This window comes from Rhizobiales bacterium NRL2, assembly GCA_001664005.1.
Taxonomy (GTDB): Bacteria; Pseudomonadota; Alphaproteobacteria; order Minwuiales; family Minwuiaceae; genus Minwuia.
Window position 1 is genome coordinate 3936092 of record CP016093.1, and the last position, 57153, is coordinate 3993244.

Below are 57153 nucleotides of genomic sequence, written 5' to 3' on the forward strand. Positions count from 1 at the left end.
AACCGGGGTGCCCGATCGGATCCCGGAGAGCCAGGTCCTGTAGGTGTCCTGCGTGACCCCGGGGCCGAAATGAGGGGCGGTGGGATAGCTCGTATAGCGCGGAATTCGCTTGTCGGCGTGCGCGAGAATGAGCGCCGTTCGGTTCGCGGACATGATGTCTGGGGCCTCGCTCCTTGATCTTTCGGACGCGAGTCCAGCATGTCCCGCCGGGGGAGCTTTTGACCTATCTCAAATGCGGCGGCGAATTCCGGCGCGCGTTCAGACCTTCCAGAACACGAACAGCGCCCAGGCGATGGCGATCGCCAGTCCGCCCCAGAGCGGCGTGCCCTGAAACGCCATCCAGCCGATGAAGATGAAGGCGCTGCCCAGCAGCGTCATGAACAGCCGGTCGCCCCGGGTGGTGTCCAGGCCGAAGACGCCGCGCCGGGGGGCGCCGCCGGGCGAAAAATACTCCCACACGCCCATCGATGCGATGGCCAGCGCGATGAAGACGAAGAAGGCGGCGGTCGGCCACGTCCAGGCCATCCACGACAGGCCCATCTCAGACCCTCCCCAGGGCGAAGCCCTTGGCGATGTAGTTGCGGACGAAATAGATCACGAAGGCGCCGGGCACGATGGTGAGCACGCCGGCCGCGGCCAGCAGGCCGAGCTCGTAGCCCGAGGTCGAGGCCGTCCTCGTCATGACCGCCGCGATCGGCTTGGCCTCCACGGACGTCAGCGTCTTGGCCAGCAGAAGCTCGACCCAGGAGAACATGAAGCAGAAGAACATGGCGACGCCGATGCCGGCGGCGATCGTCGGCATGAAGATGCGGACGAAGAAGCTCCAGAAACTGTGCCCGTCGATATAGGCGGTCTCGTCCAGTTCCTTGGGCACGCCGGACATGAAGCCTTCCAGGATCCAGACGGCCAGCGGGATGTTGAACAGCGTGTGGGCCAGCGCCACGGCGATGTGGGTGTCGAACAGCCCGACCGCCGAATAGAGCTGGAAGAACGGCAGCGCGAAGACCGCGGCCGGCGCCATGCGGTTGGTCAGCAGCCAGAAGAACAGGTGCTTGTCGCCGAGGAAGCGGTAGCGGGAGAAGGCATAGGCCGCCGGCAGCGCCACGGCGACCGAGATCACCGTGTTCATCGAGACATAGGCCAGCGAGTTCACATAGCCCATGTACCAGGTGGGATCGGAGAAGATGGCCCGGTAGTTGTCCAGCGTGAAGGTCTCGGGCCAGAGCGTCAGCCCGCCCAGGATCTCGTTCGTGGTCTTGAACGACATGTTCAGCAGCCAGTAGATCGGCAGCATCAGAAAGACGATGTAGACAGTCGGAATCAGCCAGCGCGTGCGCATCGCATTACTCCTCGTTCCGCATCATCAGGGTGTAGAAGACCCAGCTCAGCAGCAGGATGATGACGAAGTAGATCAGCGACATGGCCGCCGCGGGGCCGAGGTCGAACTGCCCCAGCGCGATCTTCACCAGGTCGATGGAAAGCAGCGTCGTCGAGTTGCCCGGGCCGCCGCCGGTCAACACCACCGGCTCGGTATAGATGTTGAAGCTGTCCATGAACCGCAGCAGCACCGCGATGGTCAGCACCCGCTTCATCTTGGGCAGCTGGATGTAGCGGAAGATGGCCCAGGGGCTGGCGCCGTCGATGCGGGCGGCCTGATAGTAGGCGTCGGGTATCGAGACAAGGCCGGCATAGGCCAGCAATACCACCAGCGAGGTCCAGTGCCAGACGTCCATCAGCAGCAGCGTGAACCAGGCCGCGGTCGGCTGGCGGGTGTAGTTGTAGTCGAAGCCGAGCTCGTTGAGCCCCCAGCCCATCAGGCCGATCTCGGGCAGGGCGAAGATGTTCCACATCGCGCCGACGACGTTCCACGGTATGAGCAGCGGCAGCGCCATCAGCACCAGGCAGACCGAGACCCAGAAGCCGCGCCGCGGCATGGCCAGCGCGATGACGACGCCCAGCGGCACCTCGATGGCCAGGATGGAGAAGGTGAAGATCATCTGCCGCGTCAGCGAATCGTGGAACCGCGGCGAACTGATCACCTGCTCGAACCAGATCATGCCGGCCCAGAAGAACTCGTTGTTGCCGAAGGTCTCCTGCACCGAGTAGTTGACCACCGTCATCAGCGGCACGATGGCGTTGAAGGCCACCAGCACGAGGACCGGCAGCACGAAGAACCAGGCGCGCTGGTTGACCGTCTTCCTCATGACGCCGCCCTCCCGCCGGCAAGCCAGCCGTTCTCGTAGATACGGGTGCGCGCGGGCTCGAACGCCAGATGCGCTTCCTCCGAGGGCAGCGGCTCCTCGTTGGAAACCAGCAGCTTGACCATCTGCCCCTCACGCGTCGCCGTCTCCACCACGCGGTAGCGGCCGGCTTCCATGACCCGGGTCACCCGCACGGGCAGGCCGCTGTCGGCAAAACGCACGAACTCCGGGCGGACGCCCAGTTCCAGGCCGGAATTGGCGGTGACCGCCGTGACGTTCTCCGCTTCCACCGGCGCGCCACAGACCACGGCCCGGCCGCCGTCCATGGCGCAGGGCAGCAGGTTCATGCCGGGCGAGCCGATGAAATGGCCGACGAAGGTGTGGGCGGGGCGCTCGAACAGGTCGACCGGCGTGCCGATCTGGACCACCTCGCCGTCCTTCATCAGCACCACCTGGTCGGCGAAGGTCAGCGCCTCGACCTGGTCGTGGGTGACGTAGATCATGGTCCGGTCGATGCGCCTGTGCAGCTCCTTCAGTTTGGAGCGCAGCAGCCATTTCAGATGCGGATCGATCACCGTCAGCGGCTCGTCGAACATGATGACGTTGACGTCGTCGCGGACCAGCCCACGCCCCAGCGAGATCTTCTGCTTGCCGTCGGCTGTCAGCCCGGACGCCCGGCGGTCCAGCATCTCCGTCAGGTCGGTCATGTCCGCGATCTCGGCCACCTTGGCGGCGATCTCGGCCGCCGGCACGCCGCGGTTGCGCAGCGGGAAGGCCAGGTTCTGGCGCACGGTCATGGTGTCGTAGATCACCGGAAACTGGAACACCTGGGCGATGTTGCGCTCAGCCGGTCCCCTGCCCGCCACGTCCTCGCCGTCGAACAGCACCCGGCCCCGGCTGGGTGTCAGCAGGCCGGAGATGATGTTGAGCAGCGTGGTCTTGCCGCAGCCGGACGGCCCCAGCAGGGCGTAGGCCCCGCCGTCGGCGAACTCGAAGTCGAGCTGCTTCAGCGCCCAGTCCTCGGGCGTCTGCGGGTCGGGCGCGTAGGCATGGCCGAGGCCGTCGAGTGTGATCCGCGCCATGCTCAGCCCGCCCTGTCGCCGGCCGCGCCGGCCATGTGGCCGTCGGCGTCGAAGTACATCGCCCGGGACATGTCGACGTGGAACGTCGCCGGGGCGCCGATCTCGAAATCATGCACGCCGTGGCTGAGCGAAACCCAGTCATTGCCCTGCAGCACGAAATGGACCGTGCTTTCGGAGCCGCTCAGCTCGGCGATCTTGACGGCGCCGGTCACCGCCACGGGCTGGTCGCCGCGCGGTTCGATGGTGACCCTGTGCGGCCGGATGCCCAGGCGGTACTCGCCGTCGGGCATGTCGTCCAGGGCCGGATCGGCGTCCCAGGCCAGGTCGCCCAGGCTGAAGCGGCGCCCCGCCTTCTGCACCGGCGCCTCGTTCATCGGCGGTTCGGAGAAGACCTGGGCGCTGACCAGGTCGATCGGCCACTTGTAGATTTCCATGGTCGGGCCGAACTGGGTCACCCGGCCTTCGTGCAGCGTCGCGGTGTTGCCGCCGAACAGCAGCGCCTCCATGGGTTCCGTCGTGGCGTAGACGGCGATGCAGTTGCGGTCCGCGAACAGCTTCGGCAGTTCGTCGCGCAGTTCCTCGCGCAGCTTGAAGTCGAGATTGGCCAGCGGCTCGTCGAGCAGGACGAGATTGGCGTCCTTCACCAGTGCCCGGGCCATGGCCGTACGCTGCTGCTGGCCGCCGGAGAGTTCCGAGGGACGCCGCTTCAGGAACGGCGTCAGCCGCATCAGCTCCGCCATTTCGTGAACCCGGCGGTCGATGTCCGCCTTCGCCATCCGCGCCAGCTTCAGCGGGCTGGCGATGTTGTCGTAGACGGAGAAGTTCGGGTAGTTGATGAACTGCTGATAGACCATCGAGACGTTGCGCTTCTGGACCGACACGCCGGTGACGTCGCGGCCGTCGAAATGGATCTCGCCTTCCGTCGGCCGCTCCAGACCGGCCATGAGCTGCATCAGCGTGGTCTTGCCGGCAAGTGTCGTGCCCAGCAGCACGTTGAAGCTGCCCGGCTCCAGCGTCAGGTCCATCGGGTGGATATGCGTCACGCCCTCGACGCGCTTGCCCACAGATTTAAGTTCCAGCGCCATCTCGTGAATATACTCAAAAGAAACGCCCCGGGGCGGGGCGGAAAGGCCCGGCGCGCCCCGAGGGACGCGCCGGGTTCAGTTTCCGACAGACCTCAGTTGGCCTGCCAGCGCTTGATCAGCTCGTCATAGGCGATGGTCTCGCCCTGCGGCTTCTCGTTGGGGAGCTTGGCCTTGGCGCCGCCCTTGCCGATCCACTCGGAAGGATCCTTGGGCTCGTTGAGGCGAGGGCCACAACCGCCATAGGTGTTGTTCGCCTTGTCCGCACGCTCCATGCGGGCCATGGTCGTGTCCATCTCCTGAGCCAGCCGGTCCATGGCCTCCTGCGGCGTGAAGGCGCCGGAGTTCACGTCACCGATCTGCTGCCACCAGATCTGGGCCAGTTTCGGATAGTCGGGCACGTTCACGCCGGTCGGCGACCAGAGAACGCGATCGGGCGAGCGGTAGAACTCCACCAGGCCGCCCAGTTTCGGCGCGCGGTCGGTGAAGGACTGATGGTTGATGTCGCTGTCGCGGATGATCGTCAGACCGACATGGCTCTTCTTCAGCGAGGTCGTCTTGGACACGGTGAACTGGGCGTAGAGCCAGGCAGCCTTGCGGCGGTCGACCGGGGTCGACTTGAACAAGGTCCAGGAACCCGCGTCCTGATAGCCCAGCTTCTGGCCTTCCTCCCAGTAGGGCCCGTGCGGCGACGGCGCCATCCGCCAGAGCGGCTTGCCCTCATCGTCGACGGTGTTGTTGCCCTCCGACTTCGGCGCGACCATGGAGGCGGTGAAGGCCGTGTACCAGAAGATCTGCTGGGCCACGTTGCCCTGGCTCAGCGCCGGCAGCGACTGGTAGAAGTCGTAGTCGGCGGCGCCCGGAGGCGCGTACTTCCTCAGCCATTCGTCCCACTTGCGGATGGCGTAGACGGCCGCAGGGCCGTTCGCGCCGCCGCCGCGGCTGACCGAAGCGCCTTCCGGATTGCAGGAGCCTTCCTCCATGCGGATGCCCCATTCGTCGATGGGCTGGCCGTTGGGCAGGCCCTTGGAGCCGGCGCCAGCCATCGACAGCCAGGCGTCGGTCATGCGCCAGCCGAGATCCGGCGCGCGCTTGCCATAGTCCATGTGGCCATAGACGCGGACGCCGTCGATCTCCTTGACGTGCTCGGAGAAGAACTCGGCGATGTCCTCATAGGCCGACCAGTTGACCGGAACGCCCAGGTCGTAGCCGTACATCTCCTTGAACTGCTTCTGCAGTTCCGGACGGTCGAACCAGTCCTTGCGGAACCAGTAGAGGTTGGCGAACTGCTGGTCGGGAAGCTGGTAAAGCTTGCCGTCCGGGCCGGTGGTGAACGACTTGCCGATGAAGTCGTCGATGTCCAGCGTCGGCAGGGTCACGTCCTTGCCGTCGCCAGCCATCCAGTCGGTCAGGTTGACGGCGAGCTGCAGTCTGGAGTGCGTGCCGATCAGATCCGAATCGTTGATGTAGGCATCGTAGAGGTTGCGGTTGGTCTGCATCTGGGTCTGCACGGCCTGCACGACCTCGCCCTCGCCCAGAAGCTGGTGATTGACCTTGATACCGGTTATTTCCTCGAAGGCTTTCGTCAGCACTTTCGATTCATATTCGTGTGTCGGGATGGTTTCCGACAGCACGTTGATCTCCATGCCCTTGAAAGGCTCCGCGGCCTTGATGAACCATTCCAACTCCGCCTGCTGCTCTTCCTTGGTCAGCGTCGATGGCTGGAACTCGTTGTCGATCCACTTCTTCGCCTCCTCCATGCCGGCAAAAGCCGGCCCGGATGTTGCGAGAAGCGCGCCGGCCGCGACAGCGGCGAGCAGGTTCCTTTTCATTGATTCAACCCTCCCTAGTGGCGAATGTTCCGATCATCAAATGAAGCAAATCGAAAGTCAATACGAACCAGAACGAAATTCCATGCTTGCCTATTCGCATGGATATGATGGAAAATTGCGCTGCCAATCGGATGTTGCGGGCGCGTCTCGCAATTGCGAACCAAAATGAAAGAAATCGAACTTTTCAAGATGACTCCCCGCCAGTCCGATATCCTGGCCCGGGCGCGCGAGAGCGGACGCGTCGACGTCGATGACCTCGCCGCGCTGTTCGAGGTGACGCCCCAGACCATCCGCAAGGACATCAACGAGCTCAGTGAGCGCGGCCTGCTGCAGCGCGTTCACGGCGGAGCCGTCTATCCGTCCAACGTCACCAACTTCGCCTATGATTCACGCAGGGTGCTGGCGGCCGAGGCAAAGACGCGCATCGGCGCGGCGGCGGCGGCGCTCATCCCCGACAATTCCTCCATCATGCTGAACATCGGCACCACGACCGAACAGGTCGCGGTCGCCCTGCGCCAGCACCGCGGCATCATGGCGATCACCAACAACCTCAACGTCGCCAACATCCTGCGTGAGGCCCCGGCCGCGGAAGTCATCATCGCCGGCGGCGTGGTGCGGGCCTCCGACGGCGGCATCGTGGGCGAGGCCACCATCGATCTGATCAGCCAGTTCAAGGTGGATTTCGCCGTCGTGGGCGCATCCGCCATCGACGCCGACGGCACGCTGCTGGATTTCGACTACCGCGAGGTCCGCGTCGCCCAGGCGATCATCGGCCATGCCCGGCGCACCATACTCGTCGCCGACCACATGAAGTTCCAGCGCAGCGCGCCGGTGCGCATCGGCCATCTGTCCGACATCGACGTCTTCGTCACCGACCGCCAGCCGCCCGCGGACATCGTCGAGTGCTGCGCCACCTGCGGCGTGCAGCTGCGGATCGCGCCGCTGGCTGCGATCGGCGTGGCCTGAGCGCCGCCGTGCGGGAGGTCGACGTATTCGTCATCGGCGGCGGCATCAACGGCTGCGGCGTCGCGCGCGACCTGACCGGCCGCGGCTACACGGTCGCCCTGGCCGAGATGGCGGACCTGGCCCAGGGCACGTCTTCGGGCTCCACCAAGCTGATCCACGGCGGCCTGCGCTATCTGGAGCACTACGAATTCCGCCTCGTCCGCGAATCCCTGATCGAGCGCGAGCGGCTCTGGGCCATGGCGCCGCACATCATCTGGCCTCTGCGGTTCGTGCTGCCGCATCACGGCGGGCTGCGCCCGGCGTGGATGCTGCGCCTGGGCCTGTTCCTCTACGACCATCTGGGCGGGCGGAAGCGCCTGCCGGCGGCGCGCACGCTCGACCTCAGGAACGATCCCGCCGGCACGCCCCTGAAACCGGCCTTCGTCAAGGGCTTCGAGTATTCCGACTGCTGGGTCGACGACGCGCGGCTGGTGGTGCTCAACGCCCGAGACGCAGCGGACCGAGGCGCCGACATCCGCACCCGCACGGAAGTGATCTCGGCGCGGCCCGGCGCGGACGGGCGCTGGACCATCGAAACCGAGAACCTCGCCGGCGGCGCGCGGGAGCGCCTTTCGGCGGGCGTGCTGATCAACGCCGCCGGGCCCTGGGTGGACAGGGTGCTGGCCGGCGTGCTGGGCCGCAATGCGGTGCACAACGTGCGCCTGGTCCAGGGCAGCCACATCGTGGTGCGCAAGCTGTTCGACCACGACCGCTGCTACATCTTCCAGAATGCCGACGGCCGCATCGTCTTCGCCATACCCTATGAGGGCGACTACACCCTGATCGGCACCACCGACCGGGACTACGAAGGCGATCCCGCGTCCATCGAGATCAGCGAGGAGGAAAAGCGTTATCTGGTCGAGGCGGCGAGCGAGTACTTCGCCCGGCCGGTGACGACGGACGATATCGCCTGGACCTATTCGGCGGTGCGCCCGCTCTACGACGACGGCGCTTCCAGCGCTCAGGAAGCGACCCGCGACTACGTGCTGACCTCGGAGCAGGTCGAAGGCGCGGGACTGATCAACGTCTTCGGCGGCAAGATCACCACCTACCGCCGCCTGGCGGAGGAAGTGGCGGACAGGGTCGACGATCTCAGCGGCCGGCGCACCAGTGCATGGACGGCAGGCGCGACGCTTCCCGGCGGCGACATGGGCGTGGACGGCGTCGAACGGCTGATCGCGGAGCTGTCGGCGGCCCACCCCTTCCTGACGCGGGCGGCGGCGGCGCGGCTGGTGCACACCTATGGCACCGGGAGCCGGACGATCCTCGGCCAGGCGAAAACCGCGGATGACCTCGGCGAGGATTTCGGCGCCGGGCTGACCGAAGCCGAACTCCGCTATCTGGTGGAGAAGGAATGGGCGCGTTCGGCCGAGGACGTGCTCTACCGGCGCACGAAGCTGGCGCTCCACCTCGACGAGGACGGCCGGGAACGGCTGGCGCGGTGGTTCGCCGCGAACGTCGCCTGAGCCGGGCCCGGCCGGTCCGCAGCTATTCGGAGAACTGCTTCAGATAGGCGATGACGTCGGCGATTTCCTGTTCCTTCTTCAAGCCCGGAAAGGCCATCTTGGTGCCCTTGACATGCTTGCGCGGCGCCTCGAGGTACGCGGCCATCGTCTCCTCGGTCCAGACCAGTCCTTCCTCGCCGGCCTTCTTCATCGCCGGCGAGTAGTTGTAGCCGTCCAGCGTACCTGCCTGACGGCCCATGATGCCATTGAGCGGCGGCCCGACGCGGTTCTTCGCGCCTTCGCCGACCATGTGGCAGACCTTGCACTTCTTGTAGACCTTCTCCCCGGCGGCCGGGTCGCCTTCGGCAAGGGCCGGACCTGCGGCGAGCAAGAGGGCGGCGAGCGCCGCCGGCGCGATGGCTTTCAACATCTTCCCAATCCTCCTGACGGCGTCCCGGTCAACCCGCATCGGGCCAGCCTGGCCGGACGCCAATAAGACACCGGCAGTGTTCTGGATCGTCCGGTCCCGGATCGCAACCCTGAGGCGGAGCGGCGCGACGCCGCGCCGGAGAATCCCGTTCCACGCTGGCCGCAACTTGCCGGAGGGCCTACGATCGCGGTTCCGGGGAACTGGCGGCGCGGGCCGCCGACGCGATCATCGTTTGGGGGAGAGGCATGAGCGAAGTATTCACCGACGGAGAAAAGAAGCTGCTGGCTGCGAACGAGAAGGTCGCAGAGGTGGCGGCCAGGGTCGCCGGCGACTGCGAAACCGGCCGGCGGCCGCCGCGGGAAGTCTGGCAGGCCTATGCCGAAGCGGGGCTCAAGGGCATGCTGGTGCCGAAGGAAAAGGGCGGCCTCGCCGTCCGCGCCACGGTGATGGCCAGCATGTCCGAAGTGCTCGGCCGCGCCGACCCCATCGCGGCGCTGACCTTCGTGCCGCAGGAATACTGCATGGCGGCAATCGACCGCTATGGCCATCATCCCTGGCACGAGGAGATGCTGAAGCGGCTGATGGCGGCGGAGGTCTCGACCGGCTTCCTGCTGACAGAGCCGGCGGCCGGTTCCGACGCCACCGCCATGACCACCACGGCGGCGAAGAACGCCGGCGGCTGGGTGATGAACGGCGCCAAGGCCTGGGTCACCAACGCCCCGCATATCGACGAGTACTTCGTCTTCGCCCAGACCGAACCCGGCAGCGGCGCGAAGGGCATCGCCGGCTTCCTGGTGCCGCGCGAGGCCGACGGCGTCGAGGTGAGCCAGCCCTACGACATGTTGAGCGGTCATGTCGCCTCCATCGCCGACGTCACGTTCCGGGACGTCGCACTGGCGCCGGAGCGGATGGTGGTGCCGCCCGGCGAGGGGCTGCGGGCTGCGCTGTCGGCCATCGACATGGCTCGGATCAATGTCGCGGCCATGTGCTGCGGCGCGCTCGCCGTGGGCCTGGAAACCGCGCTGGATTACACCACGCAGCGGCGCGCCTTCGGCACCGAGGTGGCGCAGTTCCAGGGCATGCAGTGGCAACTCGCGGAGGTCGCCACGGACCTGCACGCCGCGCGGCTGATGACCTACGACGCCGCCGCCCGGCTGGAGGCCGAGGGCAAGGCTTCGGTCGAAGCGGCGCACGCGAAGAAGTTTGCCACCCGTGCGGCCATGGAAGGCCTGGACATCTGCATGGGCCAGATGGGCTCCAACGGCCTGAAGCACGACACGCCGCTGCCGCGGCTGTTCGCGGCGGCCAAGATCGCCAAGACCCTGGACGGCTCGACCGAAATCCAGAACGTGGTGATCAGCCGGGCGCTGCTGGGCCCCTACAGGGACCGGCTCTCGGGCTGATGCCATGACCGGGAGCGTGGACTGAGGATGGATCTGGCCCCGCCCCTGATTACCTTCGGACTGCTGCTTCTGGTCGGCCTGGGGCTCGATGCCCTGGGCCGGCTGACCCAGCTGCCCCGCATTACCCTGCTGGTGCTGTTCGGGGTCGCCATCGGACCGGCGGCGCTGGACGTCCTGCCGATCGATCCGGACGGCTGGCGCGACACCATCGCCGCGCTGGCGCTGACCATGATCGCCTTTCTGCTGGGCGGCGAGCTGTCAGGACCGGCGCTTCGCACGCACGGGCGCGCCATCCTGGCGGTATCGCTCTGCGTCATCTCCGTCTCCTTCACCGTGATGACCGCCGGTCTGTTGCTCGCCGGCGCGCCGCTGGTGCTCGCCCTTCTGCTGGCCGGCGTGGGGCTGGCTACGGACCCGGCGGCGACCAGGGACATCGTCAACGAAACCCGGAGCGACGGACCGGTGACGAAGACGCTGCTGGGTGTGGTCGCCATCGACGACGCCTGGGGCGTCATCGCCTTCAGCGTGGTGCTGGGCTTCGTGAGCGCGGGCGGCGGCCTCGTCGCGGGCCTCGGCCATGGCCTGATCGAGGTCTTCGGCGCCATCGCCCTCGGGCTGGCCGTGGGGCTGCCGGCGGCCCTGCTGACCGGCCGGGTCCGGCCGGGCGAGCCGACCCTGGCGGAAGCGCTGGGGCTGGTTCTGCTCTGCGCCGGGCTTTCGATCTGGCTGGAGGTGTCGCCCCTGCTGACCGGCATGACCACCGGCGTGGTCGTGGTCAATCTGGCCCGGCACCACGACTACCCCTTCCACGAAATCGAGCACATCAGCGGTCCCTTCCTGGTGCTGTTCTTCGTGCTGGCCGGCGCGTCGGTGGACCCGGCGGCCGTGGTCGCCGCGGGGCCGCTGGGACTGGCATTCCTCGCCCTGCGTACGGGCGGCCGGATGGCAGGCGGCTGGCTGGGCGGCCGGCTGGGCGGAATGTCGGACTCTCAGGCGCGGATGATGGGGCTGACCCTGCTGCCCCAGGCCGGTGTCGCGCTCGGCATGGCGCTTGTGGCCAGCGTGGCCGTGCCCGAACACGCGGTGACCGTGACGACGGTGACGGTGGCGACGACGGTGGTCTTCGAACTGCTCGGGCCGATCGCCACACGGCTGACGCTCATCCGCCTCGGCGAAACGGGACGCGCCAGGCCGGAACCGTCCGGCGACCCCTCAGGATAGGCCGAGGCTACTCCGCCGCCTGAACGCCAGCCATCGGGTCGCGGAAGCTGGCGAGCAGCGCCTGCTCCTTGCGCTTCGCCTTCGCCACGTTGCGTTCCTTGACGTGCCCGAAACCGCGCATCTCCTCGGGCACCTCGGCGATCTGGACCGCCAGCCCGTGGTTGCCGGCATCAAGTTCGCTCAGCACGTTCTCGATCGTCGCCATGTAGTCGGCGATGAGCTGCCGCTCCATGCGGCGCTCCTCGGTGCGGCCGAAGATGTCGAAGCGCGTGCCCCGCAGCCCCTTCAGTTTCGCCAGCACGCGGAAGACATGGATCATCCAGGGGCCGTATTCGCGCTTCTGCAGCTCGCCCGTCTCCGGATCCCGCGCCGACGCGATGGGCGGCGCCAGATGGAACTTCAGGCGGTAACCGCCGGCGAACTGACGGCGGACCTTGGCCATGAAAGCCGGGTCCGTATAGAGCCGGGCGACTTCGTATTCGTCCTTGTAGGCCATCAGCCTGAACAGCGATCGGGCGACCGCTTCGGCCAGATCGGTCCGTCCTGGCGCCTTCGCCTTCTCGGCGGCGGCCACGCGCTCCACGAAGGTGCGGTAGCGGGCGGCATAGGCCGCATCCTGGTAGTCGGTGAGCCGGCGCACGCGGTCGGCGACGATCTCCTCGAAGCCCTGCGGCCGCTTCTTCGGCGCAGTCTGCCTGGGCTCGGCGGCGGCGCGCACGGCGTCCGGGTCGTGAGCCGCCAGGCGGCCCCAGGAGAGCGCCTGCTTGTTGGCCTCGACGGCGACGCCGTTGATCTCGATGGCCCGCTCGATGGCCTCCAGGCTGAGCGGAATCAGACCCTTCTGCCAGGCGAAGCCGAGCAGGAAGGGGTTGGAGGAGATCGTGTCGCCCATGATCTGGCCGGCGAGGCTGGTGGCGTCGATGAAGTCGGCGTGGTCGTCGCCCAGGGCCTCGCGGATACGATCGGCCGATTCGGCTTCGCCGAGATCGATGTCGTTGTTCTGCACGAAGGCGGCGGTCGGCTGCACGGCGCTGTTGAGCACCGCGCGGGTGACCCCCTGCTCCATCGTCCCGATGGCCTTGGGGCTGGCCGCGACCACCATGTCGCAGCCGAGGATCACGTCGGCGCCGCCCGCGGCGATGCGGACGGCATGGATGTCCTCGGGCTCAGGCGCCAGGCGAACATGGCTCATCACCGCGCCGTTCTTCTGCGCCAGACCGGTGAAGTCCAGCGCCGTCGCACCGCGCCCCTCGACATGGGCGGCCATGGCAATCAGGGCGCCGACGGTAATCACGCCCGTGCCGCCGATGCCCGTGACCAGGATGCTGTAGGGCTCCGTCAGCTCCCGCCGCTCGGGCTCGGGCAGGCCGGCGAAGGGATCGGCCTCCGCGCCGACGACCTTGAGGTCCGGCTTGGGCGCGCGGCGAACACCGCCGCCCTCGATCGTGACAAAGCTGGGGCAGAATCCCTTCAAGCAGGAGAAGTCCTTGTTGCAGTCGGACTGATCGATGCGGCGCTTCCGGCCCAGATCCGTCTCCAGCGGCTTCACCGAGACGCAGTTGGACTGGACCGAGCAGTCGCCGCAGCCCTCACAGACCTCGTCGTTGATGAAGACCCGCTTCGCCGGGTCGGGAAAGGTGCCGCGCTTGCGCCGGCGGCGTTTCTCGGCGGCGCAGGTCTGATCGTAGATCAGCACCGTCAGTCCCGGCGTGCCCCTCAGCTCCTTCTGCACGGCGTTGAGTTCGTCGCGGTGATGGATGGTCACGCCCGGCGCCCAGTGGACGCCCATGGGGTACTTGTCGGGCTCGTCCGTGACGATGACGACGCGCTTCGCGCCCTCGTCATGAACCTGACGGCTGATGTCCCAGACGGTCAGCGGCCCGTCATGCTGCTGTCCGCCGGTCATGGCGACCGCGTCGTTGAACAGGATCTTGTAGGTGATGTTGACGCCGGCCGCGGCCGCAGCGCGGATCGCCAGCAGGCCGGAATGGTAGTAGGTGCCGTCACCCAGGTTCTGGAAGACGTGGGGTTCGTCGGTAAAGGGCGACTGGCCGATCCAGGTCACGCCCTCGGCGCCCATGTGGGACATGGTCTGCGTCCGGCGCTCGGGCATCCAGACGGCCATGCCGTGACAGCCGATGCCGGCCATCGCGCGGCTGCCGTCAGGCACCTGCGTGGAGGTGTTGTGCGGGCAGCCGGAACAGAAATAGGGCGTGCGCACGGTCTTCGGCGGCGGCCCGTGCAGCGCCGCCTGCTTCGCCTCCATGCGGGCCAGCCGCTGGCGCAGGGCCGAATCCATCGCGCCACGCTTCTCCAGGCGGTCGGCGAGCACCCGCGCGACCATGCCGGGATCAATCTCACCGATCTTGCTGAGCAGCGGCGCGCCGGTCTCGTCGGCCTTGCCCACGACCACCGGACGGCGGTCCGCCGGCAGGTGATAGAGCAGCTTCATGAGCTGGTCCTCGATCAGGCCGCGCTTCTCCTCGACGACGATGACCTCCTCCAGGCCCTCGGCGAAACCGAGCGCGCCTTCGCGCTCCAGCGGCCAGGTCATGGCGACCTTGTAGATGCGGACGCCGAGTTCGTTCAGGCGGCCCTCCGGCAGGCCGAGATCTTCCAGCGCCTGGCGCAGGTCCATGTAGGCCTTGCCCGTGGAGATCACGCCGATGCGCGCCGGCCGGTCCGGTTCGAAGACGATACGGTCGATGTGGTTGGCGCGGGCGAAGGCGGCGACCGCTTCCAGCCGCGGCCCGTTCGCCAGCATCTCCGCGCCGGCCGGATCGTAGCCCAGGCGGATGTTCAGGCCGCCGGGGGGCATCTCGAAATCGTCCGGAATGACGATCTGCAGGCGGTCGGGATTGACCCGGACCGAAGCGCTGGACTCGACGGTCTCCGAGATCGCCTTGAAGCCGATCCAGGCGCCCGAATAGCGCGACATGGCGAAGCCCAGCAGGCCGAGATCGAGATAGTCCTGCACGCTCGCCGGATTCAGCACCGGCACCAGCGAGGCGATGAGAACCTGTTCCGACTGGTGCGGCAGCGTGGACGAGACTGCGCCATGGTCGTCACCGGCCATCAGCAGGACGCCGCCGGTTGCGCTCGCGCCGGCGTGGTTGCCGTGCTTGATAGCGTCGACGGAGCGGTCGACGCCCGGCCCCTTGCCGTACCAGATGCCGAAGACGCCGTCGTATTTCGCGCCGGGGAACAGATTGACCTGCTGGCTGCCCCAGACGGCGGTGACCCCCAGATCCTCGTTGACGCCGGGCTGGAAGTGGATGTGGTTCTGCTCCAGCAGGCTGCGGGCGTCCCAAAGCGCCTTGTCGTAGCCGCCGAGCGGGGAGCCGCGATAGCCGGAGATGAATCCGCCGGTGTTCAGCCCCTGCGCCAGATCGCGCTGACGCTGCATCAGCGGCAGCCGCACCAGCGCCTGCACCCCGTTGAGGAAGATGCGCCCGCTCTCCAGACGGTACTTGTCCCGCAGATCGACCTTCGCCAGTTCCATGATCCCCGACCTCCCCAAGATTGGCTGCGACATACTAGACCGCGGTTCGCCGTTTGGCGAAGCGTGTCAGCAATGCCTCAGTAGAGGAGCTCCGGCAGGAAGAGCGTGATCTGCGGAAACCCGATCAGCAGGGCGAGGGTGATCAGGTCCGCGACCACGAACCAGAGGATGCCCTTGAAGATCACCTCTGTCTTGATGGCGTCGCCGACGATTCCCTTGATGACGAAGACGTTCAGACCGACGGGCGGCGTGATCAGGCCGATCTCGAGATACTTGACGATCAGGATGCCGAACCAGATCAGGTCGATGCGAAGCGATTCCACCACCGGCAGGAAGATCGGCAGCGTCAGCAGCATGATGCCCAGCGGGTCGAGGAACATGCCGAGCGCGAGATAGACCACCGAGATGCCGAGGATCAGCGCGATCTCGCTGATGCCCTCCGCCAGCACCACGTCCGCCAGGAAGTCGGAGACTCCCGCGAAGGCGAGGAAGCGCGTCAGCAGGTTGGCGCCGATGGCAATGATGAAGATGGCCGCCGTCGACTGCATGGCCTCCATCGTGGCGTCGCGCAGCCGGGCCCAGTTGAGCGACCGCTTCAGAAAGGCGATCACGATAGACAGCGCCGCGCCGATCGCGCCCGCCTCGGTCGGTGTGAAGACGCCGCCGAACAGGCCGCCGAAGACGCCGATCACCAGCAGGATCACCGGCCAGGTGTCGTAGAAGGCGTAGAAGCGGTCGCGCCAGGAAATCTGCTCGTGGACGGAGGGCGCAAGCGATGGCGTCGCCTTCACGCGGAGATAGATCATCAGCGCGAACATGAACGCGGTGAGTATGCCCGGCAGGAAGCCGCCCACGAACAGCTTGCCGATGGGCACTTCGGCAAAGATGCCGAAGATCAGCAGCAGGATGCTGGGCGGTATCAGCGAGCCGATGGTGCCGGCCGCGGCGACGGAGCCGGCGGCCAGCCCCTTGTCGTACTTCGCCTTGAGCATCTCGGGCACGGCGATTCGGCCCATGGCGGCGGCGCAGGCGACCGAGGAGCCGGTCACCGCCGAGAAGCCGGCGGCGCCGCCCACGGAGGCGATGGCGAGGCCGCCCGGCAGGGCCGACAGCCAGTAACGCGCCAGCCGGAACAGCGATTCCGTCAGATTTGCGTGGTAGCAGACATAGCCCATGAGCAGGAACATCGGCACCGAACTCAGCGTCCAGTGCGCCACCAGTTCGTAGGGCACCGCGGTGACGATGCCCAGCGTCGGCTTCAGACCCAGAAGGGTGTAGATGCCGACGAGGGAGACGCCGCCCAGCGCAATGCCCACCGGCACCCGGGCGAGCAGCAGCATGATGAGGATGACGAGGCCGAGCCCGCCGATCTGAAGGTCGGACATCAGGCTTCGTCCAGTTCGACTGATTCATTGCCTTCCTGGATCAGGCGCTCCGCGCCGCGGAACATCATGATGGCTTTCCAGAGAAGGACGAGAGTGAGGAGGCCGCAACCGAGCGGCACGAAGAAGCGGGTCTGCCAGATCTCCAGCGGCACGGTGCCGTAGAGATACTCGCCGATCTCGTACTTGTTGACCGCATCGTGCCAGGTGCGCGCGGTCAGGATGGAGAAGTAGACCACCCCCAGCAGGGAAACCACGCCGATCAGGATCCGGCGAATCCTCGGCGCCAGATACTGCGAGACGATCTCCACCGTGATGTGACCGTTGCGCAGTTCGACCGCCGCCAGCGGAAAGAACACCACCGCCACCATGTAGTAGTGCGAGGTCATTTCGATGGTCACGGGCAGAGGCAGGCCGAGAAGCCATTTGCCGGCCACGTCGATACTGACGTGAAGCAGCATGGCGAACATGCCGAGCATGCCGATCCAGCCGAAGACCCTGGCCAGGATCCTGAGCGTCCTCTCGATCATTGCGTTCTCCTCCCCTGTACGGCGGCAGGGCGGGCCGCCCGGGTGGCGCCCCGCCCCATCGTCATCGCCGGTCCGGCACGAGGCCGGTCCGCCTACATGCCGTAGGTCGAGACGTCGACCTTCGAGATCACGTCGGTCTTGAAGCGCTCACGCAGCGCATCGACATCGCCGTCGACCTCTTCGTAGATCTGCGTCCACTTGTCGACGAGCGCGCTCATCTTCTCGATCAGCGGCTCGGGGTTCTCGATGCCACGGGTTCCCTTGCCCTTCTCGACGAGGCCGGCCTTCTCCGCGGCGACGTACTCATCGCGGATCGCCTTGAATTCGTCGGAGATCTCCTGCACGCGGATGCCCTTGGCCTTGCTCTCTTCCAGCGCTTCCCGGTCCGTCGCCATGTAGCCGGCGGCGATGCCGAAATTGGCGTCGGACGCTTCCTCCAGCATGATGCGGCGCTGCTCGTCGGTCAGCGCGGCCCAGCTGTCGGGGTTGAACGCGAAGGTGTTGATCGCGCGGTAGGCGCCGACGTTCACCAGCAGCACGTCCTTGGTCATGTCCCACAGGCCGTAGGTCTTGAGCGAGGCGGCCACGTGGAAGGAAGCGTCGACGACGCCGCGGCTCTGCGCCTCGTACTGCTCGGACGAGGGCACGTTGACCGGCGTCGCGCCGACGGCCTTGACGAAGTTGTCCCAGGCTGCGCCGGCCGAGCGGATCTTCAGGCCTTCGATGTCTTCGGGGCTGTCGATCATCTTCGACGACATGATCACCATCGGCGGCACCGCGTAGGTGCCGGTGTAGACGTTGCCGCGCTGCTTGTACTCCTCGCGGCAGGGCTCGCACTGGGTCAGGATCAGTTCGGTCGTCGCCGCAGTGACGATCAGCGCGTTGGTGCCGATCGCGGCCATGTCGTTGATGAAGGCCGTGTGCGGAAACTCCGCCGGATGGTAGCCGACGATGACGTAGCCCAGATCGACCACGCCGTCGCGGATACCCTCGGACGCCGCCTTCGGGCCGAGCAGCGAACCGCCGAGGAACAGCTTCACGGTCACTTCGCCGCCTGTCCGCTCCTTCACGGCTTCGGCAAAGGGTTCCCAGCCGTCGGCGACGGTGTTGTTCTTGGGCGGCAGATGAACGGAGGCCTTCAGCTCCTTCGCCGCCGCGCCACCCGCGACGCCGGCGGCCATGCCGGCGGCGAGAGCGATCGCCGTCAGATGTTTCATGTAGGTCATCGGTTTTCTCCCCTGTCTCAGGATTGGCCCGGGACTTCTCGCCCCGGGGTCTTGTTTGCCCGGTTCAGAACGGCTCGATGCTCCGCTTCCTTGTGGTGCGCTCGGGCGGGCGCGGAAAGGTGCCAAGGGTGCGGATCAGGATGTCACGCGTCTCCGCCGGATCGATGACATCATCGAAGCCGAAGCGTTCGCCGACGCGCAGCGAGGTGTTGTAGGCCTTGAGTTCGTCGGTGTAGTCGCGGTGCGCCTGGGCGCGGGCCGCCGGATCCTCGATGGCCGCCAGTTCCTTCTGGAAGATGATGCTGGCCGCGCCTTCCAGGCCCATGCCGCCGAACTCCGCGGTCGGCCAGGCCAGCAGGATCGCCGGCGTCAGCGGGCGCGAGCCCATGATGTAGTAGCCCAGCCCGTAGGCCTTGCGCAGCACGACCGTCATCAGCGGCACGGTGGCGTTGGCGAGCGCCGAGAGCAACCGTGCGCTGCGGCGGACCAGGCAGGTCTGCTCGATTTCCGGGCCGACCATCAGACCCGGCGTGTCACAGAGCAGCAGGATCGGGATGTCGTAGGCGTCGCAGATCTGGACGAAGCGCGCCGCCTTCTCGCAGGCCGGGCCATCCATCGCGCCGGCCATGAACATCGGCTGGTTGGCGATGACGCCGACCGTCTGCCCGCCCATCCGGGTCAGCGCCGTGACCATGGCGCGGCCGTAGGCGGGCTTCAGCTCCAGCATCTGATCGCCGTCGGCCATGACCTCGATGACCTTGCGCACGTCATAGGCTCGGCGCGGGCTTTCCGGCACCATCTCGCGCAGCTTCGTCTGGTCCTGGGCCGTGACGGTCTCCTGCGGGCCGCTGAAGAAGGAGAGATACTTCTTCGCCAGCGCGCAGGCTTCCCGTTCGTCCTCGGCCAGCAGGTCGATGGCCCCGGACTTGTAGTGCACTTCGGCCGGTCCGATCTCCTCGGGTGTCAGCTTCACGCCCAGCGCAGCCTCCACCAGCGGCGGCCCCGCCATGCCCATGGAGGCGTTCTTCGTCGCGATGGCGACATCGCAGAGTCCGGCCAGGTTGGCGTGACCGGCGAAGGCCCGGCCGGGCACGATACCGACGGTCGGCGCCTGTCCCGAAAGCCGGGAGAAGGTCACGAAGGTCGGTGAGCCGAGCCGGTTCGGCACGAACATGTCGTGCGGACGCGCGCCGCCGCCGTCCAGCCAGCAGATCACCGGCAGGCGCTGCTTCTCGGCAAACTCGAACATCCGGCTGATCTTCGTGTGGTTCACCGCGCTCTGGGTGCCCGCGTAGACGGTATAGTCATAGGCGACCATGACGACAGGCCGGCCGTCGACCGCACCGGTCCCCGTCACAAGCCCGTCGGCCGCGCCGGACATGCCCTCGGTCGCGGGCTTCGCCAGCGCGCCGTATTCGACCAGGCTGTCCGGGTCCAGCATGCCGGCGATGCCCTCCCGCGCCGTCCAGCGCCCGCGGGCATGCTGCTTGTCGACGGCGGCCGTCCGCGCCTCGTCGCGCGTCGCCTGGCGCGCCTCCAGGATCTGGCGCAGCGCCTCGCGGATCTCGCCGGTCTCGCCGGGCATGGGTTCGTGTCGGTTCATCGTGTTCGGTTCCGCTCCTTCGGCTTCAGGCCGCGCCGATGCGGTCGCGGCGGATCTTCACGCCCGCCGCCTCGCGGTCCCAGGTGTCTTCCGTCACGCCCTCGGCGCGCAGCAGATGCTTCTGGACCTTCTGCGTCGGCGTCTTGGGCAGGTCGTCCATGACCCGGATGAAGCGCGGGATCATGAAGTGCGCCATGCGGGGCTGGAGGAAATCCAGCAGCGCCGCCGGATCCACCGACCGCCCCGGCACGGGCGCGACGACGACGAGCACCTCGTCCTCCGAGAACTCGCTGGGCACGGCCACCGCGGCGCTCTCCCGCACATCCGGGTGCGCGTTGACCTCGTTCTCCACCTCGAACGACGAGATGTTCTCGCCGCGGCGGCGGATCGCGTCCTTGGCCCGGTCCAGGAAATAGAAGGTCCCGTCGGCGTCCTTGCGGAACATGTCGCCGGTGTGGAACCAGCCGTTGCGCCAGGCTTTCGCCGTGGCTTCCGGATTGTTGTTGTAGCCGTGGTTGAGGCCCCAGGGGCGCTCCTCGCGGACGATCATCTCGCCGATTTCGCCGACCGGCACCTCGCAATCGTTCGCGTCGACCAGCCGGACCTCGGCGCCGGGCCGCACCTTGCCGCAGGAACCGACCTTCTGCGGGTTCCGCTCCGACATCAGCTGGCACGAGATCTCGGTCATGTTGAAGGTGGTGTAGACGTCGAGTCCGAAGCGCTGAGTGAAGGCCGTGACGTCCTCCGACAGCGGCACCATGAAGACGGTGCGCAGCGGGTGGTCATGGTCGCGCGGGCTGGGGTCCGCCTTCATCAGGAAGGGCGTCATCGCGCCGAGCAGGGTCACGCAGGTGGAGCCGGATTCGCGCACCGTGTCCCAGAACGTGTCCGTCTTGAAGCTGTCGACCAGCGCGATGGAGCCGCCCTTGGCCAGCATGCCATAGCTGTTGCCCGTGCCACCGGCATGAAACAGCGGCAGGTTGATCAGCCGCCGGTCCGTGTGGTCCAGCATCGGCCGGGCGCTCGTCGCCATGGTGAAAAGGTGCAGGTACGACGACAGCACACCCTTGGACGGTCCCGTCGTGCCGGACGTGTAGATGATCGACTGCAGGTCCCAGGGATCGATCGGCCGCTCCAGCGGCGCCGGCTCGTCGCCTGGCGCGCCCAACGCGTCCTCCGGTTCCACCGGCAGGCGGTCGAAATCCGTCTCACCGCCGACAACGATCAGCCGTTCCAGCTTTGCCAGGTCGATGTCGGAAAGCCGCTCGACCAGATCGGCGTGCACGATCATCAGCTTCGCGTCCGAATTGCGGACGACGTGCTCCAGCAGCGCGCCGCGATAGGCGGTGTTGATGGGGACGTAGGCCGCACCGACGTAGTTGATGCCGAACCAGCAGCGCAGCATCAGCGGCCCGTTGGGCAGCCAGACCAGCACACGGTCGTCGCGCGCGACGCCGATCTTCTGCAGGCCGGCGCCGGTGCGGGCGGCTTCGGACCGCGTTCGGGCATAGTCCCACAACTCGCCGCCCTCGAACCAGGCGAAGGGCGCATCCGGCGTCGCCTCGGCATGCCGGTCCAGGATATGGCGCAGCACGCAGCGGTCGCGGTTCGGGATGCGCGGGTCGCTGAACTCGCCCGCTTCGCTGACCTGCTGGTTCACGTCGCTCCTCCCCATTGTCGTTCCCTTGTCGGCCTGGACGGCCGGCGCCTCCCCTTGCGCCGACCGCCCACCGGGCCTCTCCGCTCCCCAGCGGAACTCAGATCGGCGAGATCGATCTCACCTTCGGCGGCACGTTGTTCTCCCGGCGGCGCGGCGCGCGCGCCAGGACCTCCACCAGACGCCGGCGGGTGTCTTCCGGCGCCACGATGTCGTCGATGCCGAAGCCCTCGGCCCCGCGCAGCGGGCTGACCCGCGCGCGCATCTCCGCGATCAGTTCCTGGCGTTTCGCATCCGGATCCTCGGCCTGCTCGATCTGCTTGCGGTAGGCGACATTGGCCGCGCCCTCCAGCGACATGGCGCAGATCTCCGAGGTCGGCCAGGCCAGCGCCGCGTCGGCATCGAAGCTGCGCCCGCCGCACATGGCGATGTAGCCCAGGCCATAGCCCTTGCGCAGGACGATGGAGACCCGCGGCACCGTGGCGTGACCCAGTTCATAGATCATCCGCGCGCTGCGCCGGCCCAGCTGCGAACGCTCGGCAGACGAGCCGATGGAAAATCCCGGCACGTCGATGAGGTAGACCAGCGGCAGGCCGAAGGCGTCGCAGATGGCGACGAAGTGCGAGATCTTCTCGCAGGCCGGCGAGGTCAGCATGCCGCCCAGATGCATCGGCTGGTTGGCGATGACGCCGACCGGCCGGCCCTCCAGCCGGGCGAAGGCGGTGATGGCGTTCTTCGCATAGGTAGGCTTGATCTCGAAGACGCTGCCCGTGTCGGCGAAACCCCTGATCACCCGGCGGACGTCATAGGCCTTGCGGGTGTCGGCCGGCACCATGGCCGCCAGCTTGTCCTGATCGCCGCTCTCGCCGCCCTCGGTTTCGGGCGGCGTCATCCGCGCATTGGTCGGCAGGAAGGACAGATAGCGCTTCACCGCGTCCAGCGCTTCGGCTTCCGTCTCCACGCCCAGATCGGCCAGCCCGTGCCGGTCGACCTGAACCTCCGCGCCGCCCAGCGACTGGATGTCGATATCCTCGCCCGTGCCCGCCTTGACCAGCGCCGGCCCGGCGAGGCCCATGCAGGCCTGACCGCGCACCATGACGACGAAATCCGACATGCCGGCGTAGTTGGTCGGACCGGCGAAGCCCGCGCCCATCATCGCCGAAACCACCGGCACCCAGCCGGAGATGCGGGCGAGATTGTGGAACATGGGGGAACCGTTGGCGAAGTGCCGCGAATCCTGGCCGTCCTGGATACGGTGACCGCCGCCGTCCAGCAGGAAGATCATCGGGCAGCCCTCACGGATCGCCTGCTCGACGGCGCGGCGCAGCTTGGCGCTGCCCAGCTTGCCGCTGCTGCCGCCGTGGACGGTGAAATCCTGCGCGGCGATCACGACCGGGCGGCCGTCGATCCGCGCGCCGCCGGTGACCACGCCGTCCGCGGGCCGCGAGTCGCGGTCGCCGCCGTCATCGCAGACCAGCGCCCCGATCTCCCGGAAACTGCCTTCGTCGACCAGACAGGCGATGCGCTGGCGCGCGGTCATTTCCGCGCGGCGAAGCATGCGCTCGACCGCCCGGGGGCGGCTTTCGTCGCTCAGCGCTTCGCGCGCCGCCGCAATCGCCGCTTCCGCCTCGGCCCCGCTTCTGTGCGGCATCGGATTGGACATGATGACCTCAGCTCTCCAGCCGGACCACGATCTGGCCTTCCTGGACGCTCTCGGCTTCCTCGACCAGGATCTCGGCGATGCGCCCCGCCGCGGGGGCCATGACCGGGATTTCCATCTTCATCGATTCAAGGATGAGGATTTCCTCGTCCTCTTCCACCGCGTCACCGACGGCGGCCACGATCTTCCACACCTTGCCGGCGATTTCCGATTTGACGTCCATGTACCTTCTCCCAACGTGGCGCGGCTCCCGGCGGCGCCCGAAATTCCATCAATGTGCGGCCAGAACCTGCCGGAACATGCCCACGAGGTCGTCGCGGGCGCTGTCCAGGTCGGTCTTGCCGCCGTCGACCAGCGCCTGGACGATGACGCCGCGCACTGCGCCCAGGATCATGGTGGCAAAGCGTTCGATATCGACGTCCGCGCGCAGCTCGCCCAGTTCCCGGGCCTCCTGCAGGTGGCGGCGGAAGCCCTCCCGATAGCCTTCGCCCAGCGCCCTCATGCGCGGCTTCAGCTCCGATGCGGAGCCCATGGACTCCACATAGAGCTGGTAGACCGCAACGGTCGCGGGCGCGCTGTCGCGGGCGCCGGCCATGTGTGCGCCCATGCGCACGAACAGCGCGTCCAGACCGCGCCTGTCGCCCAACGCCTTCGCCAGGCGGCGCTGGAACCAGGCGTCGCAGGTGTCGACCACGGCCTCCAGCAGCGCCTGCTTGGTGCCGAAGCGCGCCACCGGCAGGCCGCGGCTGTAGCCCGATTCCGTGCCGATCTGCGCCAGGCTGCAGCCCGCCGATCCGTTCCGCGCGATAAGGCGGAGCGCCGCGGCGATCATCTTCCTGTCCGACTGGGCCCGCCTTTCGGTCTGGCTGCGGCGCGGCTGTGGAGCGTCTGGCAAGGGTGAACCTATTTGCTTGTTGACCAGCAAATATAAGGCAGAAGAAACGGGCGCTGGCAACCGTGGATCAGCCATGCGTCAAACGCCTGATCGATCGTCCAGTCAGATCAGGGAGATAGCGGTCAGACGACCGGCTCGGCGAAGTATCGCGCGGCCCCGCCGGAGAGTTTTTCCGCGTCGGCCTGGAACAGTTCCAGCAGCACGCCGTCCGGCGCGGGGCACATGATGTACTTCCAGGCGCCGAAGTCCCGGATGCCGCTCCGGAAGGCGACGCCCGCCGCACGCAGCCGCGCTTCCAGCGATTCCAGGTCGTCGGTGCGGATGCCGATGTGGTGGACGGCGCCACGGCCCTGGTCGCGCGGCGGCTGTTCGTAGATGTGCAGCCGCCCGCCGCCGACGCGCATGAAGACGTTGCGTGCCCCGCCGAAATCGTCGTCGAAGGCGACCTCGCCGCCCAGCATGTCCCGCCACCAGGCGACGGTCGCATCGATGTCGGACGAGAAAATGTGGACGTGATGAAGCTGCTCGGTCATGGACGCATTTCTCCCCTTTGCGCACCACGGCGGCCACGTTCAGGCCCCGGCCGGAGACCTTCCCTTCTCCACGAGGTCCGGGGCGAGCGCCGCTACCGCCTGATAATGCGACAGGAACATACGGCCCGACAATTCGTCCAGGAAACCCGTTCGCCCGAGCCGGTCCGTGACCGGTCCCTTCACTTCGGACAGATGGAAGGCGACGCCCAGTTCGCCCAGCCGTTCGTTGATCGCCTCCAGGCTCTCCAGGGCGCTGGCGTCGATCTCGTTGACCGCGCTGCACTGCAGGATCACATGCTTCAGTTCCGGCTGGAGGGCGACCATGTCGTAGACCGCGTCCTCGAGGAACCGGGCGTTGGCGAAGTAGAGCGATTCGTCGACCCGGAGGCCGAGAATCGAAGGGTCGGTCAGCACCGCGTGGCGCTTGATGTTGCGGAAGTGCTCGGTGCCGGGAACCAGGCCGACGACCGCCATGTGGGGGCGGCTGGTGCGGAACAGGAACAGCCCCAGCGAAATGACGACGCCCGCCATCACGCCGGCCTCCACGCCGACCCCGAGAGTCACCAGGATCGTCGCGGCGACCGCGGCGAAATCCTTCTTCGAATAGACCCAGGTGCGGCGGAGACCGCCCAGATCGACCAGCGACAGCACGGCGACGATGATGGTCGCGGCCAGGGTCGCCCGGGGCAGGAAATAGAGCAGCGAGGTGAGGGACAGCGTCACCAGCGCGATGCCGAGCGCCGAGAACGCGCCGGCCGCCGGGGTGCGCGCGCCGGCGTCGAAGTTGACGATGGAACGCGCGAAGCCGCCGGTCACGGGATAGCCGCCGCCCACTGCGGCAGCGATATTGGATGCGCCGAGGCCGACCAGTTCCTGATCCGGGTCGATCCGCTGCCGCCGGCGCGCGGCCAGCGTCTGGGCCACGGAGACGGATTCGACGAAGCCGATGACGGCGATCAACGCCGCCGGCTCCAGCAGATCAAGCCAGAGTTGAGGGCTGAAGTCGGGCAGCGACGGCATGGGCAGGCCGGCGGGGATATCGCCCACCAGGCCGACGCCGGCAGCGCCCAGATCCAGCGCCCAGGCGGCCAGGGTGGTCACGATGACGGCGATCATCGGCGCCAGCTTGACGGCGATATCGGCAATGCGCGGGCGCAGACCGAGCCGGTCCTTCAGCAGACCGCCGAGCTGTCGCCGGGCCAGCATCAGGAAGATCACGGCACCGCCGCCCACCAGCAGCGTCGGGAGATTCGCGGCCGGGATATTCCGGACAAGGGATTGCACGATTTCCGGCAGGTTGTGGCCGCTCACCCGGATACCCAGAAGATGCCCGACCTGGCTGAGCGCAATGAGAATGGCCGAGGCGCTGATGAACCCCGAGATCACCGGATGGCTGAGGAAGTTGGCGAGGAAGCCGAGCCGGAAAACGCCCATCATCAGCAGCATCGCGCCGACGACCAGGGCGAGGGCGATGGCGGCCGCGACGTATTCCGGCGTACCGGGCGCCGCGATCCCGCCGATCGCGGCCGCCGTCATCAGGGAGACCACGGCGACCGGCCCGACGGCGAGCGTCCGGCTGGTCCCGAACAGGGCGTAGGCGAGCAGCGGCAGGATCGAGGCGTAGAGCCCGACCTCCGGCGGCAGACCGGCCAGCATGGCGTAGGCCAGCGATTGTGGCACCAGCATCACCGTGACGATGGCCGCGGCGATCAAGTCATCGGTCAGCGGGCCGGGCCCGTACTCCCGTCCCCAGCTCAGGATCGGCAGGAACCGGGCGGCCCGCCCGCCCACGCTGCGCCTCATGCCGAAGAGTCGTCCGTATTGGCCAGGGTGATCGGCAGCTTGAGGTATCGCGTGCCGTTCGCTTCCGGGTCCGGCAGGCGGCCAGCGCGGATGTTGGTCTGGATCGACGGCAGCAGCAGCATCGGCGCGGCAAGTCCAGCGTCGCGTTCTTCCCGCCAGGCGACGAAATCGTCCTCGCCCTTGCCCGCAAGATGGACATTCTCCTTCTCCGCCCCGACCGTCGTCTCCCAGGCGTATTCGTCACGCCCCGGCGCCTTGTAGTCGTGGCACATGAACAGGCGGGTCTCGTCGGACAGGCTCAGCAGCCGCTGGATGGAGCGATAGAGCGTCCGCGCGTCGCCGCCGGGAAAATCGGCGCGCGCAGTCCCGTAGTCGGGCATGAAGATGGTGTCGCCGACGAAGACCGCGTCCTCGACATGGTAGGCGATGCAGGCCGGCGTGTGGCCGGGCAGATGCATCACCTCGACTGTCAGACCGCCGATCCGGAAGGTTTCGCCGTCCCGGAAGAGATGGTCGAATTCCGCGCCGTCGCCTGAGACGTTGTCCAGGTTGAAGAAGGGGCCGAAGATGCCCTGGACATCCGTGATGTGCTCGCCGATGCCGATCCGGGCACCCGTGGCGCGCTTGATATGCGGCGCGGCTGACAGATGATCGGCATGGGCATGGGTCTCCAGGATCCATTCGAGCTCCACGCCTTCCGCTTTCGCCGCTTCCAGAATGGCGTCCGCCGAGTGGGTCGACGCCCTGCCGGAGCGGTTGTCGTAATCCAGCACCGGATCGATCACCGCTGCCTTCATCGTCTCCCGGTCCCAGACCAGATAGCTGATGGTGTTGGTGGCTTCGTCGAAAAAGGCGCGGATCGCCAGTCGTTCACTGTCCGTCATATCGGCCTCCCAAATCACAACCCGTGTGCGTGCTTTCCACATATATTAGATCTTGCTAATTTAGCAATGCCTAATATATAGGATCCACATGAACCAGTTTGACACCATCGACGACCTGGAAGCGAAGGCCTCGGAAGCATCTGCGACCCTGCGTCTCCTCGCCAACGAGAAACGCCTGCTGGTGCTCTGCCGCCTGATCAAGGAGGGCGAGATGACCGTCTCGGCGCTGGCGGAGGCGGCGGGCCTGGGCCAATCGGCCCTGTCGCAGCATCTGGCCCGGCTCCGCGCCGACGGCATCGTCGCCGTCCGGCGGGAAGCCCAGCAGGTCCACTACAGAATCGCCGACGAGAAGGTTCGCCGGCTGCTCGACGCGCTCTACGCAATCTACTGCGCGTCCCCCGAAAACGGAGACTGAACATGCATCTGAAGGAACTCACCCCCGAAGAGGCCCGGCGTCTGGCCGATAAAGGCGCCATCCTGGTCGACATCCGCGAGGCCGACGAAGTCGCGCGGGAAAACATTCCCGGCGCGCGGCATGCCCCGCTCTCCGGCATGGGAGACGCGGCGGCGCGTCTGGACGACGCCCCGGCGGTGATCTTCTTCTGCCGTTCGGGCAATCGCACCCGCGAGAACAGCGGCCAGCTCAGGCAGCTCGCCGACGCCGAAGCCTATGTGCTGCAGGGCGGCTTCGACGCCTGGCGCAAGGCGGGCCTGCCCGTCAATGTCGACCGCCGCCAGCCCCTGCCGCTGATGCGTCAGGTGCAGATGGCCGCCGGCCTGCTGATCGTGCTCGGCGTCGTGCTGGGCTATGCGCTCTCGCCGTGGTGGTTCCTGCTGGCCGGCTTCGTCGGCGCGGGTCTGTTCCAGGCCGGGGCCACCGGCTGGTGCGGCATGGCCCGGCTGCTCGGCGTCATGCCCTGGAACCGGCGCAGCCCCGCCGGCGCCTGACCGGCCGCTCCCGAACCCGGAAGACGCCGCCCGCGCCGAGGTGTTAGAAAGCACCGGGGCGGCGCATCCGGGGAGGCAGACGCATGACCGCATCGAAGGCGCTCGACCAGCCGGCTTTCGTCGAACGGCTGACAAGGGCGGTACGCCGACGCTTCGGCGAGGCGGCCGCCGTCACGCCGGTGGGCGAGCCCAGCATGGGCGGGATCAACCACACAGCCATCTTCGACGTGGCCGAAGCCTGCGGCACGCCCCGGCGGCTGGTATTGCGCCGGGAGACAATCGAGGGCATCGGCAATCCCTTCCTTGCCTCGCACAAGCAGTACCGTCTGCTGGAAGTGGCGCACGGGCGCGGCCTGCCGGCGCCTGAGCCCGTCTTCGAACTGGAGCCGGCGGACGACCTGGGCCAAGGTTTCGTCATGGGCTTCGTCGAAGGCGAGACCCTGCCCCGGCGAATCAACAACGACCCGCGATTCGATGGCATCCGGCCCGGTCTCGCCGCGCGCTGCGGCGAACTGCTGGCCGCGATCCACGACTTCGGGCTGGCGGCCACCGATTTCCTGACCGACGTGGCCGACACCGCCGATCCGCTGGCGGCCCAGCGCGAGCGCCTCGACCTCTACCGGGAGAAGCACCCGGCGCTCGAACTCGGCCTGCGCTGGCTGGAACTGAACCGCCCGACCGGCGGCGAACCGGTCTCGCTCCACGGCGACTTCCGGAACGGCAATTTCATCGTCGACGAAACCGGCATCGTCGCCATCCTCGATTGGGAATGCAGCCATCACGACCGGCCGATGGAGGATCTCGGCTGGCTCTGCGTCCCTTCCTGGCGGTTCGGCAATCCCGATCGGCCCGTCGGCGGGTTCGGCGAGCGCGCCGACCTCTACGCTGGCTACGAGGCGGCGAGCGGGCGTCAGGTGGACGACGAGGAAGTCCGCTACTGGGAGATATTCGGCATGGTCCGCTGGGCGATCCTGAACGTGATGCAGGGCTTCGGTCATGTCTACGAAGGCCGCCGGTCGATGGTCTGGGCCGCCTGCGGGCGGAATGTCGCCATGGTCGAGCACGAACTGATGCAGGCGCTGAACGGGAGGGCCGCAAGATGAGACAGGATCAGCCCGCCGCCCACGACCTCGTCGGCACGGTCCGCGAATACCTCGACGATCTCGCCGGAAAGCTCGACGACGAGCACCGCTTCGATCTGCGCGTCGCCACCCACCTGCTGGCCATCGTTGAGCGAGAGCTGCGCGACCGGCCCGATTTCGAGAACGATGAGCGCGCGGCGTTGCGCGACCTGACGGACGCCGCGGAGGGCGAGGACGAGATCGAAGCGCTTTGCCGCGCGATCCGGTCGGGCGATCTCGACGGCCGTTGGGACGAAGCGATGCGCGCGGTGAACCGTACGGTGGAACTGAAGATGAAGGTCGTCAGGCCAGCGGCGCTGGACCGGGCCGACTGAGGGGAGAAACGACCATGGACTTCGAATTCCCGGACAAGGTGAAGAACCTGCAGGCGCGGGTCGCCGCCTTCATGGACGAGCATGTCTATCCACTGGAGCACGAGTACGACCGGCACGTCGCCGAGGCCGGCGGCTGGACTACGCCGCCCATGCTGGACAATCTGAAAGAGAAGGCAAAGGCGGCGGGCCTGTGGAACCTGTTCATGCCAGATGAGCGCTACGGCGCCGGGCTGACCAACCTGGAATACGCACCGCTGGCCGAGATCATGGGCCGGGTCGAGTGGGCATCGGAAGTCTTCAACTGCTCAGCCCCGGACACGGGCAACATGGAGACGCTGGCGCGCTACGCCGACGAGGAGCAGAAGAAGCGGTGGCTGGAGCCGCTGCTCAGCGGCGAGATCAGATCCTGCTTCTCCATGACCGAGCCGGCCGTCGCCTCGTCCGACGCCACCAACATCGAGTGTCGCATCGCGCGCGACGGCGACGACTACGTGATCAACGGCCGCAAGTGGTTCTCGTCCGGCTTCGCCAACGAACGCTGCCGACTGGTCATCGTCATGGGCAAGACGGCGCCGGACGATCCGGACCGATACCGCCAGCAGTCGATGATCCTCGTGCCGAAAGATGCGCCGGGCCTGCGCCTGGAGCGGAACCCGACCACCTTCGGCTACAGCGGCGCGCCCGGCGGCCACCCGGAAATCGTCTTCGAGGACGTACGCGTGCCGGCGTCGAACATCCTGCTGGGCGAAGGCCGGGGCTTCGAGATCGCCCAGGGCCGGCTCGGTCCGGGGCGGATCCATCACTGCATGCGCTTCATCGGCTCGGCCCAGCGGGCGCTGGAGCTGATGTGCCAGCGCGCCGAGAGCCGCAGCGCCTTCGGCATGAAGCTCTCCGAACACGGCTCGCTGCGCGAGGACATCGCGCGATCGTTCTGCGAAATCGAGCAGGCCCGGCTGCTGACGCTCCGCGCCGCCGACAAGATGGACCGCGAGGGCAACAAGGCCGCCCGGGACCTGATCGCCGCGGCCAAGATCGTCGTGCCGAAGATGGCGACGGAGGTGATCGACCGCGCCATGCAGGTGCACGGCGCCAGGGGCTTCACCGAGGACACCTTCCTGCCCAAGGCCTGGACCTGGGCGCGCTACATCCGGGTCGGCGACGGCCCGGACCAGGTGCACATGTCGTCGCTGGCGCGGCAGTTGCTCCGCCGTTACGCCGGCTGATCAGGCGGCGACCTCGGCCTCGCTCTCCGGGTCGCCGGCGATGCGGGAGTGATACATCACCCGGGGCTTCGTCATGTCCCAGGGGCACGCGCGGTGCATCAGGCAGCGGTTGTCCCACAGCACCACCTCGCCGGGCGTCCACTTGTGGTGATAGGTCCAGTCGCCCGAGCCGGCGTACTCGTTGAGACTGTCGACGAAGTCTTCCGACTCCTTCTCCGACATGCCGCTGACGCCGAAGGCGTGGCGGCCGACCAGCAGCGACTTCCGGCCGGTCTCCGGATGGACCTTGACCATCTGCCGGCGCACCGGCGGCCGCTCGTCCAGGCCGTAGCCGATATATTCGCTGTCCTTCTCCTTCCGGCGGAAGCCGGCCTTCATCTGGCTGTAGTGCAGCGAATGCAGCGCGGTCAGCCCCTCCAGCCTGCGCTTCATGTCGTCATCCAGCGCGTCCCAGGCCCGACGCATGTCCGCGAAGCCGGTCTCCCCGCCTTCCGACGGCACCACATGAGCGCTGAAGACGGCGCCCTTGGCCTGCAGCGGCATGTAGGTGCTGTCGTGATGCCAGCCCATGTTGCCCTTCAGGATCTTGACCAGATCGTCCTCGTCGCTGGTGCGGACGGTGCCGTCGTCGCGCACATTGCTGATGGCGAAGAGCTTGACCTCCAGCGGACCGAAGCGGCGCGCCACGTCGACCTGGGCCTCGGGTTCCATGTGCTGGTCCGGGAACAGGAGCAGGCCATGCTCCAGCCAGGTTTCGTAGAGCGCGTCGAAGGCCGCGTCGCTCATCTCGGTGAGCTTCAGGCCGGTGATCCGCGCGCCGAAACTGGCGTCCAGCGGCTCGACGTCGAAATGCTCGCTCATCGCGATCCTCCCCGGGATGTTCCCGGCGAGTCTATGCGACCGTGGCGTGCGCGGGAAGGATTTGCCGCCCGGCGCCGGGCGCGGCAGCCATGCCGTTGACGTAGACCTGCGCGATGCCTTCCGCCGGCGCGGTCGGCTCCGCGAGGCTCGAGCCGTCGCGGATCCTGCCCGGGTCGAAGAGCACGAGATCGGCGAAGCAGCCTTCGCGCACGAAGCCCCGGTCCGGGATGCCGAAGGTCTCGGCCGGCAGGCCGGTCATGCGCCGTACCGCCTCCGCCAGCGACAGCACGCCCGCGTCGCGCGCATAGTGTCCGAGCACACGCGGGAACGTGCCCCAGAGCCTGGGATGCGGCCTGGCGTCGAAGGGCAGGCCGTCGGAGCCGATCATGGCGAGGTCATGGGCCAGCACCGTGCGGACGTCGGCCTCGGCCATGGTGTGATAAAGCGCGCCGGCCGGCATCAGCCGCTCGACAGTCTCTTCTTCCGTGCAACCGAGTTCCGCAGCGACCTCGGAGAGTTTCCGGCCGGCGGTTTCCGGCATCGGCTTCGAGCGCGTGATCGTCACCCGCTCGCCCCCGGCGGCACGGGCCCGCTCCGGCGTCAGCGCGGTCGAGGAAAAGTCATACGGGTAGAGGTCGAGGCCCACCGCCTGTTCGGCCCGCGCCGCGTCGATCCGGGCCAGTGAATGGCGCACGGCGCCGTGGTTCGCCCGGCCCACCGCCTTGTGATGGGAGAAGATCACCGGCGCGCCGCTGGCCCGCCCGATCTCCAGCGCCTCGTCGACCGCATCGAGCAGGCCTTCGGCCTCGTCGCGGAGATGGGTGACGTAGAAGCCCCCCTTCGGCATCCGCTTCGCCAGCGCGATCAGTTCGGAAGTCTCCGAGCGGCTGGCCATGGCGTAGGCGAGGCCCGACGACAGCCCGATCGCGCCGTCGACCAGGCTCTGCTCCAGCAGTTCGCCCATTCGCGCAATCTCGTCCTCTCTCGCCGGCCGGTTCACATCGTCCATGACGCTGAGCCGCAGGGTCGAATGACCGACCAGCGCCAGGGTGTTCACCGCCGGGCGGGCCGCCTTCACGGCCGCCAGATAGGCGCCGAACCGCTCGAAGCGGTGTTCGGGACGGAACATCAGGATCTCGAACTCGGCCGGCAATCTCGCCTCCGGCAGGAACGGCGCCGGGCTGTAGCCGCACAGCCCCGTGATCACCGTGGTCACGCCCTGGCTGGACTTCATCTCCATCGCCGGGTTCTCGATCAGCGCGATGTCGTCATGGGTGTGGACGTCGATGAAGCCCGGCGCCAGCGCCAGCCCGGCGGCGTCGATCACTTGCCGGGCTTCCGGCCGCACCGCGCCCTTCTCGACCGCGGCAATGCGGTCGCCCCGGACGCAGACCGTGCCGATGAAGGACACCGCGCCCGTGCCGTCGAAGATCTCGGCGCCTGAGAAGACGGTATCATAGGCGGTCATGGCGTCCTCCCGGCCGTTGGCGTCAATCGGCGGGCAGGCCGATGGCCGCCCGGCCCTCCCTGGAGCGCAGCGGAAAATCACGGCCGAGCCAGTCGTCGGAGGCCTCGGTGCAGAGCCAGGCGATGGCCTTCGCCACCCACTCGGCGGGAATGTGGACCGATGGGTCGAGCTGGCTGACGGGATTGATGCCCGAAGCCTTGATGGCGACCTGCATGTCGGTGCGCACAGTGCCGGGGCTGATGCCAAGCACCCGGATGCCCTCCGCGCCATATTCCTTGTGCGCGCAGGCGGTAAGCGACAGTGCGGCGGCCTTGGAGGAACAATAGTGGCTCCAGCCCTCAAGGGCGCTGGTCGCCGCGCCGGAGCTGACGTTCACGACGGTTCCGCCACCCGACCCGAGCATCACCGGCAGGGCGGCGCGCAGGCCGAAATAGACGCCCTTGTAATTGACGTCCGCCACCTTGGTCCATTCGTCCGGATCGCTGTCGGCAAGGCGTGCGATCGGCTCGATCAGCCCGGCATTGTTGACCAGCACGTCCAGACCGCCATGGGCGTCGACGGCCCTTCCAACAGCGGCTTCGACGTCGCGGTAGTCGGCGACGTCAGCCTCCACTGCGATGGCCTTGCCGCCCGCTTCCACGATCTCGTCGGCGATCTCCTGGATCGTGCGGCGGCTGCGGGCGAGCAGCGTCACCTTGGCGCCCAGCTCGCCGAAATGGCGCGCCGCCGCCGCGCCGATGCCGCGGCTGGCGCCAGTGATCAGACAGCTCTTGCCGGACAGTTCGCTCATCGCTCTCGCCCCCCAGATTGTTCGACGCCGCCTTGATAGCGCGGATGGCGGCAGGCGGAAAGCCGACCCGCCGCGGCACTGATCTGCGCCCATTGAATCCGCGGCGCAGGCCTCGACATCGGGACCATATCGTCGTCCGAAGAATGGAGATCGAACAATGAGCGCGAAACGCGACTCGCTGGTCGACGCCCTGATGGAGGGCCACGGCCGGACCTATTCCGGCGAGCTCGGTATCGACCTTTCGAAAAACACGCCCTCGCCGCTGTTCCGCTGGCTCTGCGCTTCGATCCTGATGAGCGCCCGCATCTCCGCCGACAAGGCCGTGAGCGCGGCGCGGGGGCTGGCCGACGCCGGCTGGACCACCGTGCCGAAACTGGCCGACAGCACCTGGCGCGAGCGTGTCGACGTGCTCAACCGCTCCGGCTACGCCCGTTTCGACGAGAGCACGGCGAGCATGCTGGGCGACATGGTCGAGCACCTGATGGACGAGTATGACGGCGACCTGCGCAGCCTGCGCCGCCGCGCCGACAGGGACCCGGCGGAGATGCGCAAACGCCTGAAGGCGTTCAAGGGACTGGGCGACGTCGGTGTCGACATATTCTTCCGCGAGGCGCAGATCGCCTGGGGCGAACTGTACCCCTTCGCCGACCGCAAGGCGCGCAGCGCGGCGAAGGAACTGGGCCTGCCGGGCCGCAGCGACCGGCTTGCAAAGCTGGTGGAACGGGACCGTTTCCCGACACTGGTCGCCGCGCTGGTCCGCGCTGAGCTGGCGAAGGATCTGGACAAGATCGAGAAGCAGGCCGCCTGACACCCGACCGCGTTGATTGCGGCGCCCGCCGCCCTATCCTTCCGGTTCATTCCGGTTCGAACCGAGGGGGGAGACTGTGGGAACAGCCTCGATGACGGATCTGCCAGCGACGATGCGAGTCGTCTCGGCGCGAATGGGCGGCGGTCCCGAGACCCTTGTCGCGGAGGACCGGCCGGTGCCTGTGCCGGGGCCGCGCGAGGTGCTGGTCGAGGTCGCGGCCACCGGCATCAACCGCGGCGATATCCTGCAGCGGGCGCGGACCTACCCTGCGCCGCCGGGCACCGATTACGATGTGCTCGGCCTGGAAGTCTCCGGCCGTGTCGTGGCGGCGGGCGACCAGGTGACGCTCTGGAAGCCGGGTGACAGGGTCTGCTGCCTGATGAAGGACGGCGCCTATGCCAGTCACGCCCTGGCGGACGAGCGGCTGACCATGGCCGTGCCCGAGAATGTCGACCTCGCCGCAGCCGCCGCCCTGCCGGAAGCGCTTTTCACCGTCTGGACCAACGTCTTCGACCGCGGCGGGCTGAAACAAGGCACGCGCTTCCTCGTCCACGGCGCCAGCAGCGGCATCGGGGTGATTGCACTGCAGCTCGGCCGGGCCTTCGGCGCCGAGGTCATCGCCTCGACCGGCTCCGACGCCAAGGGCGAGATCTGCCGCGAGCTCGGCGCGCATCACGTCATCAACCACCGCGAATCCGATTTCGTCGAGGAAGCGAAACGGCTTACCGGCGGCGAGGGCGTCGACCTGATCCTCGACATGGTCGCCGGCTCCTACATGCAGCGGAACCTCGAGGCGCTGGCGTTGGAGGGCAAGGTCGTCATGATCGGCCTGCTGGAGAGCGACCGCGCCGATTTCGCCGTCGGCACCCTGCTGACCCGGCGGCTCACCATCACCGGCTCCACCCTCTGGGCGCGGACGATCGAGCAGAAGGCGGAGATCCGTCAGGCGCTGGACGAGAAGGTCCGGCCGCTGCTGGAGAGCGGCGCGGTCCGTCCGGTGGTCGATCGGGTCTTCCCGCTGGAGCGCGCGGGCGAGGCCCACGACTTCATGGAAACCAACAGCCACGTGGGCAAGATCCTGCTCCGCCCCTGACGGGCCGCCGCCTCAACGCGGCTCGATGCGGACGCCGTCCCGCACGCGGTCGCTGGGATAGAGCACGACGCTCTCGCCAGCGTCGAGACCGCCGCGGATTTCGGCGAACAGGCTGTTGCGCGCGCCAGTCTCGACAAAGCGCAGTTCCGCTCGCCCGTCACCTTCCACGAAAACAGCCCAGTCGCCGCCTTCGCGGAACAGCGCGCCGAGCGGCGCCTTGAGGACTTCGTCCTGGAACAGAACCACGCCGACGTCGACGCGGAAGCCGTGTCCCAACCGCCGCCAGTCCTCGGGCGGATTGGTGATGTCGAGCACCACCTCCACCCGCTGTTCCTCGATGCCCAGGGCCGAGATTCGCGTCTCGGCCAGGGGGTCGATCCGGCGCACGACCGCCGCGAGGTCCGGGCCGCCCCAACCGCTCAGGATAGCGGGCTGGCCGGGCTCGATGCGGACGGCGTCTTCCGACAGCAGGTCGACCGCCACTTCGAGATCCGCGGGATCGCCGATTTCGATCAGTTCGGCGCCCGCCTCGACAACGCCCTCGCTGCGGCGGATAACCCGCAGCACGACGCCGCTGACCGGCGCGGTGACCGGCAGGCATTCGCAACGCTGGCCGCGTTCCTCGATCTCCGGCCGGGTGAGCAGACGCGACCGGGCCTGCTTCAACTCGTGTTCCCGAACATTGAGCGCGGCGCGCGCGGTCTGCAGCGCCGCCTCTGCCACGCGGTAGGTGCGTTCCGCCTCGTCCAGAGCCCGTTCCGAAATGGTCTGCTGGCGGATGAGCCGCTGCGCCCGCTCCAACTCCCCTTCGGCGAAGGCGAGATCGGCTTCGGCCCGCGCCACCTCTGCGGCGGCAAGTTCGCGGGCGGCGCGGGCGGCCTCCACGGCGGCCTCCTGCTCCGCCCCGGTGCGGACGTCGAGGAAGGCCGGCGAGGCCGGCTCGATCCGCGCAAGTTCCGTGGCGTCCGCCTTCACCGGATCGCCGGCCTCCGCCTCGACGCGCAGGAGATGCCCGCGGAGCGGGGCGTAGACCGTATAGACGTCGCGCACGCGGGTCTCGCCCTCCTCGTCGATGGTCACGCGCAACGTGCCACGCTCGACCGTGGCCAGGTCGACGGGCACCGGCTGTGGCCGGAGAGCCCAGGCGATGCCGGCGGCCAGCAGCAGAAGCAGAACGGCCCAGATTGCGATGCGTCTTGTCCTGGCGCCCATATGGCTACTCCCGTGTTTTCAGAACGGCGATCAGATCGAGATGATCCAGGCGCCGCCGGACGATAGCCGCAGCGGCGGCCGTGGCGGCCAGGGCAATGAGCACCGCCTTGCCATATGTCGCGTCGGCAATGATCAGCGGCACCCGGAACAGCTCCGTCTCGAAGGCCCCGGCAATGTACCAGGCGAGCCCGAAGCCGACGGCGCAGCCGAACGGCAGCGCAAGCCAGGTCAGCAGGCCGATCTCGCCCAGCAGGATGTAGGAGATCTCCCACCGCCCGAAGCCCAGCACACGCAGCGTCGCCAGTTCGCGCGCCCGCTCCGAAAGGGCGATCCGGGCCGAGTTGTAGGTAACGCCGACCGCAAGCACGGCGGCGAACGCGACGAAGAAGCCCACGAAGATGTACATGGTCTCACCGATGGTCTCGTAGACCTGATCGATCGCCGCCCTGCGGAACAGGACACCCGCCACTCCCGGCAGCTCCTTGACCTCGGCCAGGAATTCGTCGCGGCGGCCGCTGTCGAGCGTGACGTGCAGCCCGTCGATCACGCGTCCATCGCCCATGACGCGATTGAGCGCGCTCAGTTCCATGTGCACGGGCCGTCCGATATAGGTGTCGAAGATGCGCACGACCGGCAATTCGAGGACCGGCCGGCGGCCCTCCAGCACCTCGACGCGGACCACGTCGCCGACGCCCACCTCCAGATGCTCTGCCACGATGCGGGACATCAGCAACCCGTCCTCCGGGACCGGCACGGGCCCCAGGTCGAAATCGTGCACCGGGCTCAGCATCGCCGCCGACGGCACGCCGCCTATGCCCTCGCGGAGACTGAGATGGCCGTTGTGGAGGCGCGCCGCCACGTTGCGGAAGGGCTCGGTGGTCAGCACGCCGGGCAGGCCGGCGAAGCTGCGTTCCGCCGAGGCCGGCCGGATGTCGACGAAGCCGATCGTCGCGTCCTGGTGCTGGCCCTGCTCGAAGACGCTCTCGACCAGGTGGTCGACGGCGTCCAGCCATTGCAGGGCGAGGACCAGGACGGCTACCGACATGGCGACGCCTGCGCTGGCCAGGAAGGCGCGCAGCGGCCAGCGCAGGATGCGCCGCAGAATCATCCGCGTCGGCTCGTCCAGCCCGTCCCTCAGAATGCTGCGCGACAGCCAGTTCCGCCGGTAGACCGGTGGCGACGGCGGCAGCATTGCCTCGGCCGGCGGCAGGCCGACGGCCTGCCGGACCGCTGCCAGACTTCCGGCGAGCGCCGCGGCGAGGCTGATCCCGCCGGCCAGGAGAAAGCTGGATGGGCCGGGGCGGTAGAGCAGGAAAGGGAAGTGAAAGAAGTCGGCATAGAGTCCGGTCTGGAAATGACCGAGCCATGCCCCCATCAGCGTCCCCAGTCCGACGCCGATTCCGCCGATCAGCAGCACCAGCTTGGCGTAGTGCCAGCCGATGGCGAGATCCGTGTAGCCAAAGGCCTTGAGCAGGCCGATCTCGTGGCGTTCGGTCTGGATGAGGCGGACCATCACCATGTTGGTCAGGAACACCGCCACAGCCAGAAAGATCGCCGGCAGCAGGGTCGACATGTTCTTCTGCTGATCGATCTCGTTCTGAAGGAACCAGTTCGAAAGCTGTTCGGCGCGGGCCACCGCGCCGGCGCCGCCATAGGTGTCGAGCAACGCGTCCAGTTGCGGAATGATCTCGTTGGGATCCGCGCCGCGCAGCAGTCCCAGCGTCACGCTGTTGAAGGCGCCATCCATGTCATAGGCGGCCGCCATGGCCGCGCGGCCCATCCACAGCACGCCGAAACGCTCGTCGTCGGGCATCAGCCCGCCCGGCGCGATGGCGTAGACGAACTCCGGACTGAGCGCGGTGCCCACGACCTGCAGGGTCCGCTTGCGCCCCTCCAGGATCGCCCCGAAGCTGTCACCGGGATCAAGGCCATGGGCTTCGGCAAACGGTTCGCTGACGACGACCTCGTCGGGACGATTCGGCTCGGCCAGACGGCCGGAGCGGAGCACGAGGACATTGAGGAGTTGTGGCCCGTGCTCGGGCAGCGAGAGGATCTGGCCGATCACGGGCTCGCGGAAGCCCGAGATGTCCAGCATCGCGACCTCGACGATCCGGGTCTGGGCCATGCGGACACCGGGGATCGCGGCGATCTCGGCAGCCAGCCGTTCCGGTGCGCGGCGGGCCCCTGCGAACACGTCGGCGAAACGCGTCCGCTCGTAGTAGGCGTCGCGGGTCTCCTCCAGCGCCTCGATCGTCGTCAGCGCCATGATCAGCAGCGCGGTGCCGGAGGCGATGACCATGGCGACGGCCAGCACCTGGGCCTTCATTCGCCAGATTTCCCGGATCAGTTTCCGGTCCAGGCTGGAAAACGCCCTCACCAGGCCAGTTCCTTCGGCGAGCGGCGGCGGGCGTTCGCGGCGATCTCCGCAATCTGGCCGTCGGCGAAGCGCAGCATCCGGTCGGCCACGTCGGCGATCACAGCGTTGTGAGTGATCAGCGCCGTGGTCGTCCCCAGTTCCTCGTTGACCCTGAGAAGAGCCTCCAGCACCAGGATCCCGGTCGCGCTGTCGAGCGCGCCCGTGGGCTCATCGCAGAGAAGCAGATCGGGACGCTTGGCGATGGCCCGTGCAATGGCGACACGCTGCTGTTCGCCGCCCGAGAGCTGGGACGGAAAATGGTCGAGCCGCGCCCCCAGACCAACCAGCTCGAGCGCCTCGGCCGGACGCATCGGAGCGGGCGCGATCTCCGTCACCAGGGCGACGTTCTCCCGCGCCGTCAGACTGGGAATCAGGTTGTAGAACTGGAAAACGAAGCCGACATGGTCGCGGCGATAGCGGTTCAGCGCGCGGTCGTCGGCGCCGGTCAGTTCGTGATCCTGGAAACGGACCGTCCCCGCGGTCGGCGCATCGAGCCCGCCCAGGATGTTGAGCAGGGTCGACTTGCCGCTGCCCGACGGCCCCAGCAGCACCACCAGTTCACCTTCGTAGAGATCCAGGTCGATCCCCCGCAGAGCATGCACCTCGACCGCACCCATACGGTACACCTTGGTCAGGCCGCGGGCGGAAAGGGCGACCCGCCGGTCGCCTTCCGGACCGGAAGCCGCTTCAGTCTCCGACATCGGTTCTTCCCCCTCGCCGCGGCCGGCACGGCTCAGAGACGGCCCAGTTCATATTCCTCGCAGGAGTGGCCGAACCGTGCGAGTCCCTCCTCCAGGTAATCCGAGAGCAGCGGTTCGCCCAGCAGGTAGTCCGCGGTGCGGTCGTTGTGGGCGCGCTTCGCTTCATGCCGCAGGTCCGACCAGTCGGCCAGCCCGCCGTCACCGCGGCCCAGCCAGTAGAGCGCCACCAGGGCGTTCTGCTCGTCCTCGTTGAGGTCGTTGACGATCTCGACGATCTCCTGGACCACCGGGTCGTCCTTGTGGTCCTCCAGCACGCCGTACATCCTGTCATCGGCCGGGTTGGAGCCCGGATCGGGTTCCGTCTCGACGTCCTTCACATCGAACTCGCGCACCTTGATGATCAGGTAGCAGACCTTCTCGGGCGACAGGCCCAGAGGCGGCGGGGTCTCATCGGATGTCGAGGCTCTCATCGGACTGTCTCCACTGTTGCGTCGGTCGCGGGACCGCTGGGGCGAGACCGCTCAGACCGCAAGGACGCCTTCCAGATGAGTGGCGAGTTCCCGCGCCGTGGTCTTCGTCAGATCCTGATCGAGTTCGCCGATGACACGCTGTTTCAGCGTCTCGGGCAGCATCTGGCGCAGTTCGCCGAGGGCGCGCGGTGGCGCAACCAGAATCAGACGGTCGAACCCGCCCTTCTTCTCCACGGCTTCGAGCGCCGCCACTGCGTCCTCGAGGAATCGCCGGCCCGCCTTGCGGTGGGCGTCGCTGCGCGGCTCGATGCCATGACGGACGCCGTCCTTCGCCGAGAAGCCCGTGATCGGTTCGTGCCGGTCCAGATCCCGGCTGCGCTCGAGATGCGTATCGAGGGTGATGTCGTCAACCACGTCGACGCCCCGGCCCGGCCCGTCGTTGGCAAACACTCGCGCATGCTGATGATCGGCAACCAGGATCCAGGTGACTGTCTTCTTCATTTGATGCGCTCCTGTGAAGGCGGTGACGGACGAAAGCGCGCCCCGATGCTGCGGGACCATCACTAGGCGCCCCGCGAGCCGCGGTCGTTGATCTGGATCATTTCGCCGATCTGCGAGCCGCCGCCGCGTAGCGGCGCCGCAACTCGGTCACCTCCGCCGCGGTGACGCCGAAATAGGCGCCGATCTCGCCATCACCCAGGCCGATATCGGCGAGCGCGGCGAGCGAGGCTGCGTCCACAGGCCAGTTCATTCCCGCAACGAAGCTCTTCTGCAGCCGTTCGGTCAGCATGTCGTCGTCGGCCGGTGTCATACCGCAACCCCTCACCGGATCCAGTTCAGCCGTTGCCGGCGCCGGTCTCCCCGGCTTCCTCGACAACATGAACAATGTCGGCGCCAAAGCGCGAACAGGCTGTGCCCATCTCGCAGGCAAGTTCGGCCATCCGGCCGGTCGCTTCGGCATAGTCGGCCGCCATTTTCTGGACGAAGCCGGCATTCACCGACCAGGCCTCGGCCGCGCCCCTGCATCCGGCGAGCTTCCGGCTCCGGTCGACGTTCTCCTCGAACCTGTGTTGCATGAATCTCTGTGTCTCGTGCTGCATTTCCCGCCAGTCGTCGATCAGCGCGTGGGTCATTCCGACGAAGGCCAGGGCGCTGGAACCGTTGGCCTCGGCCAAACGGGAGAAAGGAAATGCCGTTGCGGCGTTGTCGCTACCGACGGTTCTTGCGCGGTTCGTATGCGTGCTCATCTCTGATGCCCCAATGCCGGACTAATTCCATCCATCCCGAGGGCGCCGCAGCAATCGCCTTGCCGACAGGTTGACGAAACGTTAACCGCGTCGCCGGGGACCGGCATTGATTCAGGTCAATCCTTGCGGCTGTCTTCAGCACGAAGCACATCGGCGGTGCAATTGCGATGGATCAATCCCCAGCCATGATCCGTTAGGCTAGTCTGCATCCGACGCGCCGATGAACGAGAGGAAGCCGCAATGACCGACAGCAGCGCCACGGCCGCGCCATCCGGCACAGAACTTCCGGCCGACCGGCTGCGCTGGCGCTGCGATCCGGGAACGTTCGACTTCGATACGTCCGCCGACCTTGCTGACCCGGGCGAGCCCATCGGACAGCCGCGCGCGATCGAGGCCATCGGCTTCGCCATCGACATGGACCGGCCGAACTACAACCTGTTCGTCCACGGGCCCGAGGGCTTCGGCAAGCACGGCATCGTCACCGCCATGCTGGAGCGTCATGCCGCCGGGCGGCCGGTGCCGCCGGACCTCTGCTACGTCAACAACTTCGACGACGAACGGGCGCCCATCGCCGTACAGCTGACCGCGGGTCATGGCCGGCGGCTGAAAACCGATGTCGACGCCTTCGTGCGCGACCTGGGCAACATCCTGCGCTCGGCCTTCGAGGGCGAGCAGTACCGCAACCGCCGCCAGACCATCGAGGACGAGCTGAAGGAGCGTCAGGAAGAGGTGCTGAAGGGCCTGGACCGCGATGCGCGCGCCGCCGGGCTGGCGCTGATGCACACGCCGATGGGTTTCGTCTTCGCGCCCATGCGCAATGGCGAGGTCATCAAGCCCGAGGTCTTCGAACGGCTGACCGAAGACGAAAAGGAAGGCTTTCAGGAATCCATCAGACAGTTCCAGGAACGGCTGCAGCGCGACCTCAGACAGGTGCCGGTCTGGATGAAGGAAACCCAGGAACGGATCCGGGAACTGAACCGGGAGACCGCGGGCTTCGCCGCGGCGCCGATGATCGGCGAACTGCGCGCCGCCTATGGCGACGTGGAGAAGCTGTCCGCTTTCCTCGACGCCGTGGAACGGGACATCGCGGCCAATGTGGACGCCATCCTGCAGCAGCCCCAGGGCGGCGGCGAGGCGATGCTGCCCGCCGGACAGGACGGCCATCCCGTCACCCGGCGCTATCGCGTCAACCTGCTGGTCGACAACGGGGACTGTGCGGCCCCGCCTGTACTGTTCGAGGATTCGCCGGGCTTCGACCAGTTGCTGGGCCGCATCGAGCACCAGGCCCGTTTCGGCACGCTGCACACCGACTACCTTCTGGTCCGCCCCGGGGCGCTGCACCGCGCCAATGGCGGCTATCTGATTCTCGACGTCCGTCAGGTGCTGACGCGCCCGATGGCCTGGGACGGGCTGAAGCGGGCGCTGACGGCGCGCCAGCTCCGCATCCGCCCCCTGGCCGACGAAATGGGCATGCTCGCCACCTCGTCGCTCGAGCCCGAGCCGGTCCCCCTGGATGTGAAGGTGGTGCTGATCGGCGACCCCCGCCTCTACGCCATGCTGTCGGCGCTGGACCCCGAATTCCCCCGCCTGTTCAAGGTCGCGGCCGAGTTCGACGACCGGATCGAACGCGAGGAGGAGGCCATCGGACCTTATGTCCGCATGCTGGCGGCCATCGCCCGGCGCGAGGGACTGAAGCCGCTGGACCGCGGCGGCATGGCGGCGGTGCTGGAGGAGGCCGTGCGCCACGCCGGGGATTCGGAGCGCCTGACCCTGCACCACGAGGCGCTGGCCGACCTGCTCAGGGAAGCCGACTACTGGGCCGGCCAGCGCAGGGACGACGCCGTCACCGCAGAAGCGGTAACGCGCGCGCTGGACGCGCGGCGGCGGCGCGGAGAACGCATCCGCGAACGCATGCTGGAACAGATCGAGCGCGGCACGATCCGCATCGAGACCGAAGGCGCCGCAACGGGCGCCATCAACGGTCTGGCCGTCTACCAGATGGGCGAGTTCTCCTTCGGCAAGCCCAGCCGCATCACCGCCCGCGTCCGTCTGGGCCGCGGCGACGTGGTCGACATCGAGCGTGAGGTCAAGCTGGGCGGGCCGACCCACTCGAAGGGCGTGCTCATCCTGACGGGATTCCTGAGCGGCCGTTTCGGCGGTCGCCAGCCGCTGTCGCTCAACGCCAGCCTCGTCTTCGAACAGTCCTATGGCGGCGTCGACGGCGACAGCGCCTCGTCCACCGAGCTCTACGCCCTGCTGTCGGCGATCTCCGGCATTCCGATCCGCCAGTCGTGGGCGGTCACCGGCTCGGTCGACCAGTATGGCAACGTCCAGGCCATCGGCGGCGTGAACGAGAAGATCGAGGGCTTCTTCGACGTCTGCAACGCGCGCGGACTGACCGGCGACCAGGGCGTCCTGATCCCGGCCAGCAACGTCAAGCACCTGATGCTGCACCCGCGGGTCGTCGACGCTGTCCGCGAGGGCCGTTTTCACATCCATGCGGTCGAACATGTCGACCAGGGAATCGAGCTCCTGACCGGGACCGCGGCCGGACAGGCCGACGACAAGGGCGTCTACCCGGAAGGCACGGTCAACCGGGCCGTCCAGGACCGGCTGGAGGAGTTCAACGACATCCGCCGGGAACTGGCGCGGTCCGCGGAAGGTCCCGGAGGCGAGCGCGATGGCCAGTGACGCGCCGAAGGGCGGCAGTCTCTACCTCGCGCTGGACTGCGCCGACGCCGACCCGGAAGCCGTCGAGCAATCCGTCCTGCTCGCCGCGCGGGAGGGCCGCGCCCTGGTGCTGGTCACGGTCGAACGCGCCGACTGGGCGGTCGCAGCCAGCCTGTCCGTGACCCAGCTCGTCCGGGGCCACGATCTGAAGACCGAGGCCGTCGACGCCGGCGGCATGGATCGGATGCTGGGCCTCTGGAGCGCGCGCACGGAGATGGCGGTCGCCGAACTGGCGCGGCGGCATGGCGTCGTGCTCCGCCAGGAGCGGCGGCGCGGACGGCTCGACATCGTGCTCGAACAGGTCCTCGGCGCGGACGACTGGCTCAGCCTGGTACTGCCGGCGGGCCGCGGCGAACGGGAGGCGGAACTGGACGCGATCGCCCGCCTGGCCGGCGCCTTCGGCCATCCTCTGATGATCAGCGCGCGTCAGCGGCGCGGCCGGCGGCCGGTGCTGCTGCTCCATGGCGGGGGCGACGCGGCGCTGGCCCGGGCGATCCTTCTCGCCTCCCTGCGGAAGAGTGCGCTGAAAGTCTGGCTTCGCCCGGGCAACGCCGCGAATGCGGACGCGATCAGGCGCCAGGCCGAGGCCGCCGACGTCCCTGTGGAGATCGAAACCGTGGAGGAAGAAGGGCTTCTGGCGCGCCTGGCGGCGTTCGACGCTGCGGCCATCGTGCTGGACCGTCACGGCGGCGCGTCCGGCGGGATCGATCCGGCCAGGGTGCTGGAGGCGCGGAGGTCAGCCGATATCTGCGTCATATGATGCCGCCGGGCCGGCGGGGTTGATGCAGATCAATGCCGGTCGCCGGCCGATCCCGGATCGTGCCGCCGCAGCTTGAGAAGGCACGTGGACGTGATGGAATGAGCGAACAGCCGAAAAGGCCGAAGCGGACAGCGATCCCGATGTTCGTCTGGGTGATGATCGGCTTCATGTTCTACGCCATGTTCCTGGCGTTTCAGGGCATCGAGAGCCGGCAGGTCGCCTATTCCGAGTTCAAGACGATGGTGGAGAAGGGCGAGATCGCCTCGGTCACATTCAGCGACCGGACCATAGAAGCCGAGCTGGCGCCGACTGCATCCGGCCCTCTGGGCGAGTCCTCCGTGCGCGTGAATTCACACCTGCCACCGGTCGACGACCCGGAACTTCTCGCCATGCTGGAGGAACATCAGGTGGAGATCCGCGCCCGGGAAAGCGGCGGCGGCGCCTTGGGCTGGATAGCCGGTCTGGTGCCGTGGCTGCTGATCTTCGGCGTCTGGTATCTGCTCTGGCGGCGGATGTCCGGCGGGCTTGGCGGGATGGGCGGCATCGGCCGGGATGGACTGGGCGACTTCCTGAAAGGCCGCGCCAGAAAGGTCGAACAGACCGAGACCCCGAAGACCCGATTCGCCGATATCGCCGGTCAGGACAACGCCAAGGGCGAGGTCGCCGAGCTGTTGGAATTCCTGCGCAGTCCCGAGCGCTACGAGCGGCTGGGCGCGGAGATGCCGCACGGCATCCTGCTCGAGGGTCCGCCCGGCACCGGCAAGACCATGCTGGCGCGCGCCCTTGCCGGGGAGGCAGGCGTGCCATTCTTCAGCATTTCCGCATCCGAGTTCATCGAGGTCTTCGTCGGCGTCGGCGCCTCCCGCGTGCGCAAGTTGTTCGAGGAGGCGAAGAAGGCCGCGCCCTCCATCATCTTCATCGACGAACTGGACAGTGTCGGCCGTGTCCGCGGGGCGGGCCTCGGCGGCGGCCACGACGAGCGCGAGCAGACCCTGAACCAGATCCTGGCCGAAATGGACGGCTTCGAGGGCCATGAGGCAGTGGTGGTCCTGGCCGCGACCAACCGGCCCGACGTGCTCGACCCGGCCCTGCTGCGTCCTGGCCGCTTCGACCGCCATGTCACGCTGGAACTCCCCGATTCCGAGGCCCGGAAGGCAATCCTGGAAGTCCATTGCCGCAAGGTGCCGCTGGACAGGGACGTCGATCTGGACCGCGTCTCCAGGGCGACGCCGGGCTTCTCGGGCGCGGATCTGAGGAATCTGGTCAACGAGGCCGCCATGGCCGCCGCCCGCGAGAGCCGGGAGCACGTGACCATGGCGCACTTCGAGGAAATGCGCGACCGCATCATCATGGGTACAGTCCGCACCATGGCGATCCATGAAGAGGAAAGGCACCGTCTCGCGGTCCACGAATCCGGCCACACCGCCCTCGCCTACTACCTGCCGAACACCGATCCGCTGCACAAGGTGACCATCATCCCCCGCGGCAGGGCGCTGGGCGGCACGCACCAGCTCCCGGAGATCGAGCGCCATACGCTGGCCGAGGACTATCTGAAGGACCGTCTCGCCGTCATGCTTGGCGGCCGGGCCGCCGAGAAGGTGTTCCTCGACAGCCTGAGTTCCGGCGCCGACGAGGACATCCGCATGGCGACCCAGCTCGCACGATGGATGGTGGGACGCTGGGGCATGTCGGAGGAGGTCGGCCCCGTCGACGTCCGCGACAGCGAGGACCATCCCTTCCTCGGCCGCGAGATCGCCCAGCCGCGCCATTTCTCGGAGGCGACGGCGGCGGCGGCCGATGCGGCGGTGCGGCGCTATCTGGTGGAAGCGGAGGAGCGCGCCTCCGCGGTTCTGAAAGGTCATCGCCGGCAGATCGAGCAGCTCGTCGACGCGCTGGAGAAGCGGGAGACGCTGGACCGCAACGAGATCGCGGTCTGCCTCGGACCGAAGGAGGTCGGCGGCAGGTCCAGACGCTCGGAGTCGCCCGGCGGCCAGCAGGACGCCAGGCGGCGCGACACCGAGGACTGAAGGAAGAAGCCGAGTTGCGCCCGGCTCGCATGCGGGCCACTCTCGCTGCGTCATCCGAAGGGGAGGAAACGATGACCGCCGACCGATCGGGCGTGAAGCCCGAACAGGAGTACATCGCGCATCTGGAAGCAGGCCGTTTCATGCTGCTGCGCAGCCGCGGCAGCGGACGCTGCATGTTCTATCCGCGCGTGGCCGAGCCCGGCACCGGCGCCACCGATCTCGAATGGGTGGAGGCGTCGGGTCACGGCACCGTCTATTCGACGACGGCCGTGCAGCAGAAACCGCCGAAGGAATCCTACAACGTCGCCCTGATCGATCTGGCCGAAGGCCCCCGCATGATGAGCCGGGTCGAAGGCATACCCGCCGGAGAAGTGGAGATCGGCATGAAGGTGAAGGCCCGGATCGCCCGCGAGAATGACCGGCCCATCGTCGTCTTCGACCCCGACTGGTGAGCGGAGGCCAGCAATCATGAACGGATTTCCCCGCGGCAAGGCCGCCATCGTTGGCAGCGCCACGTACGGCATTGGCGAGGCGCCGGGCCTCTCCAGCATGGACATCGCCGTCAACGCCAGCATCGGCGCGCTGGAACAGGCAGGGATGACGCCGGCCGACGTCGACGCGCTCTATATCTGTCTGCCCGACAACATGCTTTCGGGCCTCGGCTTCGCCGAGTATCTGGGCCTCCGCCCGAAGATCACCGAAAACAACCGCACCGGCGGCTCGGCCTTTCTGACCCACCTGGCGTCGGCCTGTCTCGCGCTCGACGCGGGGCTCTGCGACGTGGCGCTGATCGCCTATGGCAGCAATCAGCGGTCCGCCGCGGGCAAGCTGGTTTCAGCGGCCGCACCGGATCCCTGGGAAGGTCCGTACAAGCCGCGCCTGCCGGTCTCGGCCTACGCCCTGGCGGCCGCGCGCCACATGCACGAATACGGCACCACGCCGGAGCAGCTGGCGGAAGTCGCCGTCTCGGCCCGGCAATGGGCCAACCTCAATCCGGACGCATTCATGCAGGGCGACCTCTCGGTGGACGAGGTGCTGTCGGCGCGCCGGGTCTCGACCCCGCTGGGCGTTCGCGACTGCTGCCTGGTCACCGACGGCGGCGCGGCCGTGGTGCTCACCCGCGCCGACCGCGCGAAGGACCATGCCGCCAAGCCGGCCTATGTGCTGGGCGCGGCGGCGGCGACCACGCATCAGAACATCTCCCAGATGCCCGACCTCACCGTCACGGCGGCAGCCGAGTCCGGCCCCCGCGCCATGGCGCAGGCGGGTGTGAAGCCCTCCGATATCGACGTGGTGGAACTCTACGACGCCTTCACCATCAACCCGATCCTGTTCATGGAGGACCTGGGCTTCTGTCCCAAGGGCGAAGGCGGCCGATTCTTCGAGGGCGGCCGCACCGCGCCGGGCGGCGAGATTCCGGTCAACACGAACGGCGGCGGGCTGTCCTGCGTCCATCCCGGCATGTACGGCCTGTTCACCGTGGTCGAGGCCGTCGCCCAGGTGACGGGCGCCGCCGGCGCGCGACAGGTCCAGGGGGCGAAACTGGCGCTGGCGCATGGCAATGGCGGGTTCCTGTCCAGCCAGGTCACGGCGGTGATCGGCGCCGGGGAGACGCTGTAGACGGGGCCGGTTGTGGAGCCGGCCCGACGCGCCCATATCCGCTGTCCAGGCAGATTTTCAAAGGATACAGAGCGCGCCATGAAGTGCCCCATCGACAACGAAACCCTTGTCATCACGGACCGCAGCGGGGTCGAGATCGATTACTGCCCCAAGTGCCGCGGTGTCTGGCTGGACCGTGGCGAACTGGACAAGATCATCGAACGCGCCGCCGCGCAGATGCCGCCCGACGCCGGCCGGCATGACCGCTCCGACAAGAGCGGCTATCCGGAGGGCCGCACGCCCTATCGCAAGAAGAAGCGCGAATCCTTCCTCAGCGAACTGTTCGATTTCTGAGCGGCCGGGAGGAAGGGGAACGGATATGGCCAAGGATCCCGGACACAGGCTGAAGGCCTACAACAATCCCGAGTTCATGAGCGGACGGGATGCGCGTCCGCTGCGCATTCTCTCGGAATATGTCGAACCGCTGAGCCGCTTCGAGCGGCACGAGGTCAACGACACCATCGTCTTCCTCGGCTCGGCGCGGCTGAAGGCGAAGGCCGATGCGGAACAGGCCCTGCGGGAGGCCGAAGAGGCCGGCGAGGGCCTCGACCGCGCGAGACGGGATCTGGAGATGTCGCGCTACTACGAGGCGGCGCGGGAACTGGCGGCGCGCCTGACCCGCTGGTCGAAGGGCCTGGAAAGCGACGCACAGCGCTTCGTCGTCTGCACCGGCGGCGGCCCCGGCATCATGGAGGCGGCCAATCGCGGCGCCTCGGAAGCGAAAGGCGTCAATGTCGGCCTGACCATCTCCATTCCGCTGGAGGAATTCGACAACCCCTATGTCACCCGGGGCCTGGACGTGCACTTCCACTACTTCTTCATGCGGAAGTTCTGGTTTCTCTACCTGGCCAAGGCGGTGCTGGTCTTTCCCGGCGGCTTCGGCACGCTGGACGAACTGTTCGAGATCCTGACCATGGTGCAGACCCGGAAGATGCGGAAACGGCTGCCCATCGTGCTGTTCGGCACCGATTACTGGGACCGCATCGTCGACTTCGACGAACTTGCCCGCCACGGCACGATCGACGCGCGCGACGTCGAACTGATGCACCGCACCGATTCCATCGACGACGCCTTCGAGTTCGTCACCGGGGAGCTTCTGGAATACAACCTCGACGCGCCTGGCGCGCGCCTTTGAACGCAGGATCCGTCCCGCCCCGTTAACTTCGCCTTGATGTGACCCGGCCAGCATGGGGCCGAGTTGTGTCACGTTCGAACTCCGCTATTGTCGGGCGTGATTGGGGCCGCGTCGAGGGGAAGGGCCGCGTCGTGAAGAAGCTGCGGCTGAGGCCGATCATCCTGATCCTGTTCGCTGTCCTGACGGTGCCGGTCGTGGTGGCGATCGTCGCCATCAACTACATCGCCAACGACCGCACCGCACGCGCCAACGCCTATGATCTGGTCGAACGCTTCCGGGGCGAAGCGCTGCAGAACATCCAGAACACCTTCGATCCCATCAAGTCGCTGGTGCGCAGCGCCGCCGAGGTGGGCGAGGCTTCGCCCGGCTTCTACGGCGACAACGGCTCGCTGCCCTATCTGCTGACCATCCTGCGCCACAGCGACCGCATGGTGGCGATGTATGTCGGCCAGGAGGACGGCTCCTTCCGCCAGGCCCGGCGGCTTGTCGCGGACCGCGGAGTCGATGGCGATCCCGCGCCGCCCGAGTCCGAGTTCGCCCTGCGGTGGATGCCGCCCCTGGGCGGCGACGGCCAGCGGCTCGACAACTTCGCCTATCTGGACGAAGCTGGCCAGTTGCTGGGCCAGGCCAGCCGCGCGACCGGCTATGACCCGCGGGTCCGGCCCTGGTACCGGCAGACGGTGGAGGCCGGAGAGCTCTACATCACCGATCCGTCGGTATTCGCGATCTTCGATCTGATCGGCTTCACGGTGTCCGCGCCCTATCACGACGGCGACCGCCTTCTGGGCGTGGCCGCGGTCGACATCACGCTGGACGGCCTTTCGGACTACCTGGCCGAGAACCGGATCAGCCCGGGCACGCGCAGCTATATCCTGGACCATGGCGGGCGGGTCATTGCCAATTCGGAGGGCGCGCGCACCTACGCGACCCGCGACGGACAGCTGGAAATCCGTCACGTCACCTCGCTGGAGGAGGAACTGCCAGCGATCGCCTTCAGCGCCCGTCCACGGGACGGCTCCGACAGGCTCTACACCTTCCGTCACGGCGGGCGGGAATATGTCGCCACCCTGTCCACCCTGAAGCCCGAGTTCGGCAAGCGCTGGCAGCTCTTCATCGTCACGCCGATCCACGAATTCACCGCGGCGCTGGAGAAGAACAATATCCGCCTGCTGGCCCTGGGCCTGGGCGCCCTCGTCCTGCAGATTCTGATCATCTGGGTCTTTTCCGGCGTGGTTTCCAAGCCGCTCGAACGGCTGGCGATGAAGGTCAGCGCTCTCCAGGAACCGGGCCGCAACGATTCGCCCCCGCTCGATTCCTCGATCAGGGAGGTGGCGGTCCTTTCGCGCGCCGTCGAGACCCTGGACAAGACCGTCCGGTCCTTCGCCGCCTTCGTGCCCTGGGGCCTGGTGCGCCAGCTGGTGGATTCGGAGCGGAAGCTGGAACTGGGCGGCCAGAGCCGGTTCCTGACGATCTTCTTCTCGGACCTGGAATCCTTCTCCACGCTGTCGGAAGAGCTGCCATCCCGGGAGCTGATGCTCAGGGTCTCCGCCTATCTGGAGACGGTGACGCGTGCTGTGAACCGCGAAGCGGGCACGATCGACAAGTTCATCGGCGACGGGGTCATGGCCTTCTGGGGCGCGCCCAACCTGCTGGAGGATCACGCCTGGCACGCCTGCGTCGCCGCCATGCGCATCCAGCGCGAGATGGTCGCCGTGAACGAACGCTGGACGGGCAAGGACGATCGGCCGCTGAACGTCCGAATCGGCATTCACAGCGACGCGGTGCTGGTCGGCAATGTCGGCTCCGCCGAGCGCATGAGCTACACGGTCATGGGCGACGGCGTGAACGTCGCTGCGCGACTGGAAGGCATCAACAAGGTCTACGGCACCCGCGTCTGCATCAGCCACAGCGTCTTCAAGGAAGCGGGCGACCGTCTGCTGGTCCGGCCGATCGAGGACGTGGCGGTCAAGGGCCGGCGTACCACCATTCCGATCTACGAACTGCTGGGCGTGCGCGGCGCGGCCGCCGAGCTGGAGCCCGACGAGCGGGCCGTGATCCTGGCCGAGATGACCCGGCGGGCCTACAACGCGCTGGTCGCCGGCGACAAGGAAGCGGCGTTGCGTCACTACAGGGAGGTGCTGGCGTCGTTCCCCGAGGATACGGTGGCCAGGCGGATGATCGCGAGCGTCGAGGCGACCATGCAGGACGCGGCCGCCCGGCCGCCCGCATGCTGAGTGGGGCCGGCCGCATCCTGCATGTCAATCGAATGGGAGATCATTTGTCAGCGAATCCCGCATTGCGTCCCAGCGAGTACACCGCGGCCCTGATCCAGGCGCTGCGCCAGCGCCGGCACGTCGTCGAAGGCGCGGACGCCCTGGAGATCGGTTTCGGCAGCGGCGTCGTGCTGGCCGCCCTCGGCGCCATGGGCGCCGGGGCGCTGTGCGGCGTCGACATCGAGGCGGAAGCGGTCGAATCGGGCGCCGCCCTGCTCCGCGATCTGGGCCTGGCAGAGGTATCGACCCTGCACCGCGGCGACATGTGGGGGCCGGTCGCCGGCCGGCGCTTCGGTCTGATCGTGGCCAACCTGCCCCACTTTCCCATGCCGCCGGCGGAATATGGCGGACGGCGGCCGAGCTGGAATTCCGGCGGCGCGGACGGCCGGCGCTATCTCGAGGTGTTCGTCTCGGGACTGAGCGAACATCTTGCCCCCGGTGGCCGGGCCCTGCTGACCCACAACGCCTTCTCGGGGCTCGTTGCCACGAGGGCCCAGGTGGAGAGCGCCGGCCTGGCGATGCGCCCGGCGCTGACCACGCTGGTCCATATCACCGAGGAGAAGCTGGCCCGGATGACGGCGACGGTCCTCGCCCGCGAAGAAGGCCGCACGATCTTCCGCTACGGCCCCTATGTCTTCGGCGAAATGCTGGTGGTCGAGATCGCCCGGCCCGGGGATCTGGACGCCGATGGCTAGCCGGCCGCTCCCGTTCATCGGCGGACTGACCGCCCTGCTGCTCCTGCTCTGGACGGCGGGCGGGACGGCTGCGGCGGACCAGCGACCGGACGCGGCCCTGCAGGCCCTGCTTTCCGATGCCCGCGCGCAAGCCGCCCGGCCCGGCGCCTGCGCCGACCCGGCCGCCGATGCCCTGGTCCGCATCCTCTGCGATGGCGAGATCCGCATCGGCGCACGGCATCACTATCCGCTGTTCGGCGAAATGACCGATGGTAAATACAGCGGCTACGACGTCGACGTCGGCCGCGCCATCGCCGCCCGGCTCGGCGTCGGTGTCGACTACGCACGGGTGAACGCCGCCAACCGCATCCCCATGCTGGCGGAGGACCGGATCGACCTGATCATCGCCACCATGGGCCACAACACGCCGCGCGACGGCCAGGTTCGCTTCGTCCGCCCGCACTACTACCGTTCGGAAACCATCCTTGTCGGTCCGCGCGAACTGGAGGTGAAGGACTGGACCGACATCGCGGGCCGCAGCATCTGCGTGACCATCGGCAACGGCTCCAACCAGAACATGGTTTCGCAGGGCGCGCGGCTGATGCTGTTCGACAACGCGGGCGCCCTGCCCGAGCGGCTGCAGGACGGCACCTGTACGCTCGCCGCCCAGGACGACAGCTTCTTCGCCTACTACTTCGCCCAGCCGGCCTTCGCCGCGCGCTACGATGTCAAATTCGGCTTTGCCCAGGTGCCCTGGGGCATGGCGGTCGCCCGCACCGGCAGCCAGCGGCTGGGCGACGCCCTGGACCTGGTCAGTCAGATCTTCCACCGCGACGGCGTCTTTCTGCGGCTGGCGCAGGAGAACCGGATCCGCACCGTCTTTCTGGAGGCGCAGCAGGCGATCTGGAGCAGCGCCGCCTGCAATCACCCCGCGGGCAATGACGACCCCGCCTGCGTGCTGCCGGCACTGGACGCGGCGATCGAGCCGACGGAGTTCGCCGCACGTGTCGAAGCCTTCGAGGCATGGATGAAGGACCGCACGGGCGTCGCGCTCAGCCTCGCCATGCTGAAGACGAAGCCCGCCTGGACCCTGTTCTGGTCGGGTGTGGTCAACTCCCTGATGCTCGTCGCCGGCGCGCTGGCCGCGACCATGGCATTCGCGCTGCTCATCGGCGCCATGTTCACCGCCCGCGCCGCGCCGCTCCGCTGGGCCGCGCGCGCGCTCACCATGGTGCTGCAGTCCTCGCCCATTGTGCTCACCCTGGTGATCGTGGCCACCCTGGCGCACGCACTGTTCGCCTACTCCACCGCGGTGGCCCTCTGCGCCACCATCGTCGCACTCGGCCTCGCCAACGGCTGCAATGCGGGGCAGGCGATCTCCGAGGCCATGCGCACGCTGCGCGCCGAGGGCGCGGCGGATGGCGGCCTGTTCCAGCGCGCCGTGGCCCTCTCGGCGACCCAGATCGTCTCCTTCCTGGTGAACGCGACCAAGGGAACGCCCATCGCCGCATTCGTCGGCGCGCCGGAACTGCTGAGCGCGCTGACCGACATCACCTCCTTCGCCAGCGGCCGGGCGACCACCTATGGCCTGCTGCTGGTCTTCTACATCCTGGTGGTGATGGCGGTGATGTGGGGCTGCGGGCGGCTGCGCCTCTGGCTCGAGCGGCGGCAGGCGGCGGCATGATCCGGCTCGAAACGATCATGGACGAATTCCTGCCCCGTTTCCTGTCGGGCATGACCGTGAATTTCGAGATCGCGGCCATCGCGCTCGCCGTCGGCCTGGGGCTGGGTCTGCTCCTGGCGCTGGCGCGGCTGGGACCGGGAGCCGTCCGTGCGCCGGCGATCCTGCTGCTGGGCGTGATGCGGGCGGCGCCGACATTCGTCGTGATGTTCTTCCTGCTGAACGCCATCCCGCGAGAGGCGGTGCTGTTCGGCGTGAACGTCTCGCCGTCGGGCGTCATGACGGTGGCGCTTTCCCTGGTGCCCTATTCGGCGGCCTACGTCGCCGACAACGGTGTCGAGGCGTTGCGCCGGTTCAGGGCCGGGTCGCGGCTGGGGGCGCTGCTCTTCCTGCCCAACGTGACCCGGGTCTTCTTCGTGCTGGTGATGTCGTCGAGCACCGGCGCCGCCATCGGCGTTCACGAGGGCATCGCGGTGATCCTGCAATTCGCCGACCGCATGCCGCATCTGGGCGACAAGCTGGTGCTGTTCGGGATCGGCGTGCTGTGCTTCGGGGCGGTGCTGCAGGGCGGCTTTGCGCTGATCAACCTGCTGCACCGTCATCTGGGCCGCAGGGTGGCGGCCGGCCTGGCGGCAGCTCAGACGCCGAAGGGATAGGTCTCCGGGACGCCCTCGAGTTCCTTCGTTTCCAGCGGCCGGACCGCGCGCGTCGTTCCGAACCAGATGTATTCGTCGAACTGCGCCGGCAGGATGGCCTGGAAGTAGTGGCTCGCCCGTTCCGTGCGCGGGCGGTAGATCACGCCGATGGCGCGCTGCAACCGGGCCTCGCCGAGCTGTTCGCGCAGGGTTTCGCCGCCATAGCGGAGCGGCAGCAGGAAGGCCTCCGGACCGGCGGCATGCCACCATGAAGGGTTGGGAGATCGTCTGCTCTTCCCCGATCGGCGGCGGCGAGTCCTCGTAGGCAATTCGGCCATCTCCTCCGACGCGAACATCTGCCTCGGCACGGCGCGGAAGGCCCGCAGAACCTGTTCGTCACGGACCCCGCGCGCGGCGACCTGGCGTTCGACCATGGTTTCGATGGCGCCGTTCATTCGATCCTCCCCAAGCTGGTGGCGAGCTCACGGATCCCGGCCAGTCGTACCTTTACCCGGCGTGCCGGAGCACGGTTATGGAATCCGCGTCGATGTCGGGTTCGGTATTGAACAGGCCCGCGGCATCCATCTCACCGGACACGGAAACGAGGTCGCCGACATCGACATCCTCATCGATCGCCGGGCGGTCCAGATCGCCCCCGTCGACATTCACGGTCCGGCCGCCGACATCGACCATGAGTTCGTTGCCGGATATCGCCACGACCCGTCCCGTAACCGACAGGAACTCGTCGTCCGAGGCGGTGGCGATCCTGTCGAGGCCCGCCGCGGTATGGGCGCCCACGGCGCGGTCATGACGGAGACCGTCCTCACGATCAGCATAGAAATACTCGTTGAGTCGGGGGACATAGACCGAATCCGCCTCGATCGAACGGCGATCGTAGAAGTCCTCGTCGACTTCCCCCGATACGGTCACGCGGTCGCCGACCCTGAGCCAGTTCTCCGCGTCGACCTCGTGTTCGTCCATCTCGACCGCGATTCCGCCTCCGGGATAGACTAGGACGAAATCGTCGTCCTCGACCGATTCCACGGTCCCTGTGAGGCTGATCCATTCCTCGTCCTCACCGATGGCGGCGCGGTTGTCGGCCGCAGCCGCCGGCGCGGCCAGCAGCGCTGCGGCGCAGCAGATGCCCAGATAGCCCTTGCGATTGGTCATGGTTCATTCCTCCGCTTCGTTGCGGCGGCGGTCGCGGGGGATCGCTGGCGGCAATGCGTCAGGATCGCGCCGTTGACCGGCGCCCTGGTTCTTCGTTGGCCCGGAAGATGAGAACGCGCCGGCGCGTTGCAAGGCCCGAACAGGCCGGCAACGGCTTTGTCACAGGGGCGGGATGAAGCCGCGCATGGGCCGATGTACACGGGGCCGGGCGCCGGCATGCCTGCTGCCCGCGCCAACGTCTTCCGGTTCGCCCGCCCGACGTGCATGATCCGCACGATGGCGCGACCGCGGCGGAGATCGCGGCGGCGCAAGCGGGGGAGGCGCTGGCCGTTCATGACCG

Annotated in this window: 55 protein-coding genes (2 of these 55 only partly in view); 23 read left to right on the forward strand and 32 right to left on the reverse strand. The window is 67.7% G+C overall.

All coding sequences use genetic code 11. The features are described from left to right. The 7 genes from TEF_18400 to TEF_18430 form a co-directional block, all read right to left on the reverse strand. Positions 1-153, reverse strand: partial view of an oxygen-independent coproporphyrinogen III oxidase gene (locus TEF_18400; protein ANK82542.1) — the 5' end (the start) only. Its footprint begins 1194 nt before the window's first position; only the first 153 of its 1347 coding nucleotides appear in the window; its start codon is at positions 151-153; the stop codon falls past the left edge of the window. A 105-nt stretch (positions 154-258) separates the two neighbouring features. Continuing rightward, complete coding sequence (locus tag TEF_18405) at positions 259-540, reverse strand: hypothetical protein (protein ANK82543.1); 282 nt, start codon at positions 538-540, stop codon at positions 259-261. Position 541: 1 nt separating this feature from the next. After that, on the reverse strand, positions 542-1339 hold the full coding sequence (locus TEF_18410) for a sugar ABC transporter permease (protein ID ANK82544.1): 798 nt from the start codon (positions 1337-1339) through the stop codon (positions 542-544). Between the two features lie 4 nt (positions 1340-1343). Continuing rightward, positions 1344-2204: an ABC transporter permease gene (locus TEF_18415; GenBank protein ANK82545.1), complete on the reverse strand. Its 861-nt coding sequence runs from the start codon at positions 2202-2204 to the stop codon at positions 1344-1346. Then, entirely contained in the window at positions 2201-3283 is a 1083-nt protein-coding gene (locus TEF_18420) for an ABC transporter ATP-binding protein (protein ID ANK82546.1), read from the reverse strand. The genes TEF_18415 and TEF_18420 overlap by 4 nt, the downstream gene beginning before the upstream one ends. A gap of 2 nt (positions 3284-3285) precedes the next feature. Then, on the reverse strand, positions 3286-4368 hold the full coding sequence (locus TEF_18425; GenBank protein ANK82547.1) for an ABC transporter ATP-binding protein: 1083 nt from the start codon (positions 4366-4368) through the stop codon (positions 3286-3288). A gap of 92 nt (positions 4369-4460) precedes the next feature. Further along, positions 4461-6197 (reverse strand): ABC transporter substrate-binding protein, encoded by a 1737-nt coding sequence (locus TEF_18430; protein ANK82548.1) that lies wholly within the window; start codon positions 6195-6197, stop codon positions 4461-4463. A gap of 189 nt (positions 6198-6386) precedes the next feature. Here TEF_18430 and TEF_18435 point away from each other — a divergent pair, with 189 nt between their 5' ends. Both TEF_18435 and TEF_18440 read left to right on the forward strand, forming a co-directional pair. Next, entirely contained in the window at positions 6387-7163 is a 777-nt protein-coding gene (locus tag TEF_18435; protein ANK83596.1) for a DeoR family transcriptional regulator, read from the forward strand. 8 nt (positions 7164-7171) lie between these two features. Then, positions 7172-8668 carry a glycerol-3-phosphate dehydrogenase gene (locus tag TEF_18440; protein ID ANK82549.1) on the forward strand — a complete coding sequence of 499 codons (1497 nt, stop codon included), beginning with the start codon at positions 7172-7174 and terminating at the stop codon, positions 8666-8668. 22 nt (positions 8669-8690) lie between these two features. Here the strand turns inward: TEF_18440 and TEF_18445 are convergent, their stop codons facing one another. After that, positions 8691-9077, reverse strand: a complete 387-nt coding sequence (locus tag TEF_18445) for a cytochrome C (protein ID ANK82550.1) — start codon at positions 9075-9077, stop codon at positions 8691-8693. Positions 9078-9322: 245 nt separating this feature from the next. Here TEF_18445 and TEF_18450 point away from each other — a divergent pair, with 245 nt between their 5' ends. Both TEF_18450 and TEF_18455 read left to right on the forward strand, forming a co-directional pair. After that, a complete protein-coding gene (locus TEF_18450) occupies positions 9323-10480 on the forward strand; it encodes a hypothetical protein (GenBank protein ANK82551.1) in 1158 nt (385 codons plus the stop codon). 27 nt (positions 10481-10507) lie between these two features. Then, positions 10508-11701, forward strand: coding sequence for a sodium:proton antiporter (locus TEF_18455; GenBank protein ID ANK82552.1), 1194 nt, complete (start codon positions 10508-10510; stop codon positions 11699-11701). A gap of 7 nt (positions 11702-11708) precedes the next feature. Here TEF_18455 and TEF_18460 read toward each other — a convergent pair whose 3' ends face one another. The 12 genes from TEF_18460 to TEF_18515 form a co-directional block, all read right to left on the reverse strand. Further along, complete coding sequence (locus TEF_18460) at positions 11709-15203, reverse strand: indolepyruvate ferredoxin oxidoreductase (GenBank protein ANK82553.1); 3495 nt, start codon at positions 15201-15203, stop codon at positions 11709-11711. Between the two features lie 77 nt (positions 15204-15280). Then, positions 15281-16588, reverse strand: coding sequence for a C4-dicarboxylate ABC transporter (locus TEF_18465; protein ID ANK82554.1), 1308 nt, complete (start codon positions 16586-16588; stop codon positions 15281-15283). Next, positions 16588-17115 (reverse strand): hypothetical protein, encoded by a 528-nt coding sequence (locus TEF_18470; GenBank protein ANK82555.1) that lies wholly within the window; start codon positions 17113-17115, stop codon positions 16588-16590. The genes TEF_18465 and TEF_18470 overlap by 1 nt, the downstream gene beginning before the upstream one ends. Before the next feature lie 92 nt (positions 17116-17207). Next, positions 17208-18341, reverse strand: coding sequence for a hypothetical protein (locus TEF_18475; GenBank protein ANK82556.1), 1134 nt, complete (start codon positions 18339-18341; stop codon positions 17208-17210). Positions 18342-18405: 64 nt separating this feature from the next. After that, positions 18406-19926 (reverse strand): hypothetical protein, encoded by a 1521-nt coding sequence (locus tag TEF_18480; GenBank protein ANK82557.1) that lies wholly within the window; start codon positions 19924-19926, stop codon positions 18406-18408. A gap of 43 nt (positions 19927-19969) precedes the next feature. Next, a complete protein-coding gene (locus TEF_18485; GenBank protein ID ANK82558.1) occupies positions 19970-21619 on the reverse strand; it encodes an ATP-dependent acyl-CoA ligase in 1650 nt (549 codons plus the stop codon). 82 nt (positions 21620-21701) lie between these two features. After that, on the reverse strand, positions 21702-23252 hold the full coding sequence (locus TEF_18490) for a hypothetical protein (protein ANK83597.1): 1551 nt from the start codon (positions 23250-23252) through the stop codon (positions 21702-21704). A gap of 19 nt (positions 23253-23271) precedes the next feature. Then, the gene (locus TEF_18495; GenBank protein ID ANK82559.1) at positions 23272-23484 is read right to left on the reverse strand and encodes an acetyl-CoA carboxylase biotin carboxyl carrier protein subunit; all 213 of its coding nucleotides are present in this window, start codon (positions 23482-23484) and stop codon (positions 23272-23274) included. A 48-nt stretch (positions 23485-23532) separates the two neighbouring features. Continuing rightward, the gene (locus TEF_18500) at positions 23533-24093 is read right to left on the reverse strand and encodes a hypothetical protein (protein ID ANK82560.1); all 561 of its coding nucleotides are present in this window, start codon (positions 24091-24093) and stop codon (positions 23533-23535) included. A gap of 185 nt (positions 24094-24278) precedes the next feature. Further along, entirely contained in the window at positions 24279-24689 is a 411-nt protein-coding gene (locus TEF_18505) for a hypothetical protein (protein ANK82561.1), read from the reverse strand. Between the two features lie 39 nt (positions 24690-24728). After that, entirely contained in the window at positions 24729-26492 is a 1764-nt protein-coding gene (locus TEF_18510) for a sodium-independent anion transporter (protein ANK82562.1), read from the reverse strand. Further along, entirely contained in the window at positions 26489-27376 is an 888-nt protein-coding gene (locus TEF_18515) for an MBL fold metallo-hydrolase (GenBank protein ANK82563.1), read from the reverse strand. Before TEF_18515 ends, TEF_18510 begins: the two co-directional genes overlap by 4 nt. A gap of 88 nt (positions 27377-27464) precedes the next feature. Between TEF_18515 and TEF_18520 the strand changes: the two genes are divergently transcribed. The 5 genes from TEF_18520 to TEF_18540 all read left to right on the forward strand — a co-directional run bounded on the left by TEF_18520 (position 27465) and on the right by TEF_18540 (position 31003). Further along, positions 27465-27791, forward strand: coding sequence for a transcriptional regulator (locus tag TEF_18520; protein ID ANK82564.1), 327 nt, complete (start codon positions 27465-27467; stop codon positions 27789-27791). 2 nt (positions 27792-27793) lie between these two features. After that, a complete protein-coding gene (locus tag TEF_18525; GenBank protein ID ANK82565.1) occupies positions 27794-28324 on the forward strand; it encodes a hypothetical protein in 531 nt (176 codons plus the stop codon). An 83-nt stretch (positions 28325-28407) separates the two neighbouring features. Then, complete coding sequence (locus TEF_18530) at positions 28408-29427, forward strand: hypothetical protein (GenBank protein ANK82566.1); 1020 nt, start codon at positions 28408-28410, stop codon at positions 29425-29427. After that, the gene (locus TEF_18535; GenBank protein ID ANK82567.1) at positions 29424-29780 is read left to right on the forward strand and encodes a hypothetical protein; all 357 of its coding nucleotides are present in this window, start codon (positions 29424-29426) and stop codon (positions 29778-29780) included. Before TEF_18530 ends, TEF_18535 begins: the two co-directional genes overlap by 4 nt. Before the next feature lie 14 nt (positions 29781-29794). Next, complete coding sequence (locus tag TEF_18540) at positions 29795-31003, forward strand: acyl-CoA dehydrogenase (protein ID ANK82568.1); 1209 nt, start codon at positions 29795-29797, stop codon at positions 31001-31003. On the opposite strand, the gene TEF_18545 is transcribed toward TEF_18540, so the two are convergent. Genes TEF_18545 through TEF_18555 form a run of 3 tightly spaced genes read right to left on the reverse strand, consistent with a single transcriptional unit; the run spans position 31004 to position 34122 of the window. Continuing rightward, on the reverse strand, positions 31004-31864 hold the full coding sequence (locus TEF_18545; GenBank protein ANK82569.1) for a taurine catabolism dioxygenase TauD: 861 nt from the start codon (positions 31862-31864) through the stop codon (positions 31004-31006). Between the two features lie 31 nt (positions 31865-31895). Then, entirely contained in the window at positions 31896-33332 is a 1437-nt protein-coding gene (locus tag TEF_18550) for a hypothetical protein (protein ANK82570.1), read from the reverse strand. Positions 33333-33354: 22 nt separating this feature from the next. Then, positions 33355-34122: a short-chain dehydrogenase gene (locus TEF_18555; protein ID ANK82571.1), complete on the reverse strand. Its 768-nt coding sequence runs from the start codon at positions 34120-34122 to the stop codon at positions 33355-33357. Positions 34123-34279: 157 nt separating this feature from the next. Here TEF_18555 and TEF_18560 point away from each other — a divergent pair, with 157 nt between their 5' ends. Together TEF_18560 and TEF_18565 are read left to right on the forward strand one after the other, a co-directional pair. Further along, entirely contained in the window at positions 34280-34930 is a 651-nt protein-coding gene (locus tag TEF_18560; protein ID ANK82572.1) for a hypothetical protein, read from the forward strand. Positions 34931-35021: 91 nt separating this feature from the next. Next, positions 35022-36023 carry an NAD(P)H-quinone oxidoreductase gene (locus TEF_18565; protein ID ANK82573.1) on the forward strand — a complete coding sequence of 334 codons (1002 nt, stop codon included), beginning with the start codon at positions 35022-35024 and terminating at the stop codon, positions 36021-36023. A 12-nt stretch (positions 36024-36035) separates the two neighbouring features. On the opposite strand, the gene TEF_18570 is transcribed toward TEF_18565, so the two are convergent. The 7 genes from TEF_18570 to TEF_18600 all read right to left on the reverse strand — a co-directional run bounded on the left by TEF_18570 (position 36036) and on the right by TEF_18600 (position 41997). Beyond that, positions 36036-37235 (reverse strand): efflux transporter periplasmic adaptor subunit, encoded by a 1200-nt coding sequence (locus TEF_18570; protein ID ANK82574.1) that lies wholly within the window; start codon positions 37233-37235, stop codon positions 36036-36038. 4 nt (positions 37236-37239) lie between these two features. After that, positions 37240-39561 (reverse strand): permease, encoded by a 2322-nt coding sequence (locus TEF_18575; protein ID ANK82575.1) that lies wholly within the window; start codon positions 39559-39561, stop codon positions 37240-37242. A gap of 47 nt (positions 39562-39608) precedes the next feature. Further along, entirely contained in the window at positions 39609-40352 is a 744-nt protein-coding gene (locus tag TEF_18580) for an ABC transporter (protein ID ANK82576.1), read from the reverse strand. A 32-nt stretch (positions 40353-40384) separates the two neighbouring features. Beyond that, a complete protein-coding gene (locus TEF_18585) occupies positions 40385-40822 on the reverse strand; it encodes a hypothetical protein (GenBank protein ID ANK82577.1) in 438 nt (145 codons plus the stop codon). Positions 40823-40873: 51 nt separating this feature from the next. Then, positions 40874-41323, reverse strand: a complete 450-nt coding sequence (locus TEF_18590; GenBank protein ID ANK82578.1) for a hypothetical protein — start codon at positions 41321-41323, stop codon at positions 40874-40876. Between the two features lie 97 nt (positions 41324-41420). Further along, entirely contained in the window at positions 41421-41633 is a 213-nt protein-coding gene (locus tag TEF_18595) for a hypothetical protein (GenBank protein ANK82579.1), read from the reverse strand. Positions 41634-41658: 25 nt separating this feature from the next. Then, positions 41659-41997, reverse strand: coding sequence for a hypothetical protein (locus TEF_18600; protein ID ANK82580.1), 339 nt, complete (start codon positions 41995-41997; stop codon positions 41659-41661). Between the two features lie 312 nt (positions 41998-42309). Between TEF_18600 and TEF_18605 the strand changes: the two genes are divergently transcribed. From TEF_18605 to TEF_18655, 11 genes are all read left to right on the forward strand, one after another. Continuing rightward, positions 42310-44760: an ATP-dependent protease gene (locus TEF_18605; protein ANK82581.1), complete on the forward strand. Its 2451-nt coding sequence runs from the start codon at positions 42310-42312 to the stop codon at positions 44758-44760. Then, entirely contained in the window at positions 44750-45559 is an 810-nt protein-coding gene (locus TEF_18610; GenBank protein ID ANK82582.1) for a hypothetical protein, read from the forward strand. Before TEF_18605 ends, TEF_18610 begins: the two co-directional genes overlap by 11 nt. A gap of 98 nt (positions 45560-45657) precedes the next feature. Further along, positions 45658-47586 (forward strand): cell division protein FtsH, encoded by a 1929-nt coding sequence (locus TEF_18615; protein ID ANK82583.1) that lies wholly within the window; start codon positions 45658-45660, stop codon positions 47584-47586. A gap of 71 nt (positions 47587-47657) precedes the next feature. Next, positions 47658-48038, forward strand: a complete 381-nt coding sequence (locus tag TEF_18620) for a hypothetical protein (GenBank protein ANK82584.1) — start codon at positions 47658-47660, stop codon at positions 48036-48038. Positions 48039-48054: 16 nt separating this feature from the next. Then, entirely contained in the window at positions 48055-49206 is a 1152-nt protein-coding gene (locus TEF_18625; GenBank protein ID ANK82585.1) for a thiolase, read from the forward strand. A 78-nt stretch (positions 49207-49284) separates the two neighbouring features. After that, a complete protein-coding gene (locus tag TEF_18630) occupies positions 49285-49539 on the forward strand; it encodes a hypothetical protein (GenBank protein ID ANK82586.1) in 255 nt (84 codons plus the stop codon). A gap of 25 nt (positions 49540-49564) precedes the next feature. Then, complete coding sequence (locus TEF_18635; protein ANK82587.1) at positions 49565-50380, forward strand: lysine decarboxylase; 816 nt, start codon at positions 49565-49567, stop codon at positions 50378-50380. 131 nt (positions 50381-50511) lie between these two features. After that, positions 50512-52614, forward strand: a complete 2103-nt coding sequence (locus tag TEF_18640) for a hypothetical protein (protein ANK82588.1) — start codon at positions 50512-50514, stop codon at positions 52612-52614. Positions 52615-52676: 62 nt separating this feature from the next. After that, positions 52677-53348: a hypothetical protein gene (locus TEF_18645; protein ID ANK82589.1), complete on the forward strand. Its 672-nt coding sequence runs from the start codon at positions 52677-52679 to the stop codon at positions 53346-53348. Continuing rightward, positions 53341-55011: a hypothetical protein gene (locus TEF_18650; protein ID ANK82590.1), complete on the forward strand. Its 1671-nt coding sequence runs from the start codon at positions 53341-53343 to the stop codon at positions 55009-55011. The genes TEF_18645 and TEF_18650 overlap by 8 nt, the downstream gene beginning before the upstream one ends. Continuing rightward, positions 54957-55664 carry a hypothetical protein gene (locus TEF_18655; protein ID ANK82591.1) on the forward strand — a complete coding sequence of 236 codons (708 nt, stop codon included), beginning with the start codon at positions 54957-54959 and terminating at the stop codon, positions 55662-55664. Before TEF_18650 ends, TEF_18655 begins: the two co-directional genes overlap by 55 nt. On the opposite strand, the gene TEF_18660 is transcribed toward TEF_18655, so the two are convergent. Together TEF_18660 and TEF_18665 are read right to left on the reverse strand one after the other, a co-directional pair. Next, entirely contained in the window at positions 55646-56098 is a 453-nt protein-coding gene (locus TEF_18660) for a hypothetical protein (GenBank protein ID ANK82592.1), read from the reverse strand. The genes TEF_18655 and TEF_18660 overlap by 19 nt on opposite strands. 52 nt (positions 56099-56150) lie before the next feature. Then, positions 56151-56813: a hypothetical protein gene (locus tag TEF_18665; GenBank protein ANK82593.1), complete on the reverse strand. Its 663-nt coding sequence runs from the start codon at positions 56811-56813 to the stop codon at positions 56151-56153. A gap of 333 nt (positions 56814-57146) precedes the next feature. Between TEF_18665 and TEF_18670 the strand changes: the two genes are divergently transcribed. Next, positions 57147-57153, forward strand: partial view of a hypothetical protein gene (locus tag TEF_18670; protein ANK82594.1) — the 5' end (the start) only. It continues 1211 nt past the right edge of the window; 7 of the gene's 1218 nt are visible here — the first part of the coding sequence; it begins with the start codon at positions 57147-57149; the stop codon falls past the right edge of the window.

Bases quoted from the DNA above. Each gene is read 5' to 3' on its own strand.
- TEF_18460 (ANK82553.1), bottom strand. From the start codon at position 15,203: ATGGAACTGGCGAAGGTCGATCTGCGGGACAAGTACCGTCTGGAGAGC.
- TEF_18490 (ANK83597.1), bottom strand. From the start codon at position 23,252: ATGCCGCACAGAAGCGGGGCCGAGGCGGAAGCGGCGATTGCGGCGGCG.
- TEF_18540 (ANK82568.1), top strand. From the start codon at position 29,795: ATGGACTTCGAATTCCCGGACAAGGTGAAGAACCTGCAGGCGCGGGTC.
- TEF_18405 (ANK82543.1), bottom strand. From the start codon at position 540: ATGGGCCTGTCGTGGATGGCCTGGACGTGGCCGACCGCCGCCTTCTTC.
- TEF_18615 (ANK82583.1), top strand. From the start codon at position 45,658: ATGAGCGAACAGCCGAAAAGGCCGAAGCGGACAGCGATCCCGATGTTC.
- TEF_18500 (ANK82560.1), bottom strand. From the start codon at position 24,093: ATGATCGCCGCGGCGCTCCGCCTTATCGCGCGGAACGGATCGGCGGGC.
- TEF_18520 (ANK82564.1), top strand. From the start codon at position 27,465: ATGAACCAGTTTGACACCATCGACGACCTGGAAGCGAAGGCCTCGGAA.
- TEF_18425 (ANK82547.1), bottom strand. From the start codon at position 4,368: ATGGCGCTGGAACTTAAATCTGTGGGCAAGCGCGTCGAGGGCGTGACG.
- TEF_18505 (ANK82561.1), bottom strand. From the start codon at position 24,689: ATGACCGAGCAGCTTCATCACGTCCACATTTTCTCGTCCGACATCGAT.
- TEF_18525 (ANK82565.1), top strand. From the start codon at position 27,794: ATGCATCTGAAGGAACTCACCCCCGAAGAGGCCCGGCGTCTGGCCGAT.
- TEF_18660 (ANK82592.1), bottom strand. From the start codon at position 56,098: ATGAACGGCGCCATCGAAACCATGGTCGAACGCCAGGTCGCCGCGCGC.
- TEF_18445 (ANK82550.1), bottom strand. From the start codon at position 9,077: ATGTTGAAAGCCATCGCGCCGGCGGCGCTCGCCGCCCTCTTGCTCGCC.
- TEF_18480 (ANK82557.1), bottom strand. From the start codon at position 19,926: ATGCCCGGCGAGACCGGCGAGATCCGCGAGGCGCTGCGCCAGATCCTG.
- TEF_18470 (ANK82555.1), bottom strand. From the start codon at position 17,115: ATGATCGAGAGGACGCTCAGGATCCTGGCCAGGGTCTTCGGCTGGATC.
- TEF_18555 (ANK82571.1), bottom strand. From the start codon at position 34,122: ATGAGCGAACTGTCCGGCAAGAGCTGTCTGATCACTGGCGCCAGCCGC.
- TEF_18410 (ANK82544.1), bottom strand. From the start codon at position 1,339: ATGCGCACGCGCTGGCTGATTCCGACTGTCTACATCGTCTTTCTGATG.
- TEF_18650 (ANK82590.1), top strand. From the start codon at position 53,341: ATGGCTAGCCGGCCGCTCCCGTTCATCGGCGGACTGACCGCCCTGCTG.
- TEF_18455 (ANK82552.1), top strand. From the start codon at position 10,508: ATGGATCTGGCCCCGCCCCTGATTACCTTCGGACTGCTGCTTCTGGTC.
- TEF_18415 (ANK82545.1), bottom strand. From the start codon at position 2,204: ATGAGGAAGACGGTCAACCAGCGCGCCTGGTTCTTCGTGCTGCCGGTC.
- TEF_18575 (ANK82575.1), bottom strand. From the start codon at position 39,561: ATGAAGGCCCAGGTGCTGGCCGTCGCCATGGTCATCGCCTCCGGCACC.
- TEF_18435 (ANK83596.1), top strand. From the start codon at position 6,387: ATGACTCCCCGCCAGTCCGATATCCTGGCCCGGGCGCGCGAGAGCGGA.
- TEF_18545 (ANK82569.1), bottom strand. From the start codon at position 31,864: ATGAGCGAGCATTTCGACGTCGAGCCGCTGGACGCCAGTTTCGGCGCG.
- TEF_18625 (ANK82585.1), top strand. From the start codon at position 48,055: ATGAACGGATTTCCCCGCGGCAAGGCCGCCATCGTTGGCAGCGCCACG.
- TEF_18620 (ANK82584.1), top strand. From the start codon at position 47,658: ATGACCGCCGACCGATCGGGCGTGAAGCCCGAACAGGAGTACATCGCG.
- TEF_18450 (ANK82551.1), top strand. From the start codon at position 9,323: ATGAGCGAAGTATTCACCGACGGAGAAAAGAAGCTGCTGGCTGCGAAC.
- TEF_18630 (ANK82586.1), top strand. From the start codon at position 49,285: ATGAAGTGCCCCATCGACAACGAAACCCTTGTCATCACGGACCGCAGC.
- TEF_18465 (ANK82554.1), bottom strand. From the start codon at position 16,588: ATGTCCGACCTTCAGATCGGCGGGCTCGGCCTCGTCATCCTCATCATG.
- TEF_18580 (ANK82576.1), bottom strand. From the start codon at position 40,352: ATGTCGGAGACTGAAGCGGCTTCCGGTCCGGAAGGCGACCGGCGGGTC.
- TEF_18605 (ANK82581.1), top strand. From the start codon at position 42,310: ATGACCGACAGCAGCGCCACGGCCGCGCCATCCGGCACAGAACTTCCG.
- TEF_18610 (ANK82582.1), top strand. From the start codon at position 44,750: ATGGCCAGTGACGCGCCGAAGGGCGGCAGTCTCTACCTCGCGCTGGAC.
- TEF_18635 (ANK82587.1), top strand. From the start codon at position 49,565: ATGGCCAAGGATCCCGGACACAGGCTGAAGGCCTACAACAATCCCGAG.
- TEF_18590 (ANK82578.1), bottom strand. From the start codon at position 41,323: ATGAAGAAGACAGTCACCTGGATCCTGGTTGCCGATCATCAGCATGCG.
- TEF_18565 (ANK82573.1), top strand. From the start codon at position 35,022: ATGACGGATCTGCCAGCGACGATGCGAGTCGTCTCGGCGCGAATGGGC.
- TEF_18530 (ANK82566.1), top strand. From the start codon at position 28,408: ATGACCGCATCGAAGGCGCTCGACCAGCCGGCTTTCGTCGAACGGCTG.
- TEF_18515 (ANK82563.1), bottom strand. From the start codon at position 27,376: ATGACGGACAGTGAACGACTGGCGATCCGCGCCTTTTTCGACGAAGCC.
- TEF_18430 (ANK82548.1), bottom strand. From the start codon at position 6,197: ATGAAAAGGAACCTGCTCGCCGCTGTCGCGGCCGGCGCGCTTCTCGCA.
- TEF_18570 (ANK82574.1), bottom strand. From the start codon at position 37,235: ATGGGCGCCAGGACAAGACGCATCGCAATCTGGGCCGTTCTGCTTCTG.
- TEF_18535 (ANK82567.1), top strand. From the start codon at position 29,424: ATGAGACAGGATCAGCCCGCCGCCCACGACCTCGTCGGCACGGTCCGC.
- TEF_18510 (ANK82562.1), bottom strand. From the start codon at position 26,492: ATGAGGCGCAGCGTGGGCGGGCGGGCCGCCCGGTTCCTGCCGATCCTG.
- TEF_18665 (ANK82593.1), bottom strand. From the start codon at position 56,813: ATGACCAATCGCAAGGGCTATCTGGGCATCTGCTGCGCCGCAGCGCTG.
- TEF_18585 (ANK82577.1), bottom strand. From the start codon at position 40,822: ATGAGAGCCTCGACATCCGATGAGACCCCGCCGCCTCTGGGCCTGTCG.
- TEF_18485 (ANK82558.1), bottom strand. From the start codon at position 21,619: ATGGGGAGGAGCGACGTGAACCAGCAGGTCAGCGAAGCGGGCGAGTTC.
- TEF_18595 (ANK82579.1), bottom strand. From the start codon at position 41,633: ATGACACCGGCCGACGACGACATGCTGACCGAACGGCTGCAGAAGAGC.
- TEF_18560 (ANK82572.1), top strand. From the start codon at position 34,280: ATGAGCGCGAAACGCGACTCGCTGGTCGACGCCCTGATGGAGGGCCAC.
- TEF_18495 (ANK82559.1), bottom strand. From the start codon at position 23,484: ATGGACGTCAAATCGGAAATCGCCGGCAAGGTGTGGAAGATCGTGGCC.
- TEF_18420 (ANK82546.1), bottom strand. From the start codon at position 3,283: ATGGCGCGGATCACACTCGACGGCCTCGGCCATGCCTACGCGCCCGAC.
- TEF_18475 (ANK82556.1), bottom strand. From the start codon at position 18,341: ATGACCTACATGAAACATCTGACGGCGATCGCTCTCGCCGCCGGCATG.
- TEF_18550 (ANK82570.1), bottom strand. From the start codon at position 33,332: ATGACCGCCTATGATACCGTCTTCTCAGGCGCCGAGATCTTCGACGGC.